Here is a 57,671-nt window from a genome sequence, read left to right as displayed (position 1 = left end):
GTCATTTGTTTTAGACCAGTTAGTAGCTGCATCGTATTCAATGGTAACGACTGACATTTGAGCTGCTGACGTGTCATTCACTGCAGGGACTGTTAACGTTTTAATTAGTTCTTTGTCGGCCGCAACAACATCACCTGTTATTTTATATGACTCGTTATCCATGACATATTCAAAATTAGATACAGTAATGGCTGATTTTTCATCACATCGATAACCCTCACAGCTGCCCCCATTGTAACCTTGTATTTTCCATCCAGAGCCCGCTTTAGATACCTCCATGTCATCACCCACATAATCTGAACGATTTCCTCCAACCCACGCAAAACCCATTGTGTGAGCAAGGTATGAAAGGGGTTTTATAAAATTCTCTTTTTGGTTTACTAAGTCCCATTCAATTTGGCTTTGACTGCCAGGCGCTACTTTTACTGGGCTTAATTTAGGGATCTCACTAATAGGATCGTTAGGGTAGCACCAAGAATTTGCAGCAGGCCCTTGTTTTATTTCACCTGCGTAGCCAGAGCCCATAATAACCCAGCCATCAGCTAATCCCGTTATTTGCCACTTACCCATTTTGTTAGTAAGTTCGTTTCTGTAGGTTTGCGCTTCAGCCTTTGTAATTAGTCTATTATCAGCTGAGCAAACTCCAGCACCTAAGCTTTCATTTTTAAGTTGATCTGGATAAATGGCAGTTGTATTAGCACTTATAATACTTGTGTGTGACAACAGCAAGAGGGGTATTATTTTTTTCATAAGTTATATCCTTTAAAATCATATTTAAATTAGGCCTAGTTAAATGTTCTAACCTTGGACAGATTTTGATTCTAAAGAACTGGCTAATTTTTTATAGAGACTTAAATGAAAGTTGATCTTTCAAAAATATCAGTTGCATAAGCATTACAAAACTAAAATAAAATCATAATTGGAGAGGTGTCTACATTTTGACCCCTTTGAGGGAGTATTCTAAAAAATCGATTAGGTAGCGTGTACTTTTTGGAATTAATTTATCAGGCCATATCAGGTTTACATCTCGCTTAATGGGTTTAAATTGCGTTAATACTTCAACCAAGCTTTCGTCTTTTATATGCGGTAGTAAACAATATTTTGGGCCATAATAAACACCTCTGCCTTCAATAGCAGCTAAGGCACACATTTCTATATCGTTAGAAATAAAATTGGGTTGAGGTTTAAAAATTACCTTTTCATTTTTATTTGCTTTAAACGACCAGTTTTCGAATGGCGAGCACGATATGTGGGGGAGTTTAGCTAAATCGTCAAAATTACTTGGTATGCCATATTGCTCAATTAAACTCGATGAGCAAGCTAAAACAAAGCTCATTTGGTTTATGACTTTACATATATTTTGAGAGCTATCTAGTTTTCCAATTCTGATTGCTAAATCAAACTCGGTGGCTTTTAAATCAAGCCGTTCATCCGATAGCATCATGTGAATCTTAATATTTGGATAAAGTAGTGTGAATTGATTTATAACGCCAGAAAAGTAGGCACTTTTTATAAAGTTTTGCGGCGCTATTAGTTTTATTTTACTAATTTTATTTTCACTAAAGTTTTTAAAGTTACATAGAGTACTTTGTAAACCTTCTACATGGGTTAGGCAGTGGCTATAAAAACTCTTACCAGGCTCTGTTAATCGCAAACTGCCTTTTTCACGATAAAACAGCGCTAACGATAATTCTTCTTCAAGCTTTTTAATTTTTCTTTGTAAAGTGGGTAAAGGAATATTTAACTTTACTGATGCTTCATTAAACGTTTTGTAATGATTTACACTTATAAAAAGCGCGATAATATCAAGCAAGGTAAATCTCCTGTGTAAATTTGAAATATTTATTTTATTTGGTACTTAAGTCTTATATGCTGTTGTAAAAACTAATTATTTGTTTAAAGTACTCATTAGTCCTATTTATGGCAACAAAAATTTTACATTTGCATTAAATCCGCTGTTCATTCGATTTACGAAAGAATATGCAGAACATAAATGTTAGTAACCAAACACTTTGTAGTTATGTATTTTGAGAATATAAAACCAATAGAAACAGTGATTAATATTAGAGTGAATAATTTATTGGGCACATATTTGGAGAGCTACTGCGATAAGTTAACTATTTGAAAAAAAATAAAGTAAAAAGTGCAGCATTACGTTAATAGATAAACTAATTAATAGCGTTTGTGACTTCTTTTTTTTGGTTTCATGGATTGAAATATTGTTTCTTTGTAAAGTGCCTATACATTGGTAGTATGGGTTATTATTGTTATTGGTATTTTACTGGGTTATTTATATGAATTAAGCTGACGCTTTGTAAAGTTCCAAGAAATGACTGATAAGCATTAGTTCAAATTATATTTTTAAAAATAAGGATGATAGGGATGAACGTATTTACTAAATGGCTGATTTTAGCCGTGCTAATAATTGCAGCTATTACATGTTATTCGTATGGAAGTACTTCTGGTTTGTTTATTTTTATTATAGCGGGTTTTGCCTTTGAAATGGCGTTTTGGTTTGGGGTTATCCCTAGCAAAAAGCAATCAAGATGATTTCTTTTTAGTTAAACGGTGTACATTTAATTTATAAGAAAAGGTAATATTAATTCAGTTAGGAAAAGCTTGATTTTTCCTAACTGAATTAATGAAACAAGACTAGCAAACTTATTTTTTAGTTTCTCTAGCAAGCTGATTAGGTAGCAATTGTTCAACAATTTCTCTAGCTGGTAAGGTGTATCTTACTCCATCAAACATTACAGAAGTAAACTCTTCAATGCTTGTTATGCCTGTTAGTGTCCAGCCTTCACCTCTTTTAGGGCAATAAACGGTTGTCGTTGGCTGAATCACTTTAAACTCTTCACTCATTACAATTACCTTTCTACTTGAAGACTTCGTATCTTAAGGTAATAATGGCTTTCTATAAAGTCTTTAATAATGCTTACATGTTAAACCCAATAAACTTAAAGCGGGTATCGCTTTGTTTGATAACACACAAACACACGGCTTCTTTACTTACTGTTTTAAATGAGCCGGAAGTAGCACAATTTAATGATTACGAATTACCTTTAAGTAGGGAAGACGTAAAGCAAATGGTTCAAAATGATATTGCTAGATATTATGATAAACAAGGTGTTCGTCTAGCCGTTATCAATAATGAAGATCGATTGTTAATGGGAAGTGTAGGTTTTTACGATGTACTAGACACAAGTGTGTGGCTGGGTTTTGAGTTATCAACTCGCTATTGGTCTTTTGGCTACATGTACGAAGTGCTTAGTTATTTAATTACAGCCAAACACATTGAAACGTTGTTGGATAAAAAAATTACTTCAATCTATGCTCGCGTTGATTTGCATAACAAGCGTTCGATGAAACTACTTTCTAGTATCGGTTTTGTTCAAGAACAAGATAATATTTGGGCTTATAACTAATTAATAAAAGAACACATCATACATTGATTTATAAACGTAGCTCAGCAATAGGAGAGCTTCTTAACGAATAAAGTAATTCAAGAGTAGAGGGGCGTGTAGTGTTTTTATCATAACAACAAATCTGTATGAATAAATGGTAGCTATATTTTATATGCCCAAACCACCTCAAGGGGAGAAGGTCGTTGAAATTAAAAGCGATTTAAGTAGGTCATTGATTGCAAGTAATAGTCGTTCAATTATTATAATCAATAACGCAGTATAAACCGCTTTTAAACCAATCAATTAGGCGCCTCGCAGTCACTTAATCTTATCGTTGGTTACGTCTTAAAACGGATTGCCATAGTTGCAAAGTAATGCCTTGATTAAAGCCACTATAAAACGCTAAATTCTGCACTTTGAGGTGGCTTGGGTATGAGTTGGTTTTATAAAGTGTAGTTAAAACCAATGGCAATCCCGTCATCTTCTGATAGAGCCATTTGTTTTTCTTGCTCACTGTCATCACTTGAGAAATCACTGAAATCTTTTCGTGCTTCTATATACACAATGGTGTCTTCAGTAAATAGGTAATGAATCCCTAAGACAGCAAACTGGCGTTTAAATGTGTCGTTGGGATCAGCATTAAAATTAGGTTGAATCACATAATCGTCACCAGCATCAAACACGTTATAAGCTAAAAATGTTCGTATATTGTTATCGTATCTATAAGAGACCATTGACTCTAAACCCACAGCGTCTTTAATTAATCGGCCTAGGTTATCTGTATCGTGATTTTTATTTTTATTGATATTTGCTGCAACATAGAGGCCTTTATTAGCAAAGTTGCCATAGGTTACACCAACGCCGTAAATTAAATCTTCAACTGTTTGAGTATTACCATCTTTTGCGTACACAATCTCAAATTCACCCCGGTTCATGCCTGCTGTTAGGCTTAGTTTATTTGTTAATGCATAAGTTAAGGCTGCACCATAAGTTGAGTTGTATTCTACTTGTTGCGCAACACTGCTGTTATTGTTAAAAAGCGTTTCACATTCTGACTCAGAGATGGCTTCTATATCGCATGTATAAAAATCATTATTTTTAAATTGGACTTGCGCTGCAATACTTAAATCACCGTAGCTATTTCTGTACTGCAGTAGTTTATCACCGCGGCCCGTGCCATTGATTGCACCGTCATCTTTATTGTAAGTGTAGACACCTGCGGCATTACCGTCCCATACTAAGCTGTAATTAGTACTGTAAACAACATCATACCAAGCACCCCATTGTTTGCCGATCGTCAATTGACCATACTTATCATGAACAATGCCCACATAACCTAATCGGTTATATAGAAATTCATCCTGTATAGACTCAAAGCGGTTATTATAAATAATGTCACTACTGCCTACGGGGTTTACACCCCATTCAAGCACGGCAATTGCTTTCAATTCGTCTTGGATTTGCCTACTAAAGTCAAAATTTATGCGAGATGCGCCATTTACGATTTCCGTCTGCCCTTGAGTATTTATTACTCTGGCATCAATAAATCCTCCTACAGTAAATTTGTTAGTAGAGTCATTGTATATTTCTAGCGCATTGACACTGCTTGAACCTAGTATTGCTATAGTTATAAGTGACGATAGTCCTTTTTTCATTGAGTGACCTTTTTTTAAATGTGTGTGTTGTCATAAGGGGCGAAAGCGTAACAAAGGTACAAAGTTCGTAAAGTGAAAAAAAATCATCAAAAATACATAGAGGAAATAAACAATATTAAGGCCAAATTAATAATTTAATTGTTATACGCTCTATTTAGTTTTTTAAAGCCGTTAGGTGCTTGTTTTTTATCTTGGGCTGAGCTTTCTCTTTACGAAATAACACAGTATTAGCTATCTACTCAGCAGGTAACAAATGTCTAATTAACGATTAGTATTAAGAAATTTTAATGCGTGCATGCCTAAACACTCTTTTATGCGGATTATTAGCATTTTGATAAGTTTACTTAACCAATAATTCATAGAAAAAACACTGCTTTTGGTTTAAACTCCCGCCAATTAAATTTCTTGAATTCCCCTTGGAGGGTAGCGCTATTATTAGTACAGCTAACATCACCATGCAATTTGGTGCTAAACCATTATTTGAAAACATTTCTGCAAAATTCGGCGAAGGTAACCGTTACGGTTTAATCGGCGCGAATGGCTGTGGTAAATCAACTTTTATGAAGATCTTAAGTGGTGAACTTGAGCCTTCTTCTGGTAATGTTAGTACTGATCCTAATGAACGAGTTGCAAAACTTAACCAAGACCAGTTTGCTTATGAAGAATACTCAGTTGTTGATACTGTGATCATGGGCCATAAAGAGCTATGGGAAATCAAACAAGAACGCGACCGTATCTATAGCTTGCCTGAAATGAGTGAAGAAGACGGTATGCGTGTTGCCGATCTTGAAACTGAATTTGCCGAAATGGATGGTTATTCAGCTGAATCAAAAGCGGGTGAGTTGTTAATGGGTGTAGGTATTGATACTGCCCAGCATTATGGCCCTATGTCTGAAATTGCACCGGGTTTTAAACTACGTGTTTTGCTAGCCCAAGTTTTATTTTCAGATCCAGATATTATGTTGCTTGATGAGCCTACCAATAACTTGGATATTTACACCATTAAATGGCTTGAAGATGTATTGAATCAACGTGATTGCACCATGATCATTATTTCCCATGACCGCCACTTTTTAAACTCTGTATGTACCCACATGGCCGATATAGACTACGGTGAATTACGTCTTTACCCAGGTAATTATGACGAGTATATGTTTGCAGCCGAGCAAGCACGTGAACGCCTATTAAGTGAAAATGCGAAGAAGAAAAGTCAAATAGCTGAACTGCAACAATTTGTATCACGTTTCTCAGCAAACGCATCAAAAGCGAAACAAGCAACGTCGCGCGCTAAGCAAATTGATAAAATACAATTGGATGAGGTTAAAGCATCTTCTCGTCAAACACCGTTTATCCGTTTTGAGCAAGAAAAACAACTATTCCGTAATGCACTTGAGCTTAACAATGTAGGCCAAGGCTTTGAAGAAATGCTATTCACTGGGCTTGAAGGGCTCGTTGAAGTAGGTGAGCGTATTGCTATTATCGGTGAGAATGGTGTCGGTAAAACAACACTATTAAACACACTAGCAGGGCGTCTTGCACCTAAACAAGGTGAATTCAAGTGGTCTGAAAATGCAAATATCGGCTACTACGCACAAGATCACGCCGATGAGTTTGAGCAAGACATGAACTTATTCCAATGGATGGAGCAATGGCAACAAGAAGGCGATGACGAGCAAGTAGTTCGCAGCTTTTTAGGACGTATGTTGTTCTCGCAAAATGATATTAAAAAATCCGTTAAAGTTATATCGGGTGGTGAGCAAGGTCGTATGTTGTTTGGTAAGATCATGATGCATAAGCCAAACATATTACTTATGGATGAACCAACTAACCACATGGATATGGAATCTATTGAGGCACTTAACTTAGCACTTGAGGCGTACGAAGGTACCTTGCTGTTTGTATCACATGACCGTCAATTTGTATCTTCACTTGCAACACGTATTTGGGAAGTCAAAGGCTCTGAGATTATTGATTTTAGAGGCACTTATTCAGAGTACCTTGCAAGCAAAGAAGCGTAAAAGCGCGTTTTTGTAGAAATTTTAAAGCCATGCATGTCATGGCTTTTTTATTGGCTGTTTTTCGCGATTTTATCTTTAATACGTGTATAATAGCCGCCTTCAAATAAGGACAAAAGTCCGCTATTGGTTCGAAATTAGTTTACTGAGGAGTATTTATGACTGTTGGCATTATTATGGGTTCCAAATCAGATTGGCCAACTATGGAACACGCAGCAATTATGCTTGATAAATTTGGCATTGCGTACGAAACTAAAGTTGTTTCAGCACACAGAACTCCTCAATTACTTGCTGACTATGCAAGTTCGGCAAGCGACCGTGGTATTAAAGTAATTATAGCGGGTGCCGGTGGTGCAGCACATTTACCAGGTATGGCTGCTGCTTTTACATCATTACCCGTACTGGGTGTGCCTGTTAAATCAAAAACATTAAATGGTGTTGATTCTCTGCTTTCAATTTGCCAAATGCCTAAAGGTGTTGCGGTAGGTACATTAGCAATCGGTGATGCTGGCGCTGCAAATGCAGGTTTACTAGCAGCGCAAATTTTAGGTTGCCAACAACCTGAGATCTTTGCAAAGGTTGAAGCTTTCCGTAAAGAACAAACAGAGACTATTTTAGCTAACCCAAATCCAGCAGAGTAAGATGAATATATTAATATTAGGTGCCGGACAATTAGCTCGTATGATGAGTTTAGCGGGTGCACCGCTTAATTTAAATGTTGTTGCTTATGATGTAGGTAGCAAAAAAATTGTGCACCCTTTAACTAATGAAGTTTACGATACAACGTTAGAACAAACGATAGCTCAGGTTGATGCGATAACAGCTGAGTTTGAACATATTCCTGACGATGTGCTTACATTGTGCTGTGCAAGCAATAAATTTTACCCGGGTAAAGCTGCTATTAAAACTGGTGGCGACCGAGCTATTGAAAAAGCATTGCTTAGTAAAACTGATGTAGCGTGTGCGCCGTATAAGCTGATCACTGAAAAAGCACACCTTGTTGAAGCTGTAACAATGCTAGGAAAGCCATTGGTCATCAAAACATGTCAAGCAGGTTATGATGGTAAAGGGCAGTGGCGATTAAAATCAGACGAACAGATTGATCAAATTTGGTCAGAAATGGCTGATTTTATTGCATCAGGTTCTGAGCATTCACCGCATACAATTATAGCTGAAAAAATGATCCCGTTTGATCGCGAAGTATCTATCATTGGTGCCCGTGATAAAAGCGGTAAAACGGCCATTTATCCGTTAACTGAAAACCAACATACTAATGGTGTTCTTACGCTTTCTATCGCTGGTAAAGAGAAGTCAACCATTCAAAAGCAAGCGGAAGACGCATTTAACAAAATTGCGAATGAACTTGATTATGTTGGTGTGCTAGCCATTGAGTTTTTTGATGTTGATGGTCAGTTATTAGTTAACGAATTAGCGCCTCGCGTGCATAATTCGGGACATTGGACTCAGCAAGGCACCCATTGTTCACAATTTGAGAATCACATGCGTGCGGTTGCAGGGTTGCCACTTGGTAACACTAAGCTTAAGCAAATAAGTGCGATGATTAATGTTCTGGGCCAATCAAGTATTCCAGCATCCGTTTTAAATATTGCTGATGTGACAAGCCATTGGTACGGTAAAACAGCTAAACCAGGACGTAAAATGGGGCATATTAATGTCTCAGCATCTAGCTTGCATGAGTTAGGCGAACGTCTTGCTGAATTAGCCGAAATTCTCCCAGAGAGCGATTACCCTGGTATCATTGAAACCAGTGCAGCATTGATTTTAAATTAATCTATTCAAGCCGAGTTTATCTCGGCTATTTTCTACTTTGTTATCCTAAGAATACCCGTATTTAATCTTCAAAATTGCAATTTTGCCCCGAAATCTGCATGACTTTCATCCTTTTTTAGTCTAATCGTACGCACATGACCGCATTTTCTTTTTTTAATGAAAACTTTATGTCACTCTTAAATGCAGTAGCACGAATAAATTAAATATCGCTGTATTTTGGAACACTATGCCCGTTAAAAGTAATTTAATTAAACTTAGCTATCTTATTCTAGTCGGGTTATGTATTACCCCTTTAATAGGGCCTGGTGTTGCCTTAGTAATTGGTGCTGCATTTGCCATAATATTCGGCAACCCGTATGCGGAATTTTCGCAATCAGCGAGTAAATGGTTACTCAAAGCTGCCGTGATTGGTCTTGGGTTTGCTGTTGATTTTAATCAAGTTATAGAGGTTGGGCGTAGCTCTATAGTTTTAACCATTGTCAGTATTACTGCGATCATTGGTTTGGGTGAAATACTCACTCAGGTATTTAAGTTAAGCCGTAATACAGGGGTGCTAATTTCATTTGGTACAGCCATTTGTGGCGGCAGTGCAATCGCGGCAATGGCACCCGTAATAAAAGCAAAGGATCATGAAGTGGCCGTTGCCTTAGGGGTCGTGTTTTTACTTAATGGTGTGGGTTTATTATTGTTTCCAACGATCGGTCATTATTTAAATTTAAGTCAAGAGCAGTTTGGCTTATGGGCAGCACTTGCTATTCATGATACCAGTAGCGTTGTGGGAGCATCAGCTACGTATGGTGCCGTTGCATTAAGTATTGCTACCACCGTTAAACTAACACGGGCAATGTGGATTATTCCCTATACAACTATGGCAGGTGTATTCTGGCGTTCTGAGGAAAAAGCCAGTATTCCTTTATTTATAGTTGGGTTTTTAGCTGCTGCACTTATCAATACATACCTACCAGATTATTCATCGATTTGGTCCACATTAAATAGTGTTGCCAAACAAGTATTAGTAGTGACCTTGTTTCTTATTGGAAGTGGCTTGTCCTTATCTGTATTAAGACAGGCAGGCGTTAAACCTTTTATAATGGCCACGGTATTATGGATTATCGTGAGTGGGGTTATTTTGTTATTAATTTTAGATGGGTTTATTTAAATGAAACTTAATAGAGTTGTAATGGCGTTAGCGGCCTCTTCAATGATAGTGGGCTACACAAATAGCGCAGATGCTGCTACACCAATACGGGTTGCAACATTTAATGTAAGTATGGACGCAACAAATTACACACCAAGGGGTAAACAAATAAACCCCGATGCGCTGGTCAATGCATTGCAAAACGAACATCAACAAATAAAGAATATCGCTGAAATTATTCAGCGTATTAGACCTGATATTTTGCTATTAAATGAATTTGACTATGTTGATAAAGCAAAAGGCATTGAGTACTTTAAAAAGCACTACTTACAAGTCAGCCAAAACAAGCAGCCTGCGATTAATTACCCTTATATATACATAGCACCTGTAAACACGGGGTTGGCATCACCCTTTGATTTTGATAACGATGGTAAGGCAAAGGGTGTCCAAGGAGATGCGTATGGTTTTGGCTTTTTCGAAGGGCACTATGGCATGGCATTGCTTTCGCGATACCCCATTGATTTTGATAAAGCGCGCACTCTGCAAACGTTTAAATACAAAGATATGCCTAATGCTCAAATGCCTATAGACCCTAAAACGGGTGAAAACTGGTATAACGAACAAGAGTGGCAAGCGATGCGACTGAGTTCTAAATCATTTTGGGACTTACCGATTACAGTTAAAGGTAAAACAGTTCACTTACTTGCGTCTCACCCAACCCCTCCTGTTTTTGATGGTGACGAAGACCGAAACGGGAAACGAAATCATGATGAAGTTAGGCTTATCAAAGATTATGTTGAGAATGCAGCTTACATTTATGACGATAAAGGGAATAAAGGAGGTCTTAAACCAAACTCTCGATTTGTGATCCTTGGTGATTTAAACGCAGCACCAGAGGGAGATAAAAAACGTCCAATAACAACCAATCAATTACTGGATAATCCACTCATAAATAGTCGCTTTACGCCTGTCAGTAAGGGCGCTGCAAGTAGTTTTTCTGAACGTTTTGCGGCTTCATACACTGCATATTGGGCTGCAAGGGCAGACTATGTGCTCCCTTCAGAATATGGTTTAAGTGTTGAAGGTGGTGGCGTATTTTGGCCAACTAAGAATAGTGAGTTGTACCGATTAATTAAAGATAGAAATGCATCTTCAGATCATCGAATGGTGTGGTTAGATCTTATTGTAAAATAGTACTCATAATTAGAAATGTTTAATCTAGCTGTAAAGTTTGTCTGTTTATCTTAAAAAATTGCAATCAATAGGGGGCTTCTGCTTAAATTAGGGTAATTATAATAATCCTCAAGAAGCACCATGATTGTAAAAACAGCAAATAAAACGTTAATCGCGTTGGCAATTGCATCAAGCTTTATGCTTAGCGGTTGTCAAACGACGGCCTCTACACCATCAGCACCAGCCTCTAAATCGCCTGTGGTAAGTGTTGTAGCAACACCCAGTGATACAGGTACAAGCCAAATAACACTAGAGCAAGCCATGGCGCATCCGGATTGGTTAGGTCGCCAGCCAGAGCGTGCTTTTTGGGCCGCGGATTCAAAAAATATTGTCTTTGCTCAAAAGCAACAAGGCAATACGTTACGCGATTTATACACCCAAGCGATTAACGCTCAACAAGCTAGCCAAGTTGCGCTTTCTCAATTGCATTCATTAGGTGCTAAAAATGCAGTGTACTCTGCTGATAAATCACTGCAAAGCTATGTTTTTGAAGGTAATATCTTCGTAAAAAATGTTAAGTCAGATGTTATTACTCAGATCACCCATGATAGTGCTAGGCAATCTAACCCTCAGTTTTTAACTGACGGGTCACTTGCATTTCGTCAAGCTAATGCTTTTTTTAAGGTTGATTTAACGACAGGTAAACGTGTTGAGCTTGTTAATCTGCACCTTTCAGATAAACCATCTGGCGTTAAAGAGCCAAGTACTTACATAGCCAAAGAGCAACATAAACTTATTGACTATATAGCGTTAACGCATAAAAACAAACTTGATAAACAAACACGCAAAGAGCAGTTGAATAAGCAAAATGCAAGTATTGCTAATTCACAGTTTTATTTAGGTAAAGGCAACCGTATTGCTGATGTGCAACTGTCACCCAATGGTAAAGCATTGATTGCCGTTGTGACTGAAGACCGTGCATGGCGTGAAGACGCAGATATCATGCCTAATTACATTACAGATAACGCGGGTGTAAAAGCTGAAAAAGTGCGCCGCCGAGTTGCTGATTCTAAACCGCAAACATCTGAAGTGATTTATATTGATTTAGCAACGCAAACTCAAAACACGCTAGCTTTTGATACGTTACCAGGCTTTGATGAAGACGTACTTGCAGCTGTAAAAGAAGAAAACTACGCGCGTGATGGTAAAACATACGAGTCGAAAAAAGAACCTCGTGCAATTAATCTAATCATGGACTGGGGCTGGTCGCAAAGTGCAATAGAATGGAACCACAATGGTTCTCAAGTAGCCATCATGCTTGAAGCGTGGGATAACAAAGACCGCTGGATTGCATCAGTTGATTTTGAAAACAATGAACTTGTTTCTCAGCATCGTTTACATGATGATGCATGGGTTAACTACACCTACAATGATTTTGGCTGGTTAAATAACTTAGACACGCTTTATTATCTTTCAGAAGAATCTGGTTACAGCCACATTTATAAAAAACCATTAAATGGTAAAGCAACCCAACTTACCAAGGGTCAGTTTGTTGTCTCTAACTTAACACTTACCGCTGATAACAGTGCTATTTACTATAAGGCAAACGTTGAGCATCCGGGTCTTTATGAAATTTATCGCGTTGATCCTCAAACAGCACAATCAGAGCAGATCACTGACCTAGATGGCATGACGGATTATCAACTTAGTCCTGATGAATCAAAGCTTTTATTAACTCACTCTAAGATTATGGCGCCGCCGGAACTGTTTGTAGCAGACGCCACTGCAAATGCTAACGCAACACAGCTGACCAATACAGTGTCTGATGAGTTTTTAGCAAAACAATTAATTGCACCTAAGATTGTCGCGGTTCCTTCGAGCCACACTGAGCAACCAATTTACGCTAAAGTATATTACCCTGCTGATTACGTTGAAGGCGAGAGTGGGAAAAATCGTAAAGCCGTTATATTCAATCACGGAGCTGGTTATTTACAGAATTCTCATATGGGTTGGTCTGGATACTTCCGCGAGTTTATGTTCCATTCACTATTAGCTTCTGAAGGTTATGTTGTAATGGACATGGATTATCGCGCCTCAAAAGGCTATGGACGTGACTGGCGTACAGCGATTTATCGCCAAATGGGGACTCCAGAGACACAAGATTTAGTAGATGGTGTTAGCTGGATGGCTAAAAATGCCAATGTTGATACCGGTGCAGTGGGCACTTATGGTGGCTCGTACGGCGGTTTTATGACATTTATGGCATTATTTACAGAGCCTGATTTATTTCAATCTGGTGCTGCACTTCGTCCTGTAACTGATTGGGCACATTACAACGCGCCTTACACGTCTAATATCTTAAACCACCCAGATGTCGATCCTATTGCGTATGAAAGAAGTTCACCAATTTACTTTGCTGAAGGGTTAAAGAATCACTTGTTGATCAATGCACCTATGGTTGATGATAACGTGTTTTTCCAAGATTCAGTTCGTTTGGTACAGCGCCTGATTGAGCTTGAGAAAGAAAACTTTGAAACGGCTATTTTCCCTGTTGAACCGCATGGCTTTGTTCAGCCTTCAAGCTGGTTAGATGAATATCGTCGAATTTATAAGTTGTTTAAAGAAACACTTTAGTTTCTTAAGAAATAAAAAAACGCCAAACTTAGTTTGGCGTTTTTTTTAACATTTTAATAATCAGCGGGATAGCTAAAAAAATTCCCCCAACGGCACCAATTAAATGCGCATCTATAGCCACTTTAGAGGCAATTAATTGTCCAACTTGTTCACTTGGACCTGCGTATTGCTCATGCGCTATTTTTAGCCAAATACCCACAAATAACAGGCTGCCCGTTTTCATTCCAACGCAAATATCTTTTATTGCTCCCCATACTATAACTCCATGCAGTAATGCACTTAGTCCTGTGTATATGTATATATCAGGGCAAAATATATAAATGCCTAAACCACACCATATTGCCAGTATTAAAGTATGAATAGCATACGTTTTAGGGGTTGTGTGCTCTGCGTGGAGTAACCAAATAAGTAAAATACCGACACAGTTCAAAGTTAAATGAGCCAGGTTAGCATGGATATACTGACTTGTTACTAATCGCCATAGTTGGCCTTTATCAATTAACTCACGGTTAAATTCGAGTAAACCATTTAAATCTAACAGTGCGAGTAACGTACTAAATGCCATTAAGCAAAGCGGGGGGATAATGTAACGGGGTTGAATAGGTAAATTGAGCATTTTATTCTTATTTTTACAGCATTCTTTTGCATATTGTGCCCGTTTAATTTTAAGATGCCAATTATCTAGGTGTAATAAAGCTATTTTATGTTATTTAAGTTTTCAAAATCAGCCATTTTGGCTGCAAGCGTTTTAATTCCTACCTTAGCCAACAGTGCAACAGAGCGTGAAACACGTGAGCCTGAAGCGGCAACAGGCCACTATGCAAAACAACAGGTCTCAGGTGAGCAGTTCATGGTGGCTGCAGCTAATCCATATGCCGTAAAAGCAGGTCAATCAATATTAGCGAAAGGCGGTAGTGCGGTAGATGCCGCAATCGCAACACAATTAGTTTTAACCTTGGTCGAGCCGCAATCCTCTGGTATTGGTGGGGGGACATTTATGATGTATTTTGACCACAAAACAAATACATTAACAAGTTTTGATGGCCGTGAAACAGCACCAGAAAATGCAGATGAGACACTTTTTTTAGATAAACATGGTAAGGCGGTTAAATGGATTGAAGCAGTCGTTGGTGGGCGATCAGTGGGCGTACCTGGTGTGCTTCATGCTTTTGCTAACGCTCATGAACAATACGGTAAGCTTCCTTGGTCAGAACTGTTTAAACCAGCTATTCAACTAGCAGAGCAAGGTTTTGAAGTATCACCAAGATTACATAAACTCTTAGCCAAGCGTTTTAATCCTGGCGTCACTGAGCTTGATGTTATTCGTGATTACTTTTTTATTAATGATGAACCCCTTGCAATTGGTACTATTAAAAAGAATCAGCCTCTGGCCGATATCTATAAAGCTATTGCGGCCAATGGTATTGATGCATTTTATAAAGGTGATAATGCTAAGCAAATGGTGAAAGCGGTTCAAACTAGTAAAATAGCACCCGGTACTTTATCAATAAATGATTTGAAAAATTACAAAAGTGTTCAGCGGGATGCAGTATGTGCGCCTTATCATGAGTATACAGTTTGTTCGATGGCTCCACCTAGCAGTGGTGGGGTTGCTGTAATTCAAATACTGGCTTTATTAGAAGATAAAAACCTAGCGCAGTATGAGCCAAATTCAGAACAATCAATTCATTATTTTACGCAAGCATCACGCTTGGCATTTGCTGACCGTAATGTGTACATGGGCGACCCAGACTTTGCATATATTCCTACTCAAGAACTCCTTAAGGCAGACTATATAAGGCAACGCAGTGCACTCATCACTGAAAAAGACACGCCAGCGGTTGCTGGAGAGCCTGTGGAAAAGTTAGCTTATGCGCAAGACGATGCCTATGAATTGCCTTCAACTACACATGTGTCAATTGTAGATAGCGCAGGCAATGCGGTTTCAATGACCAGTTCAATTGAAATGGCATTTGGCTCAACGGTTATGGTTAACGGCTATATTTTAAACAACCAACTCACCGATTTTGCGTTATCGCCCAAAAAAGATGGCAAATTACTAGCCAATCGAGTTGAAGCAGGAAAACGCCCGCGCAGCTCTATGTCTCCAGTTATGGTGTTTAACAAAGATGGAAGTTTGCGTTTAGTGGTGGGGTCCCCTGGTGGTAGCCGTATTATTAACTATGTTGCGCATGTGCTTGTTGGTGTTTTAGATTGGAATTTAACTGCTCAAGAAGCCATTAATCTTGGGCGTGTAACAAACCGTAATCGTTATACGACCTTAGAAAAAAATATGCCTATAGAAAAGCTCGAAGCATCACTTACTAAGCGTGGACATACTGTTCATATAAGAGACTTGAACTCGGGTTTACACGCAGTTGAACTAATAAATGGTGCTTTATATGGTGCAGCCGATCCTCGCCGGGAAGGTATTGCGTTAGGGGATAAAGATATTGCAATTAAAGCATCTAAATCTGACGAATAACCCTTAATCGTATTCTTGAGATAATGTACAATATACTATGCCCAAACCAACTCAAGATGCGAGCGTCGTTGGAGTTAAAAGTGATTTAGGCAAGGCATTGATTGCAAATAATGGTTGTTCCCTTGTTAAAATCAATAACGCAGTATAAATCGCTTTTAAACCAACCCTTGGGGCGCTTCACAGGAACTTACTCTCATCGTTGTTACTTATTAAAAGGGAATGCCATTCTTGCAAAGTAACGCCTTGATATTAAGCCCCTGTGAAACGCTGAATTCTGCATCTTGAGGTGGTTTGGGTATATAGAGCGCGATGTTTCATTGCGCTTTTTCTCATTGTGAATGGTCTGACAAGGTTGAATCTCATTGCTTTTTTTTATTCATGCCTAATAATGACAGATCAAATTTAAAAGACATCGCTAAGCTTGGAATTATGACTACAAATACCGATCCAAATTATCTTTATATCCATCACTCAGGCCCAGGCTTGATCGAAACTCCTCTATTAAATAAAGGTAGTGCATTTTCTCAAAAAGAACGGGAAAGTTTTAACCTAGCTGGTTTGTTGCCGCCGCGCTATGAAACTATTGAAGAACAAGTTGAGCGTTGTTATCAACAGTATTCGAGTTTTACTGATAATCTAAACAAGCATATTTATTTACGTGCAATACAAGATAATAACGAAACCTTGTATTACCGCTTAGTGCGAGATCATCTTGAAGAGATGTTGCCAATTATTTATACCCCAACGGTAGGTGATGCCTGTGAAAAGTTCTCAGATATCTATCGAAGTGCACGTGGTTTATTCATATCATATGAAGACCGCTATCAAATAGACGATATTCTTCGTAATGCGACTAAAGGTAAAGTGAAGGTTATTGTTGTTACCGATGGTGAACGTATTTTAGGCCTTGGCGACCAAGGTATTGGTGGTATGGGTATTCCGATTGGTAAATTGTCTCTTTACACTGCATGTGGTGGGATAAGCCCCGCATATACATTACCAGTAATGCTAGATGTAGGCACCAATAACGAAAAACTATTAAATGATCCAATGTACATGGGTGCACGCCATAAACGTATTGCTCAAGATGAATATGATGAATTCTTAGATCTATTTATTAAAGCGGTTAAACGCCGTTGGCCAAATGTGCTTTTACAATTTGAAGACTTTGCACAACCTAATGCGATGCCTTTACTTAAACGCTATCGCAATGAGATTTGCAGCTTTAATGATGATATACAAGGCACCGCGTCTATTACTGTAGGGTCTTTACTTGCAGCATGTCGTGTTAAAGGTGAAAAATTATCAGAGCAAAAAGTGGTGTTCGTTGGTGCAGGCTCTGCAGGATGTGGTATCGCTGAACAAATCATTAGCCAAATGGTTTCTGAGGGGATTACGGATACTCAAGCAAGAAGCCAAATTTTTATGGTAGACCGTTTTGGCTTACTAACCCAAGGAATGCAAGGACTCCGTGACTTCCAACAAGCCTTGGCTCAACAAACCGATGATTTAGCACAATGGACTTACAGCGGTGAATTTGCATCATTATTAGATGTTATGCACTGTGCTCAACCTGATATTTTAATAGGTGTGTCTGGTCAGCCAGGTTTATTTACCGAACAGGTTGTTCGTGCGATGCATAGCAATTGTTCACAGCCGATTATCTTTCCGTTAAGTAATCCGTCTAAACAAGTAGAGGCATTACCAGAGGACGTAATTAAATGGACTGATGGTAAAGCACTTGTGGCGACAGGTAGTCCATTCTCGCCGGTTGTCTATAACGGTGAGACGTTCCCAATCCCACAGTGTAATAACAGTTATATTTTCCCAGGCATTGGTTTAGGTGTTATTGCTGCAAAGGCGACCAGAATTACTGATGCAATGCTGATGGTTTCAAGTGAAATATTAGCAGAATCTTCACCACGAGCGAATACCGGTGAAGGCAGCTTATTACCTGCGTTAACTGAAATTGAAACTTTAAGTAAACGTATTGCATTTGGGGTAGCAAAAAAGGCAATTGAAGAAGGTGTTGCACTTGAGATAAGTGATGACATGTTATGGGCAGCAATTGATAAAAATTATTGGTTACCTAAATACCGTAATTATAAACGTGTAAGTAACTAAATTTGTGTGTATTGATTATTAAAACAGACTTCGGTCTGTTTTTTTTGCTTGTTCATTTTCAATTAACCGCGTACGTTATCTAATAGATGGAATTTAATTATTAAGGAATGTTATGCGTTATTTATTACCTTTACTTGCTGCAGCTACTTTTAATGTGTTTGCTGATAGTACCCCAAGCGCGCCACATATTTATATTCAGGGCCAAGCAGAAATTACCACGGCAGCTGACACTGTATTGCTAAATGTCGGTATTGTAGAAATCGATAAAGACTTAATAGCCGCAAAAAATAAAGCAGATAAAACGATGGCAAAAGCAATTAAGCTTGCTAAAAATGCTGGCGCTTTAGATAAAGATATCAATGCAGGGCAGATAAATATATACCGTGAAACCAAGTATAATCGGCAAACAAATGCTCAAGAATTTGTTGGTTTTAGAGTATCGCGTAACATAACAATTAAGCTCGATTCAATTGATAAATACCCAACGCTGTTACAAAGCTTAGTTAACGAAGGTATAAACCAAATTAACAACACGCAATTTGTATCAAGTAAATATAATGAACTACACCAGCAAGCACAAAAGTTAGCAATAGAAGATGCCCGCCAAGCAGCTAAAGAGTTTGCTAGTGATTATGGTGTAGATATAAAGGGATTGTACAGTGCCTCAATGAGTCCGATGGATACCAGTGTACAGCCTTACGCAAGAGCAAAGATGGCTATGCTAGCAGATAGTGAATCTGGACGCGTAGTCCCTGACTCATATCATGCGGGAGAAATTACAATTTCTGCATCTAGTTACGCAATTTATTTAATAGAAAATTAAACGATACGCCACGGCAAGAAATACGTATCTCACCGTGGCTAAGTTTTAGCCCTTATCAGTAAATCTTTTTAATAGAATTTCACCCTTATTTGGTGAAATTCTTTGTATTGATTTGAGCATATTTATTACTTCATTTCTATCATATTGGTTTGACGTTTGTTCGTTTATGTCGTCAACTATTGCCGCTAAATAATTAAATAAATTAACTGTGGCCTGTTCATTTTCATGTGTTGTAAACAAAATATTTTTGAATGCTTCAAGTATGTTCGTCATAACATAGGCATCTGATTTTGCATAGTTACGCAGCGGCGTAAAATTATCATGAAGTAATTCTTCAAACGATGTTTCATGAAGATAAAGAAGCGGATATTTATTTGCGTGTTTGAATGAGTAGTTTATATCGCTGATTTTCAACCTTTCAATCAATAAAATGCTCAACATATCAATAGCTTTTACTGCTGTGCCAGGATCGTTTATACCTGGGCTCATCGCTTTTACTGCAATCTCAGATATTTGGGTCAAACCATAGCGGTAGTGATCGCTAATGTATTCTTCGATATAAAAAATAAAGCAGTTTAGAAGCTTTTCAACTAACTCAGGTTTGTCTGATAAATCGGTATCACACTTCAAGAAAGGGTAGCCTTTAACAGTGAAATAGCCTTGATTAACAACAACATAAATTTTAAGTTTTTCTTGAGCGAGGATTTCACATAGTCTTTGTGAGTTAACCCCTTTAAAATAACCCTCTGTTGCACTTTCGATCGAGTGCCATGATTCAAACTCAGGAAATTCTTGAATTGGATGCGACTTCTGGCGATCAATAACACCTGTGATCTCTTTTTTAGTGTGTTTAAACAAATCATTCAGAACATTATCAACTTGAATAGCCTTTGAAATTGAATGAATAAAGTAAACAAAAAGACCCAAGGAAATTAAGCCGAAAATGAGTGAAATAAGGACACCTAGAGAGGGTATCGCAACATAATTTTCCATCTGCTTAATATTAATTAGCATAATAATTGCGTAAATAATGCTACCTAGGTAAAAGCCAAGTACCAGTTGATGTGATTTTTTAGTAATAAGACCGGGTATAACACGCGGCGATAAATTCGCACTAGCAGTATTTAACACGACCATTACCATTGAAAAGCTAAACACCGTTAAAGAGATAACACTGCCTGCAAGTGTGCTTAGAATAGTTCTCGCATTTTCTTCACTATCAACTAACAGTACGTTTATCTGTTCTTTTAACTGTGAGATGGGTGACGTGTATTCAATTGATACTGTTATAGTCGCTAAAATCAGAAAACTAACTGATAAAACAGATGGGTAAAAGCCTATACTATTAATCATTTCTCTATATGTGTTGGCAATTTTACGTGGTGTGAACATACTTTTCCTTTTGACCTGTTTTATCAACAAGGTAACATAAAAAACTAGTTTGTTGCTGGCTATTTAAAAAGTGATCTTGTGCTATCATAGAAAAAAATACTTGGAATTAAATTGTGATAATCTCTTTTTACGCAGCTGTCTTAGCAGTCATGTATATTCACCTTAGTATGAACGTTGTCAAAGTCCGAAAAGCGAATAAAATCTCTTTAGGAACAGATAACAATGAATCATTGATAAGGGCAACTCGTGCCCATGGAAATTTTATTGAGTATGTACCTTTTGCGCTTATTTTAATATTTTTAGCTGAATTTCAAGGGTTGAGTAGTCATTACTGCCATGCTTTGGGTGGATTATTGGTTTTTGGACGTATTTGTCACAGCATTGCGTTAAACGATGGCACCTTCAAACTACGTGTAATAGGTATGATATCGACATTTGCTGTACTAGCGCTATCTGCATTTTTCTTGCTGCTAAATCGGTTCTTTTAATATGAAATCCTGGTCTTTTTGTATTGCTATAGCTCTGCTTTGGGGCCCGGTAGACGTCTACGGTACAGAGTCGATCGCAGAAAAGTCATCTCGGTTAGACGTGTATTACCCAAAACCTGAACGAGATTATGAAAAAGAGAGTTGGTACCCATTAGTCCTATTAAAATTTGCTCTTGAACACAGTGGATACGAACACACATTACAAGAATCGGTTAACATGGTACAAAGTCGCTCTTTAAAAGAGTTGGTTGAAGGGCAATTAGTTAATGTTGCTTGGTCTATGACAAGTATTGAGCGAGAAAGCGACTTACTGCCAGTTAGAATACCCATATATAAAGGGTTATATGGGCTGCGTTTATTATTAACAACAAAAGATAAGCTCATAAAATTTGCAAATATTAGTGACGTAGCTGAACTCTCTGAACTTGATTTTATCCAAGGTCATGATTGGCCTGATACTACCGTTTTGACGGACAATGGTTTTGAAGTATCAACTTCAACAAGTTACGAGGCTTTGTTTAGCATGTTACATAAAGGGCGAGGGGATGCATTTCCACGCTCAATTTTAGAAACTGGATGGGAGCTAAAACAGCTTGAGGCTGATACTGATATAACAGTAGTTCCTAATATAGCAATAAAGTACCCTGCGGCAATCTATTATTTTGTTAACCCTAGTCGCCCAGACATCCACAAAGCTATTTCGATTGGATTAAAGCGAATGCATGAAAATGGTAAATTTGACGAGCTTTTTAATCGTTATTTTACCGAAGCCATTATCAATGCAAATCTTGGTCAAAAAACAATTATTCCACTAACAAATAGTCATATGTCAGCGTTAACGCCACTTGATAACAGTAAATTGTGGTTTGACCCTAATTCAATAAAAACCCCCATCCAATAATATGAATCGTAACCGTATTTTCATAATAGGCCTACCTAGAACGGGCACCACCAGTGTATGCAATGCATTTTTAGAACTGGGCTACAAAACTGCCCATACAGCTTATACAAAACAATGTTTTAAGAGTGCTGAAGTTATAGCTGATACACCAGTTTTTAATGATTTTGAAGTTTTAGATAAAAGGTTCCCACATTCAAAGTTCATTTATTTAGAGCGAGAAATTGAGTTGTGGATCCCGTCAATACGTCAATTATTACAAAGAATGTTTAATAATCTAACCCGACTCGATGGTGGGTTCAACCCTCATATAAAACGTTGTTATTTATATACTTTTAATAACTTAACTATTGATAACATTGCATCCGATGCATATTTAGAACAGCAGTATTCTTTACATTTTAAAAAAGCTAAACGTTACTTTGAGCATAGACCAGCAGATTTTCTATCAATTGATATTAGTAAAAACACGAGTTTTGAACGCTTATGTATGTTTTTAGACTGTGAGTTTCCAGAAGGTTTAAGTAACTTTGAAAAGATGAACATTGGCGGCAAAGTAACTGCTTGGAATAATATTAAACACCCACTTAAAGTTGCTTCTACTGCAAATGGAAAAATAGATAAGGTTATATATTAACTTTTCGCTGTTACAAGATTTTATCGCTTGATTACGGTAAAATTGCGTCATTGAATTTAAAGTAAGTTAAACAATGTTTGAATTAAAATACCACACTCCGTTTTCATGGACTGAGGCTGTACTAGCTGATTTTGATACCTTTTTACAAGACCATGCTGCCGCTGAAAAAAAAGCATCAGGCATGGCTATGTCTATGTTATCGCATTACCCAGATCGCCGTAAACTTGTTAAAGCGATGACAGATTTGGCCCTGGAAGAAATGATACATTTTAAACAGGTGCTTAAGTTGCTAATTGATCGCGACGTTAATTTAGGTAATGACCAAAAAGATCCGTACGTTAAGCAAATTCGTGCTGTTTTTAGAAACGGACGTGACGAGTTCTTAATGGATAGACTACTTGTTGGCGCAGTAATAGAGGCTAGGGGACATGAGCGTTTCTCTCTTGTGGCACAAGCATTACCTGCCGGTAAAGAAAAAGAATTCTATGTTGCAATTGCTAAATCAGAAGAAAAACACAAAAATTTATTTGTTGAGTTGGCATATGAATATTTTGACAAGACGCAGGTAGACCTTCGTTTAGAAGAAATTCTCATCGCCGAAGCTGATATATGTAAAAAGATTCCATTCACGGCTGCACTTCATTAAAAATCGCCTCTATAAGTTATGTTAAATAGGCTGTTAAATCATTTCAACAGCCTAATAGACTTAATTAATACTCATTAATTAAGTCGTGCATTGACCTAAATTGTCCTAATAAAGGTCACATTCATTTAAAACACTTATACTCATTAAAGTGCTTGAGCAAAGCATGAGTTTTTGAAAATTTAATGACTACTTAAGTAATGGGATAAGGAGATGACCATGAAATTAATGACGGCTTTAACAACTGTGTCTTTGATTGGAATAGGGGTTTTGAGTAGCTTTATCTATTCAGAATATAAAGTACTTCAAACGAATAAGAATATGGGTGAAATATCCAGCAGCATCTATCAATCTATAATTTGGCAAATGGATGCATACAACAACCCCAGATTTAACAATCAGACAAAAACATTTTTTGATGATCAAGTCATAAATATGCGTGAGTATGAAAAGCTCAAGTCACTGGCTCAAGAACAGTCGACTCCGATGTTATATATCAGTTTATCTAGCGAAGATCTTTGGCATACAAAGGAGCAATTTAATGAAAGGTTGGAGAGCAAAGAACATAATGACTTGTTAGCAATAAATTAAGTTAGATTGTTGTCTTTATCTGATGATAGTTTTATCGAGATCAATTGTAGCATTGATTTTTTACATTCAATGTTAAATCTCATCTAAAATAAATGATACTCACTTTAACAGCGTGGATCATTTTATGATAAATCACATCGGTATTTTAACCTCTGGCGGCGATGCGCCAGGTATGAACGCTGCTTTATACGGTGTAGTTAAAACTGCTCAGCACTATAATATAAAAGTTAGCGGTATCAAAAAAGGTTATGAAGGGTTGATCAGTAATGATTTAATCTCTCTGGATATTCAAACTTTACAGTCTTCAATGCATTTAGGTGGCACAATTTTAAGAACCGCTCGCTGTGATGTTTTTAAAACGGAGCAAGGACGTGCTTGTGCAATAAATACTATCAATAAAAATAAAATAGATGCACTGATTATTATCGGCGGCGATGGAAGTTTTAAAGGTGCTTTGTGGTTAGCTCAAAAGAGTAATATCCAATTAATCGGCATTCCAGGCACAATTGATAATGATTTAGCGGGTACAGATTTTACCTTGGGGTTTGATACAGCTGTAAATACATCAATGCAGTGTATTGATAAAATACGTGATACAGCAGAATCACATAATCGCGTTTTTGTTATTGAAGTTATGGGCAGAGATTCAGGATACATTGCCGCATATTCTGGTTTAACATCTGGCGCAGATTCAATTTTAATTCCTGAAAGCCGAAATGATATTGAAAGCCTTTTAAATAACCTCGATGATTTTCACAGTGATCATGCATTAATTGTTGTTGTTGCTGAAGGAGATGAGGTAGGAACACAAGAAGTGTGTGAGAAAATTAAATCAGTAAACCCAAATATTGATTTACGATTAACAAAACTAGGTCATCTTCAACGTGGCGGAAACCCAACAGCGAGTGACCGAATGCTTGCAATCGGACTTGGCAGTTTTAGTGTTCACGCATTACTTGAAAACAAAACGGGTATGATGGTCGGTATAATTAACAATAGATATTGTTTAACGAAGTTTGCAGGCGTTATTAAAAAACATGAAATAAGCGAAGAGGTTAATAAACTTTTAGCAATATTTTGCAGGTAGCTGATTTATTCATATTTTTACTTTGTACAATAGGTGCGATTAATCGCTATGGTTATTAATTTATCTTATTTAACATAATATAAATTATAGGTTATTATAAATAGCCACACAACAAACCTGCTTTATACCTGTGATCAATCTCCTTATGTCCAATACTAGACGGTATCGGACATTATAATGATTTATTTCAAATAGTTGGTTTTATTACGGTATCTTTCTTGAGCTTCATTATCGCTTAGCATAGTATTAAAACTACAATTTAAGCTGTATCACAAGAAGTAAACAACATGGAATTTGTGCGCCCACTCGAACCTATTTTGATTATTGATGATGTTCAAGATATTCGTGACTACTTAAATCAAATCTTAACTGAGTTAGGCTTTGAAGATATTTTGGAAAGCCGTGATTTTGAATCTGCAAAATCATTAATCAAAGAAAAATCCCCTAATGTCATTTTTCTCGATATAGAGTTACCGGATACCGATGGTACTGAAATTCTCGAATTTTTAAATGATAATTACCCACACACCCATGTTGTAATGTGCTCCGGACATAATAGTTTAGAGAATGTACAAAATACTTGGGAGCTCGGCGCTAAAGGTTTTATTGCTAAGCCATTCAACGCAAAAAAAGTTGATACTGTAATGAAACGATTAGAAATAGTCGAACATTTTTAAGGTTACTATGCATTCTACAGTCACAGAAATAATTGATGATTTATCACAGGTAATTTTTGGTAAAAAAACACAAATTAAACTCGCTTTAACATGCTTATTTAGTCAAGGACACTTATTGATTGAAGATTTACCTGGGATGGGAAAAACTACATTATCTCATGCACTTGCATCTGTTTTAGGGTTATCTTATCAGCGAGTTCAATTTACCAGTGATTTACTGCCATCAGATATTTTAGGCGCCAGTATTTTTAATTCAAATGAGCACACTTTCACATTTCATAAAGGACCGGTTTTTAGTCAAGTCGTGTTAGCAGATGAAATTAACCGTGCTGGGCCAAAAACACAAAGTGCATTGTTAGAGGCAATGGAAGAAAAACAAGTATCGATGGATGGTGATATATACCCCCTGCCAATACCATTTTTTGTCATTGCTACACAAAACCCTTTATATCAATCAGGCACTTACCCTTTACCAGAGTCACAATTAGATCGATTTATGATGCGGATAAGTTTAGGCTTTCCACCAAAAGAAGCAGAAAGAAAGCTTATTTTAGGTGTTAATAATCGTGATTATGAATCGCTTCCTAAACGCATGAACTCTTCTCAACTAATTGATATACAATCTGAAATTTTAAAATTGACTATTTCTGATCCTATCATTGATTACATTATTGAGCTGGTGTCTTATACTCGCCAAAGCGGCGTTTTTGCTAATCCGTTGTCACCTAGAGCCAGCATAGCATTGGGTAAAGCTGCACAAGCTTGGGCCTATATAGAAGGTAGAGACTTTGTCGCTCCCGATGATGTACAAACTGTTTTTAAAAGTGTGACTGCTCATCGATTAGGAATTGATGAACAAACAAGCGAATTACAAATAAAACAGTTATTAAACGCTGTTCCTGTGCCTTTGTAGAATATGCTATTTGCAAAGAGGTTAAAGGACAAACACAGTGGCTTTTTATTTGCTAACTTTAAAAAGGCACTATTTAGAAAACTGCTAAAAAATAAACATACCGGCAATACACTGACTCTAAAACATAATACGATTTATGTTTTACCTTCAAAAATGGGCTGTAGTTTTTTATTTGTCTGCGTTTTAAATTTTATATTAGGGATTAATTATCAAAACAACTTAATTTTGGCTATGGCTTATTTAATGTTAGTTGTTTTGATATTGGCTATATTAATTGGTTACTCCAATGTGAAGGGTGTAACTGTAAAGTTTAAATCAAAAAATAATGACTACTCCCCTATTTCACCACGCTTAGTTTTTGATATTTCAACAGAAAAATTATGTCAGTCACTCCAATTTATTTATCAAAAAAAATTATTGCATAACCTAGATAACATAAAACACAAGACAGACATAACAGTTTCATTACCTTACGAAAGCAGAGGACGTTATCCGTTAGAAAGAATAAAATTACTGAGTCAGTACCCGTTTGGTTTGGTTTCTGTTTGGAGTTACATGCAAATCGAAGAAACCGTTTTTGTATATCCTAAGCAAATTAATCCGCATAAAAATAATAACTTGATGGTTGATGGTAATAACACTGATGGCGATTTAAAACGTGGCAATGGAATTGATGAATTTGATAGTTTGGTTGATCATCAACATGGTATGGGTTTACAAAGAGTATCGTGGAAACATTATGCAAAAACACAGCAGCTTATGGTAAAAGATTTTGTTAATTATGCTTCTACACCAATGATATACGACTATTCTCAATTACAAGGTAATGCCGAAGCAAGACTAAGTCAATTAAGCTATTTGATCACCCAAGCTCATTTGCACGATCATGCTTTTGCACTTAAATTAAATAATCAGCTTTATTCCATGGCTAAAGGTCGTGAACACTTTACTGCATGTTTAATTGCATTGAGTCGTTTTAACTCGAGCACTGAGAGCCAAGATGCAAAAACATCATAATGAAAAATCAATAAATATTAGCTTATCAATAATTTATGGCATAGTTGTATTATTTTTAATGTCTGAGCTGACTCCTGTTTTTTCAGCATTATTGGCCATTTTATGTGTTTGGAATTTTACAATCACTATAATGAATAAGCCAAAACCTAGCACATTATATGCAAATATTCTGGCCGGCTTTTCTCTTGTGTTGTTACTTTACGAAATTGGATTTGGTGATACAGTGACTTTGTTTGTTGCCATGCTTATTTTGTCTAGTTTGTTTAAGTTGCTGCAAGCCAAAACCAAAAAAAATTATCAAACTATTGTTTTACTGAGTTTTTTTAGTTTATCAACAGTCTATCTATTTTCGCAGTCGATCATGGCGACATTATCTGTGAGCGCTTTGTATGTATTTAATTTTGCCGCGCTAGCACTTATTGAAAGTAAACATAGTTTAAAAATTGCATCGAAGCAAAGTGGTAAAATGTTATTGCTCGCTTTACCGGTGGCTGTATTTTTATTGCTATTTTTACCAAAACTACCTGCCTTTTGGCAATTACCAGGGCCTAAGCTTGCTAAAACGGGCTTGTCAGAAAGCGTTAATCCTTTTGATATAGCAAAACTTTCTCGTTCAGACGAGCTTGTTTTTAGGGCTAAATTAAGTAAAAACAACCCACCTGCGCCACCGTACTACTGGCGAGCTATAATCCATGATAAATTTGATGGGCACACCTGGTTAGTATCGGACTTTTTGAAGAGCCAACAACGTATTAAAAAGCCGGTAAGCAATACGGGCCAATTTAATTCACAATACACGATTATTGCTGAGCCCTCCTCACAGCCTTGGCTATATGGCATAGGGCAAGCATATTCACCAAATTCTGATGTTAAAAATACAGAGCAAGGTTTGCTTATACGCAAGCGCTACTTAAGTAACAATATAAATTACGACGTAAAAAGTTCGCCCTTAAATGCTCCTCAATTAGATAGAATTAACCATTATCAAAACTTAACGCTTGCAAACTCTGAACAATATAATGTGCAATCTCAGCAGTTAGCGTTGTCTTTATATGAAAAAAATAACAGCGATAGCGCATTTGTAACCGCCTTAACAGAACACTTTTTAAATAAGGGTTTTGCCTACACCCTTACTCCAGAACCTATGACAGGCAATAATACTATTGATGAATTTATGTTTAATAATAAACGAGGTTTTTGTGGCCACTATGCCAGTGCAGCGGCGTTTATGTTTAGAACTGTAGGTATTCCTGCCAGAGTTGTATCCGGGTATTTGGGTGGAGAATTAAATAAGCAAGATGAGTATTTAAGTGTTTATCAGTATGATGCTCATGCATGGGTTGAAGTGTATATAAAGGATAAAGGTTGGCAAATTTTTGATGCAACCGCCGTTGTTTCACCTGAACGTTTGAATGGTTCACTTTCACAGATGCAATCACTTAATAATGAGTTTACAAATAACTTAGATTTTAGTTTATTGAGGTTCAATCAAATACCTGGCTTTAATTGGTTACGTTTAAACTTAGAAAACCTAGATTACAAATGGACCAATTGGGTGCTTGGTTTCGATCAACAAAAGCAAAGTTCATTTTTGAAACGCTTATTTGGTAACAGCCAGCTATGGAAAATTTCTTTATTTGTTATTTTATCTATCGTCATTATTTTTATTAGTTATTTTGTTTATTTAAATTGGCCTAAAAAAACAAAAATAGATGAGCATTTGCTAGTAAAGCATTATAAAGAGATTCAGTTATGGTGCGCTAAAAATGGGTTTGATCACACGGCTAGTCAAACTCCACTGCACTATCTCAATTTAGCGAGTGAGCATTTTGCTGAGAAAGGCTCACTTTTCCTGCAGTTTGCTCAGTTATACAGCGATGTACGATATAAAGGTGATGAATTCACGCAGCAACGTAAAAAACACAGCTATGATCTGGTAAAATCAATTAAAACAAAAGCTAAGAGATCTTTATGAACGCAGTTGTAATCGGTGTTTTATTAATGCTTGGGCTAACGCTGGCCCGTGTAAATGTTATTGTTGCTATGACACTTAGCGCATTGGTTGCTGGATTAAGTGCAGGACTTGGCTTAACAGAAACATTGAATGCATTTAATGCGGGTTTATCCGGCGGCGCAGAGATTGCCCTTAGTTATGCCATGCTGGGAGCATTTGCTGTTGCGATTTCAAAGTCTGGCCTCACCAGAATCCTTGCTGCAAAACTATTATCGCAAGTGAACACTTCAAATAAAGGCGAAAGTGCGCTTAGCTACTTTATATTATCAATAATATTAATATGTGCTATATCTTCACAAAACCTTATCCCGGTGCATATTGCTTTTATACCAATTTTGATCCCACCATTATTAATTGTGTTTAATAAGCTGCGATTAGACCGCCGAGCCATAGCGTGTATTTTAACGTTTGGTCTTGCAACATCTTATATGGTGCTACCCTATGGGTTTGGCGGAATTTATTTGTATTCAATATTACATAAAAATTTAGTTGAAAATGGGCTAGAAATTATAAATACGCAAGTCCCCATGGCAATGATAATACCTGCAATTGGCATGTTTATCGGGCTTTTGATTGCGGTATTTATTAGCTACAGAAAACGCCGCACTTATAAAACAAATGATTTAGAAGAGCAGACAATCGACGTCACTGTGCAGCAACCCAAAAAGGTTTTGCTTGTTGGAATAACTGCCGTAATAACATCTTTAATCGCTCAGAATGTAAGTGGCTCGATGATATTGGGGGGCCTTGTTGGTGTGATGATTTTTAGCTTATTTGGCATTGTTAAATGGGAGCAAAATAACGACGTATTTAGTAAAGGGGTTGCTATGATGGCAATGATTGGCTTTATTATGATCGCAGCTCAAGGTTTTGCCTCTGTAATGAAAGCCACAGGTGATGTTGCGTCCTTAGTGCAAAGTGCCGCTGGGGTTATAGAAGGTAATCAACCTTTGGCAGCAGCATTAATTTTATTGGTCGGCTTAATGATAACTATGGGAATTGGTAGTTCTTTTTCAACCGTGCCAATAATAGCCACCCTTTTTGTCCCATTGTGTTTGGAGTTAAACTTTTCTGTTATGGCAACGGCTGCTCTTGTTGGTACTGCAGGTGCTTTAGGCGATGCAGGCTCCCCTGCTTCAGATTCTACATTAGGCCCAACCTCAGGTTTAAATGCAGACGGCCAACACGACCATATTTGGGACTCGGTTGTGCCTACCTTTATACACTTTAACCTCCCTTTGCTTGCATTTGGTTGGATAGCAGCCATGGTGTTATAGCTAATTTAATAGAGCCTCTCTTTTATTTGCTTACCCTTTTTTAGTTAATAAACTTAATGCTACGTTTATTATTATTTTAATTAAAGTATGATGTGTTCTTTTAATTATCTAAAAATAGCACTTACTATGAGTGCTATTTATTAGTTTACAATTAAAAACCGTAAATCATTTTATCGCAAACTACCGGTGTTGGCCTGTGATTGTCATCAACAGCAACAAAGGTAAAGCTACCAGTGATGGCAGAATGTTTGTCATCTTTGTGCATTGTTTCAAGAAAAATTTCTACATCAACACGTAAACTAGTATTACCAACATGCACTACTTTAGAGATAAGCTCTGCAAACGTGCCTGCAGGAATTGCCTCTTTAAAATCAACTCTATCAGAGGAAATAGTCACTAAGGGTTTACGGCAAAAGCGTGTTGCTGCAATAAAGGCAACTTCATCCATCCAAGCTAAAGCATCACCACCAAACAATGTATTGTGGTGATTTGTGCGACCTGGAAAAACGGTTTTTGTCACAGAGGTAGTTGATTCTACTATTCGTTGTGCAATGATTTCATCGCGATTAACTTCTGTTGTCATGTTCTCTACTTTTTCTTCGCTAAGGTGTCTATCATCATAAGTGCGGGATCTAAGCGCTCGCCCTTCCAGTTAAATCGCCAATCTAAATGTGGGCCAGTTACGCGTCCAGTAGCACCTATTTCAGCAATTTTGTCGCCACGTTTTATCTTATCGCCTACTTTTACATCTAACTTACTTAAATGAATATAGGTTGAGGTGACGCTGTGTCCGTGATCTAGAATGAGTGTTCCACCAGAATAATATAAATTATTATCTGCAAAAACGACCGTTCCACCAACGGGTGCATACACAGGGCTACCCGTTTTATTGGCAATGTCTAGACCAAAGTGAGGACGACGCGGCTCACCATTAAAATAACGTTGACTGCCATATACACCTGAAATACGCCCTTGGGCTGGTTTATAAACAGGGTCTAGAAAATACGTTAAGTTTGAATCAACTTTACGGGCGTTTCTAACAGCAACCGCTTCACGACTGATACGCTCACTGACTTCTTTAGGTGGAGATACATATTTTTTAGCAACACCGGTGATTTTATCAATATCGTAGTCGCGTTTAGTTATAAGCAATGATTGCTTATGTGTTTTACCAGCTTTGTCTACCCACGTTAATTCATGATTTAGCTTAGAATCACGACCAAAGCCGAAAACGAACGTTCCATCAGCAGTTGTTTTTAACTTTTCACCATTGAAAATGACTGATTGTACGCCATCAAGCTTACCTGTGACTAAACCACCTTGAGTGAGGTTACCTTTGAGTTCAACGCTGTGCACAAAAACGCTCAATGACGTTAGTGCAAAGGCAAAAATCATCTTATGCATAACAAATTGACCCCTTAGCTACCCCTTCATAAGCCGTCACCTTAACGTTAGACTCACCATACTCAGCCTTAATCTGCTGTGCTAAATAAGCCGCAATACATTCAACTGTGGTATCTACTGGTAAAATGTCACAACGGTCATTACTTATTGCCATTTCAAAATAACCTTGCGCTGCGCTATACGCAAAACAAAGGTCTGACTCTTTCGCTTGGACATGTTTTAATTGTGACGAGTCAATTTGATCCTCAGCGGTGGCTAAGTATATATCTTGCCATTTGTCTGCCCATTGCTTTTGAATACTTGGCATTGCCATCCCATCTAAAGAGACGCCTAGCTGAGAACGATGGCCATGTATAATACGCTGACAATTACCATCATGCTTTTTAAGTCCATGACTGTAATGATAATAAAAGCTTTTACTATGTTCAGGTTTTAATTCGATTTCAATTTTATCAATATTACTTGGTAACTGTGGCATGATGGTGGCAATTAAAAAATCTATTACTGCTTGCTCATCAATTACGGGAGAATCAATTAAACAATATGCCTGATTAGGTGCACTCATCGCTAAATGATGTTCATCACCAAATGTACAATCAAGCGTTTTGTAATCTCCATGAGATACAACCTCACCATTTATTTGTGAAGGTAATGCTAATTTATGATCTATACATTCATCAATAATGCCTTTGATTTGTTTTTTAACAAGACCAAAATCAAGAACCATAGACTCTTTATTAAGCTTGCCATGAAGCGTTAAATCAACAATCCAGCTTTCGCCAACTGCGCCTCGTTTATTACACAAGTAAGAAAAATCAATTACAGTAAGTGCGTTAACAAAAAGGATCATAAACTTCCTTTAATATGGTTAAAAAATCAAAGTGATTATAATGATTTTTACTCGTAATTGCGCGTTCTAATCGCACAATTAGCATGTTCTTTACCTAACCGGTGATATTTCATGCAGAAATATTATTTTTTTAACTGCTCAGAGTTGTTTGGCGTACAAGTGTACGCTAAAGTACTCTGCAATTTCTAAGCGACGAAAAAGTGTTATGGAACCTAAAAATAGCTATACAAAAGAAGAATTGATCCTATGTGGTCAAGGTGAAATGTTCGGTGAAGGCAATTGCCGTTTACCAAGTGACAACATGTTAATGATGGATCGTATCATCTCAATCACTGATGACGGTGGCGAACATGGTAAAGGTCAAATCGTTGCAGAACTCGATATTGACCCAAGCCTTTGGTTTTTCGATTGTCACTTCAAGGGTGACCCCGTTATGCCTGGCTGCCTTGGCTTAGATGCAATGTGGCAGCTTGTCGGTTTTTTCCTTGGTTGGTCTGGTGGTCCAGGTTTAGGCCGTGCACTAGGTGTAGGTGAAGTGAAATTCACAGGACAAATTCTGCCAACAGCTAAAAAAGTAACATACCGTTTAGATATGAAGCGTGTAATCAAGCGCAAATTATTTATGGGAATGGCTGATGGAACGGTTGAAGTTGATGGCCGAGTTATATATGAAGCAAAAGATTTAAAAGTAGGCTTATTCCAAGATACAAGTGCATTCTAATTTTATTAGACTGTAACAACAGAAACGCCCTCAATTGAGGGCGTTTTTGCTTAAAATTCGTTTATAAAATTATGTTTTGTACATGTTACGATTTTCTATCGCTTCACGCCAACCACCCAACCACTCTGATTTAGGGTCAACTTGTTGATAAGGGCAAATATCTTTTGAACGTCCTGCCAAACCTGCTTTAAAACCTTGAGAATGAGCTCTTTCTAACCGATCTCTTTTCTGTCTCTTCATAGGTAAATCCTCACCTTTTATATTTATAAATGTGTAGTGTTTATGACATCTACAAGTAATGAATAGTTAATAAAACTGTTAAATTCAAATCATAAAAGCAATTAAATAAATTGACTTTAACTAAGCTGCTGATGTGATAATGAATTAACATTAAAAAAAGCAAAGTGGTCAAACCACTAAAATACATTCAATATTTATATAAAAAAATTACGACTATCTAATCGCTAACATGCAGACTCCTGCATTAAATACGACTACCTTTATCGAACTAAAGTTCATCACTAAATTGTATTTATGACAAATTTATTGCAATCAATAAATATCCACACTTTTATATTTTTATTAAGCGGAAATAAAAAAATGCTCAAATGTCGTACAAAACACTTGTATTTTTAAATACGATCGGTCTAATATAAACAATGCAAATAAATGAGCAAAATCCACCAAGACGTGGTCGTCCACCCAAGGTCGTTCGAAGTAATGCAGATACCAAAGCACTACTTATAACGACAGGGCTCGAAACATTAACCGAATTTGGCTTTAGTGCCACAGGTATAGACACTATTTTAAAAAAAGTAGGCGTGCCTAAAGGCTCTTTTTATCACTACTTTAAAAGTAAGGATGATTTTGGCTTAACAGTAATTGACGCATACAATGATTATTTTGTTGCCAAATTAAAACGATACTTAAAGCAAGATGACGTCCCTCATTTAGAAAGGTTAATAAATTTTACTCAGAGTGCCGCAGCAGGAATGCAAAAGTATAACTTTAGTCGAGGTTGTTTAATTGGTAATTTAAACCAAGAGCTCAATCATTTATCTGAAGAATTTAAAACTAAGCTATTACATAGCTATCAACAGTGGCAACTACAAGTGCAGCAGTGTATTGAAGGTGCACAAGAGTACAAGTTAGTCAGTAAGCATATTGATGCAGCTCAAATGAGCGAATTTTTTTGGGTTGGCTGGGAAGGCGCAGTTATGCGCGCTAAACTGGTTAAAAATACGCAGCCATTAATGCTTTACACAGAAATGTTTTTACGTGCGCTCCTTAGGTAGCGCTTTTATTTATCAATTAAAAGACGATCGGTCTAAAAGGATTAGTAATGGAAAATTTATTCAACGCTATTGTTATCAATAAATCAGATGAGATTCCCTACTCTGCTAAGTTCGACTCTATAGAAACTAACTCGTTACCTGATAACGATGTAAGCATCAATGTATTATACAGTACGCTTAATTATAAAGATGGCCTTGCGATAACAGGCAAAGGCCCTGTAGTGCGTAGTTTCCCAATGGTACCGGGGATCGATCTAGTAGGCGAAGTATCCAGCTGTAAAACAGATGATTTTCAACCTGGCGACACCGTAATTTTAAATGGCTTTGGTGTAGGTGAAAGACATTGGGGCGGACTTGCACAAAAAGCCTGTTTAAGTGCTGATTGGTTAATTCCCAAGCCAGCGGGCTTAACAGCAAAACAAACGATGCAAATAGGCACTGCAGGCTATACAGCAATGCTTAGTGTTATTGCACTTGAAAAACAAAATATCACACCCGAATCAGGTGATATTTTGGTTACAGGTGCTAATGGCGGTGTTGGCAGCTTTGCTATTTATTTACTCAATAAACTAGGTTTTAATGTTGTTGCAGTAACCGGTCGCCCAGAGCAATCAGACTATTTAACAAACCTTGGCGCTAAGCAAATCATTCATAGGGACGAGTTTTCAAGCCCGGGAAAACCGTTGGCTAAAGAGCGCTTTGCAGCTGCAATAGATTCTGTGGGTAGTCATACCCTCGCCAATATTTGCGCATCTTTAAAATACGGCGGTGTTGTAACTGCCTGTGGTCTAGCTCAAGGTATGGATTTACCAGCTTCGGTTGCCCCTTTTATTCTGCGCGGAGTTTCGCTGATAGGCATTGACAGTGTAATGCGTCCTAAAGCTGACCGAATAGAAGCATGGAATAGACTTAGCTCTTTAGTTAGCGCAGAACACCTAGACACCATAAGCAGTGAAATAGGCTTAAATGAAGTGATTAAATCTGCAGATGAGCTAATGGCAGGTAAAGTAAGAGGACGTGTTGTGGTCAATTGCCAAAATTAACTTATAGTAGAAATAATAGCCGTGATTTAATTTCACGGCTATATGTTATAGTTTTATTATGCACCTAAGGCCGCAAGTTTATCTTTTAATTCATCTTTAGTTATTAAGTTCATTTCGTGCTGCTTTTTAACTTTACGAATTTCATCAAAGTTATCAAGTTTCATACGGGCTTTTGCTAATTTTTCAGCCATTTCATCTTCAGAAATAACGTCTAGCTTTAGTGCTTTTTCAAGTTTCTCTTTTTCTTGATCATACTCTTTCTGAAAAAGTGATTTTTCCTGAATGATAATTTGATCTTTCAATTTTTTTTCTATTTCGATAGCTTGATCTTCAAGTTCGATTTTCTTTTCAAGTAAAGGCTCAACTCTATTCAATGATTCTTGCAATACTGTCTCAACATTCTGACCTTGGTTTTGAATGAGGTTTTCAACATATTTTTTACCAATGTCTTGATAACCTATGCTTAGCTGGCCTTCAATCGAGGTAATCTCAGAGCGTATTGCAGAGAGTTTAGAATTTTCTTTTAAAGAAGTACTCATATCCGAGCTAAGTTTAGATGTTGAGTCACTTATGTTTGAACCAATTGAGGTGGCTTGTGTTTTAATCTTATTAAAAAGTCCCATATATACTATTCCTTAAATCTATCATCCAATGAACATGGCATCATGCCAATTTACGCCCGAGAATATTACCTATTACGCACACAAAAGTAAAATATCTCATTACGACGTAGAATGTACTATCAATAGATAAAGTAAAAAATTATAATTACAATATTAGAAATTGAAATGAGAGTGACCATGAGTAACGAAGAATTATTCGGTAATAACCCGTTGCAAGGCGTTAAACTTGAGCAGGTTGTATCTGAACTAGTTGATCAATACGGCTGGGAATTATTACACGCTTATTTGCAGCTGAATTGCTTTAAAAATAATCCAGACCTTAAGTCTGCGGTAAAATTTTTACGTAAGACTCAATGGGCGCAAGACAAAGTAGAAAACTTTTACCTTTACCGTTTAAAAAACTTACCTAAACCTGATGATGTTCAGTATCAGCTTCCACCTCGTGATCGTGTAATTCCAGAAGATCACAAACCAGGTGAACCGTGCGAACTAAGCTTTAGTGATGCTAAGCGAATACAGGCAAAAAAAGAAGCGAAAGACCGCGCTCGTACACGCAAACAACGCTCAAACGCAAGTAACCCTTGGGGTAACTAGCTAGGTGCTAACAAAATATTCCAATGATTAAGCTGGCACTGCCAGCTTAATCATCAAAGTTATATTAAATACTCACAATAAAGACTTGTTGAAAATCCACCAGCTATAGTTAGTTTTTTTGATAAGTGATACCGCAGCATACGCTTAACACTCTAATTTAATGCCAGTAACTTTTAGGTTTCTAGTATCCCCGCTTTTGCCAAAACTCAACTTCTGACATCGCCTCTTCTTCAAAAACCGAAAATGTTTTATCAGCAATAATTTTTGAGTTTAATTCAATGGTCATACGCCAATTACCTGTTTTATTGCTGATAGGCTGCCATAAAGTGTCACCAAGGTAAAAGTACCAATCATTATTATTGATGTAGTGCATTCCTTCAAATGGTGCCATCGGCACACCGTCATCATCTGGTATTTCTGGATGGTGTATACAAAAGTGCACTTTTTCACCCTTTGCTTTTTTTATATTGATAATATAGCCAAACTCAATATCAAGCTTTGCGGGAATTTTAGTCGTGAACGTTTGTATTTGTGGTAACTCTTTTGACGATGAATCCCAGTGAGTATAGATCCCAAAACTTTGCATTGATATTAATGGTTTATTTTTTGCCACTTATGATTGTCCTATGTCGGTTGTTAGGCTGTCTAGTTTTAATTAAAGGCAACTTAACAACTTTGAGCTTGAAAACGTTTTGGGTCTTTAGGGTAGAAAAAGTCAGTTTGTTTTTCACATAATGAAAATTCTCGGGTATTTTTATAAGGCAGTTTCATAAACCCGGCAACACCGACATCAGTAATACTGACTGCGTATTGCATCAGTTTATTGAGTAAACGTTTAAATTCAATTTCTTTACTGGCATCTAACAAACGATAGTAATGGTGAATTTTCATTCTATCAGGCAGAGCTTCAAAAATTATACAACCAGTATGATGAATTTGGTTAAGCTCAAAAACACACTTTATAACTTTCTTTGGTAACTGTAATTGTTCGTCAGGGTCTTTTCCGTCTTCAAAATACGAGTGGGGCCGAGTTACTTCAACATTTTTAATGTCCATCACCTCATAATCAAGTTCAGGTAGATGTTCAAACTTAAAAGCGCCTGTGCCATCTCGCTCTAATTGAATCGTTTTTCTAGCATCGAATAAGCAACATTTAAACAATCCTTTTTGCTTAATGCCTTGAGCAAGCATTACGGTATTATTAACCGCTTGAGTAAATGCAACTCCCAGTGCTTTATCATGCATGATTAGCGAAGATTCTATATATACAGATTCTTCCTTCCAATGAAAACTTAACCCCCCTACTACCGGGTATTTAGCTAATCGACTAATGGAAGCTAAAAATGCTTTTTCAGTGTCCCCGGTGTCAAATAGAAACTCTTTATAATATCTGTCAAGTTGGGCATCATTTATATCAAGTAATTGTTGTTTATGGTCAGCTTGACGCAAAAATTGTTTACGAGAACTATATACAACTGTATCTGGAGATTCATTATTTTTGCTAAACCAAAAGGGAATTGACGTTTTTGGCTCGCCATGAATATTAATATCTGGCAAAAAAGCGTTGGCAATTAAGGGCATATTTCTTATGAAGTAATCACCTGCTTTATCACGGCTAATTTTATCTTTTGACAGCATCCCATCAATTACCTTCGCCAACTCTTTAGGTAGGCCTAAAGAGCTTGCAGGTATAACTTGCGCGCCAAAACGACATGATTGTGCAGAGGCTAACGCATAAAGCGTTGAGGCAACTCCTTGTTCATCGAATCTCGGGGACGACTTCTCTCCAGACATTTGTTCGTCACCAATAAAGTACACATCTCCCATGCGTGCATTGGTAGTACTTAAATCCCCAGACATAAGATCCATAAAATTGCTTGTGATAGGATCGCCATAACTATCTACTTGCGCATACACTGAGCTCCCCCAATCAACCAGTGAAAGAGCATCTGTTTTTTCATCCCAAACAAGGTTAGATGGTTTGATATCTCCATGAACAATTGGCTGCGGGTTTATACCATTTTGCTGGCGCCTTAAGTCTATTAATACATTACGTAATTTTAAAGCTAGGCGGGTAATCGCAGCTGCATTAAAACGCCCTTTTTTTAGTGATACTTTTTCAAGGTCTTCACCTAAAGCACGGGACATCATTAAAATACCCTGCTTTTTTATGCGTTCAAAGCCATAAAATTTAGGGACGAGTGGATTATCAACTTGAGAAAGCATGTAAGCTTCATCTTCAAGTCTATCCCTTACACTCTGCGCTAATGTTATTCGTGAAAATTTAAAAACCCAAGGTTCTTGTTTATCATCAAGGCCCGCAAAAACAAACCCGAATGCACCTGAACCAATCATTTCAACATTCGTATAGCCAAGTGTTGTAAGCTTCTTTATGCATATTGTTAGCCATTGACGATGTTTTTTCGCGTCATGGTGCGACAGCAAATAGACGGATTGCTCTTCGTTAATATAAAAGTTTCTTATTTCTTTGGCTTTCACTACCGAGCTCATGAATGAAACGTAAGTAAGGGTGATTATTCTTTGATTTAGCATGGTTTTCAAGAAGGCATGTTAAAATAAAGAATTAGCAGAGTATTATTATTTAGATAAATAAGGATGAGAAAACTCAGTGAGGGGTAAGACATGCACCATTAAGATGAGTTTTCATTCAAGAAATCGATGACATCTTCTTGCAAATCAAGCTTGTCATCTTCGCTTAAATGCAGAATATCTAAAACGTTGCCTTCAATAATATGCCAGTCAGATAACGGGCTTCCACGTTTAACAATATTTACAATGTTTTCTGCCATTTTTAAAATGGCTAAACTTAATTGTTCTTCGGTGTCTGTAATATGTTCCAGCATTTTTACATCATGGTGAATTAAAATAATATCACAAATTTCTTTTGGTAAATGCCAGCTATTAGCAAAATAGTAACCTATAACAGCATGATTGGTTTTAAACATGCGTTCTTCAATTTCTACAATGGTTTCTTTATTGGTCCTATCAGCATGATGAAGCGCCTTAACATAATTATCGTATTTGATAGCCATGGGTGGAACACCGCAGTCATGAAAAAGCCCAAGCGTATATAGCGATTCTAGTGAAACCTGATTTTTAAACCGTTGCCCAATTATCATGTTTACATGAGCTATTTCTGTTGAAGTATCCCAAAAACGTTCAAGGCTAATGCAGCTATTATCGGTTGAAAACATTTGCTTCAACTTTAATCCTTGTACTAACGAATTCACTCCATCCCAGCCAAGAAACATAACAGCTTGTTTTATATCTGAAACAGTTCTAGATAGCCCATAAGCAGGAGAATTAATAATTTTTAATATGGCAGCGGATATGGCTAAATCTTTTACAATAATATCCGCAGCTTCAAATAAGGCAGGATCTTCTTTCGATGCAAGATCTTGCAAGTCACTTAAAATTTGTGGTTTAGGCGGGATGATAAAGTTTCTGTTTATATCTGATAACACTTGTTCTGTTATTACTATCATTAAGGTTGGATCCCTATATACAGACAACGTAATCTATACTTTTACAAGAGATTTAATAATAGAAGGTGTTTAATGGGTTAGCAATAAACTGAGTCGTTAAATATGTAGTTTTGAAGATAAAAATAAAAATGGGTGTCTTGAATATAACAAAACACCCATACTTTAATACATTGATTTAAAGGCGAATGCCCCCATCAATTTCAACAACTCGACCGGTAAAGAAGTCGTTCTCGATAATATATTGCGCTGTATGAGCAATTTCATCTGCTTCACCAAAGCGCCCAACGGGGGTCACAGCAAGCATACGTTGCTTAGCTTCTGGCTTCATGGCGTCGGTCATGTTAGTGCGAATCACGCCTGGGGCAATGGCGCCAACACGAATACCAAAGCGCCCTAGCTCTTTTGCCCACCCGGTTGTCATCGCGACAACACCCGCTTTTGATGCCGCGTAGTTTGTTTGTCCAATATTACCCGCACGGGCAACACTCGACATATTAATAATTACTCCACCTTTACCAGACTCGACCATGTGCGACGCTGCTTCTCGTCCAGCTAAAAAGACCCCTGTTAAATTTACATCAATAACTGATTTAAACTGGTCGAGGGCCATTTTGGCAACGACTTTACCTTCTTTGGCCTTTATGAACATACCATCGCGTAAAATACCGGCATTATTAATAAGTACACCAATATGACCGAAATCAGTATTTATCATATTAAAAGTCGTTTCTACTTCTTCTTCGTTAATGACGTTTGCAACATACCCTTTTACAGTCACGCCATAATCGGCTAATTGTTTAACTGCTGCATCTAAAACAGCTTGTTGCATATCTATAAGCGCTAAATTAGCACCTAACTGAGCAAGCTTATGCGCCATAGCAAAGCCTAAGCCTTGAGCACCGCCTGTAATAACAACCGTATTATTTTTAATTTCCACCGGTTACTCCTTTGAGAATAATTTAAAAATGGCACTAAAATCTTCGCTACCAGCACCTTGATGTTGCAACATAGTATATAAGTTTTTAGCCATAGAACCCATTGGGGTTGATGAATTGCTTTGCTGAGCGGCTTCCATAGCAAGACCTAAATCTTTAGCCATAAGGTCAACCATAAAGCCTGGTTTGAAGCCATTACTTGCTGGTGCGGTATCCATAACACCTGGACATGGATTGTACAGTTCAAGCGTCCAATTTCGCCCTGAACTTGCAGTCATAATATTACTTAATACCTTGGCGTCTAAACCATTGTTAACGCCCATTTGAATTGCTTCGCTAGTACCTGCCATCAAAATACTAAGTAACATGTTGTTGCATATTTTAGCGACTTGACCTGCGCCAACATCGCCTGCGTGAAAAATATTTTTACCCATGTCGTTGAGGACTGGTTGTGCTTTTTCAAAATGTGGCAAAGCACCACCCACAATAAATGTAAGGGTACCAGCAGTAGCGCCAGCAACACCACCAGAGACCGGCGCATCAACAAAAGCAATACCTTGCTCTGCAAGCTCTGCTCCAACCTCTCTAGCTGATGCAGCATCAATAGTTGAGCAGTCAATGATTAGTGTTGATTGAGCCAAAATATTAATTAAACCCGTTTCACCTAAGTAAAGTGATTTAACGTGTTTACTTGCAGGAAGCATACTGATCAATACATCAACATCTGTTGCGCAATGTTTTGCATCTTTTGCCGCTGTTGCACCTTGTTCAACAAGATGACTAACCGCAGGCGCACTTAAATCAAATACCTTAACAGCATGCCCTGCTTTCAGAAGGTTAGCAGCCATAGGGCCACCCATATTACCTAAGCCAATAAAGCCAATTGAAAGTGACATAACATTATCCTTGTGTAAGTTGTTTTAATGGATGAGATTTCTCATCCCAGCGTGAATTAAAAAAGCTATCAATAATATCACTTGGAATGTGCTCAATGGATGTGTACTTCCAATTAGGGTTTCCATCCTTGTCAATTAATAGCGCACGAATGCCTTCTTGAAACTCACCGACTTCACCACAGCGAACTGACATATTTAGCTCCATCTGAAAACATTCACCTAGGCTTTTACCTTTTGAATTTTCAAGTTGACGAGCAACCAATTCACAGCTTAGAGGACAACCATGCTTTAATGATTTTTGTGCACGAGCCAACCATTTATCGTCAGTTTCAAGATTTAAGATGTAATCAATTTTGTCTTTGAGTGAAGTGAAATCACCAAGTTTTTGAAGTATTGATAAATTGGCTTTAACATTCCCTTTAGGCAGACGCCCTGATAGTTGGTCTAACTCGTTTAATAAGCCTGTTAGCTTTTCATGATTTAATGACGCTGTTTTACCCCACTTAGTGCAAACTAAGTGTTCAAGTAGCACGTCATATTTTTCGGTATTAATAAAATGATCAGCCAATGACACAAACATCGCATCTTCACAGTTAATGGAAGCAGCTGTTAAACCTAAAAATAACCCAACATGTTCAGGCATCTTATGTAAAAAGTAACTGCCACCCACATCAGGGTATAAACCAATTGTTAATTCGGGCATCGCAATTCGTGATGTCTCAGTGACAACTCGGTGACTAGCACCTGCCATCAAACCTAAGCCACCTCCCATGACAATACCATTACCCCACACTAAAAAAGGTTTTTCGTAGCAATGTATCAGGTAATCGAGACGGTATTCTTGCGTAAAGAAATCTTCAATTAAACTATTAGGCTCATTTGAACTCATAGCGGTATGAAGGCTTACAACATCTCCACCGGCACAAAACGCTTTGTCGCCTGCACCTTTGAGCATCACCATCGCGATATCATCATCCTCTGCCCACGCTTTTAACTGAGGATCTAACAACTTGATCATGTCAAAATTAAGGGCATTTAATGATTTAGGAGAATTAAGCGTAGCGATGCCAATTAAAGAACCATTCGTAGCCGTCGCTGTTTCAAACAACACTGGCGAGTCTTGGTTATTAAGCTGCACTAAATCAACCATTAGCCATTCACCCAGTTTGCTTTGCGTTTATCTAAAAAGGCGTTAACCCCTTCGCGCTGATCTTCTGTGTCAAATAAACCAACAAAAAGTTCACGTTCTAGAGGAAGAGCATGCGCCATTGGTTGTGTACGGCCTTTTTGAATAAGTGATTTACATGCGGTTACTGCAACAGGGCTTTGATCAGCCACTTGGTTTGCAAGTTTTAAAGCACTCGCAAAGCCTTCGCCTTGTGGTACTACTTCTTCGACTAATCCAATTTGTAATGCTTTGTCTGCTTTAAGGCGCTCACCACATAAAATCATTCGCTTAGCCCAACCTTCTCCAACTAACCAAGCTAAATTTTGTGTGCCACCTGCACAAGGTAATAAACCAACTTTTGCCTCAGGTAGTGCCATTTGAGCTTGTTCCTCAGCAATACGAATATCACATGCTAAAGCTACTTCAAGCCCACCACCCATGGCATAACCATTAATCGCCGCAATAGATACGCCTCTAAAGTCAGATAATGCTTCAAATGCATCACCAAATACTTTTGACATTGTTGCAGCAACACCTTTATCGCCATCCGCGAAAACATTTAAATCAGCACCGGCGCTAAAAAATTTCTCACCTTCCCCTGTGATCACCAAGGAATAGATATTTTTATTATCGTTAAGCTCATTTACCGTATTTTTCAAAGCGATTAGAGTGTCTTGAGTCCAGGTATTTGCTGGCGGGTTAGACATCGTTAAAATTGCTACGTGACCTTCAATGGTTAAATCAATACTTGGGTTTGACATGGCGAGCTCCTTATAAAATATCAGCTGCTGATTGTGCTAAAATTCGACGAGCAATGATCACTCGCATAATTTCATTTGTGCCTTCTAAAATTTGATGAACGCGTACATCTCGAACATGGCGCTCTAACGGGTATTCTTTGATGTAACCATAGCCACCATGAATTTGCAGTGCTTCATTACAGACAGTAAAGCCAACATCTGTAGCGAACCGTTTCGCCATTGCGCAATACGTTGTTTTTTCACTATCACCAGTATCAAGTTTGAATGCAGCTAAACGTACCATTTGGCGCGCTGCAACAAGCTCAGTGTTCATATCTGCAATCTTAAATTGCAGTGCTTGAAATGCAGCCAGTGGTTTTCCAAACTGTTCACGCTCTTTTAAATATTCGCGTGCTGTTTCAAGTGCTGCTTGAGCGGTACCAATTGAACAGGTTGCAATATTAATGCGTCCGCCATCAAGGCCTTGCATTGCAAACTTAAAGCCTTCGCCTTCAGCACCCAATAAGTTTTCAGCGGGTATACGTACATCTTCAAAACTGATCAAGCGCGTAGGTTGCGCGTTCCAGCCCATTTTTTCTTCAGCTTTACCGTACTCAATACCTTTCGCATCTGCAGGGACTACGAATGCTGAAATGCCCGCTGCACCTTCATCTCCTGTGCGTGCCATAACGACAAGAACTTCAGTTTCACCCGCGCCAGAAATAAACATTTTTGAGCCGTTTATAACGTATTCATCGCCCTGTTTTAGCGCTTTAGTTTTTAAAGAGGCAGCGTCCGAGCCAGAGCCTGGTTCAGTTAAACAATACGAAGCTAATAACTCACCCATGACTAGCTGTTCGCAGTATTGATCCTTAATTTGCTCGGTGCCAAAGCTGGCAATCATCCAAGTTGCCATATTATGAATAGTTAGCATCGCGGTTGTTGCTGTGCAGCCCATGGCGAGTTGTTCAAATATAATGCTTGAATCTAACCGAGATAAACCTAAACCACCGGCCTCCTCTGGTGTATATAAACCGCAAAAGCCAAGCTCACCTGCCGCTTTGATCGTATCTTTTGGGAAAATATGTTCACGGTCCCATTTGGCTGCATTAGGGGCTAGCTCTGACTGTGCGAATTGGCGCGCTGTTTCAGCAAATGCTTGCTGATCTTCTGTTAAATTAAAGTCCATGGAAGACCTCTTTATTTATTATATGTTGTCAAAATAGAGAAAGGGCTACAAAGGCATCATTGTGTGTGACGTATCCTTTGCGCCCCTATTTTTATTATTTAAGATTAATACTCATGTTTGGGCCCGAAGCAATATCATCTTCAAACCATCGAGACGTAATTGTTTTTGTTTCTGTATAAAAACGAATCCCCTGCTTACCATAAGTATGCGTGTCACCGTAGAAAGAGCCTTTCCAGCCAGTAAATGAGAAGAAAGGCAGCGGTACAGGAATAGGTACATTGATGCCCACTTGACCTACTTCAATCTCATGTTGGAATTTACGTGCTACTGCACCACTTGACGTAAACAATGATGTACCGTTTCCGTATGGAGAGTTGTTAATTAGTTCGATAGCTTCTTCAAGGGTGTCAACAAACATACACGCCAAAACCGGGCCAAAAATCTCTTCGTTGTAAAGATCCATCTCGGTTGTTACATCACTAAACAAGGTTGGACCAACCCAATTTCCTTTTTCATATCCTTCAACGGTATAATCAGAGCCATCAATTAAGCATGTAGCGCCTTGTTCTTTACCGCTTTGGATCAGTGATAAAATACGTGCTTTAGCCGCTGCAGACGTTTGCGGGCCGTAAGCGGCATCTTTATCATCCCAAACGCCAGGACGTACTTTAGCAAAACCTGCTTTAATATCATCAACCCAATCTTTAGCCTGTCCAACAAATACAGCTACAGAAATTCCCATGCAACGTTGGCCAGCAGCACCTACAGAGGCACCAACTAGGTTATTAACAACATGTGAGCGACTCGCATCAGGCATTATAACCATATGGTTTTTTGCGCCTACACACGCTTGAACACGTTTTAGATTTGCTGTTCCTTTTGAATAGATATACTCACCTACGCCACACGAACCAACAAATGAAATTGCACGAACTGCAGCATCTTCAAGTAGGCGATCAACTTGAGGCTTAGTCCCATGAACAACCTGAAGTACTCCTTTTGGAGCACCTGCTTCAACAAATAATTCAGCTAACCGCATTGGCGTTAGCGGGTCTTGCTCTGATGGTTTCAAAATAAACGTGTTACCACAGACAATTGCAAGTGGAAACATCCACAACGGAATCATCGCCGGAAAGTTAAATGGCGTAATACCTGCACATACACCTAATGGCTGCATATATGAGTAAGTATCAATTTTGCGAGCAACGTTTTCCATGGTTTCACCCATCATTAACGATGGCGCATTTGCTGCTTGTTCAACCACTTCAATACCGCGCCATACATCACCTTTTGCATCTTCAAACGTTTTACCAAGTTCATGGCAAATAATGGTGGCTAGCTCGTCGTGATGCTCTTTAAGCAATGCTGCATATTTCATCATAATGCGGGCACGCTCAGTAATTGGTACGTCTTTCCATGTTTTAAATGTTTCTTTTGCTGACTCAATTGCAGCATCCATTTCTGCATCAGTGGCACACGGTACATGCGCGAGTACTTCTTGATTTGCAGGGTTAATAACATCGATAATTTGATCTGATGTTGATTGAATAAATTCGCCGTTAATGAATAATGGTACTTGGTGCATAGTGCACTCCTCCCCAGAGGGTAATTAATTAAGCCGCAGTAAATTATTATTAAAATGGCCTGCGGCTATAAGTTTATAAAAATGAGTTGTTAAATTGCTTCAACTGCAAGTGCTACGGCTTCACCGCCACCAATGCACAATGAAGCGATCCCTTTTTTAAGGCCTCGGTTTTTAAGCGCATGGATAAGTGTAACCAATATACGTGCACCACTTGCGCCAATTGGATGACCAAGTGCACAAGCACCACCGTTAACGTTAACTTTATTTGCATCGAGTTTCAGTTCATTAATGGCCAGCATAGTAACCATCGCAAATGCTTCATTGATTTCCCAAAGATCAACATCTTCAGTCGACCAACCAGCTTTGCTTAACAACGTATTCATTGCGCCAACCGGTGCCATTGTAAATTCACTGGGCTTTTGAGAGTGTGTGCTGTGCGCGACAATTCTACAAAGTGGTGTTAAACCTTGCGCTTTAGCATGCGATTCGCTCATTAAAATTAATGCAGCACCACCATCTGAAATTGAGGATGAGTTAGCAGCGGTAATTGTGCCGTCTTTTTTAAATGCAGCGCGCAAACTAGGAATTTTATCCGGACGGGCATTGCCAGGTTGTTCATCTACACTGATTGTCACGTCGCCTTTACGGGTATGCATGGTATGAGGGGCAATTTCAGCATTAAAGCTGCCGTTATCAATTGCCGCATTTGCCTTACTTAATGAAGAGAGTGCAAACTCATCCATCTGCTCACGACCAATGCCGTATTCATCGGCTGTATCTTGAGCAAAACAACCCATTGCTTTGTTGTCATAAGCATCCTCTAATCCATCAGACATCATATGGTCTTTGATTTCGCCATGACCCATTCGCATTCCGCCACGCGCTTTTGGAATAAAGTATGGTGAATTAGTCATGCTTTCCATGCCACCAGCAACAGCACTATTTATTGAACCTGCCTTGATCAAGTCATGCGCTAACATAGCCGCTTTTAAACCTGAGCCACACACTTTATTAATTGTTGTTGCGCCGGTAGCACGCGCTAAACCTGCTTTAAGCATAGCTTGGCGAGCAGGTGCTTGGCCTAAACCTGCAGGCAGTACACAACCCATAATAACTTCATCAATTGCACTGTCGTTTAAACTAGCTTCTGCTAGTGCACTAGCAATGGCTGTTGCACCAAGCTCTGTGGCGTCTGCACCGCTAAGGGCTCCCATAAAACCACCCATTGGGGTGCGTTTAGCTGCTACAATAACAACGGCTTCGGTAGTCATAAAAAGGCTCCATTTAGTAATTGGCACTCTCATTGTGTTTTAAGATAAGCCATACAATACGTTTATAATCTGCATATGAGCATACATAATATTTACGTTTACGCCAACGTAAATCTAAAATCAAGGTTTTTGCGCCCAACAAAAGTGTAAACTTATCTTTATTTTAGTGTAGTAATTAACAAACAACACAGCTACAGCACCTATAAACAATGCAATTTTTGCAAACCAGCGCACTTAACACCTACGTCTAAAGTATAACTTCCACAATGCACTTTACCTTTACGTAAACTTCACTTATATTGGAGTTATTCGAATGAGGTAAGAACACTATGAATCCAGATAATCAAACAAACTTTGCAAGTTCAGCCACCGAGCCTGCGAGTAATGAACAAACATTTAGTATCAGTGAATTAGCTAAAGAGTTTGATATTACTACGCGCTCGATCCGCTTTTATGAAGATCAAGGTTTGATCTCTCCTGAACGCAATGGGCAAACACGCATCTATTCTAAGCGCGATAAAGTCCGCTTAAAGTTAATTCTACGCGGCAAGCGCCTAGGATTTACACTAGCTGAAACCGGACGTTTGTTTGAACTCTATGACGCTGATAAATCAAGTGCTAAACAACTGGTTACTATGCTTGATTTAATTGCAGACAAAAAAGCCGACCTTAGCCAACAAATGGACGATATTAAAGTTGTCTTGATGGAACTTGTTACGGCAGAACGACGTTGTCGCGATACCTTAAATAATTTAGATGAATAACTAACACTACTACATTATAAAAATTCATTAACAGACTCTCACACAGGAATGAATCATGAGCACTATTTCACTATATAAAGAAATGAACTTTGGCCTTGGCGAAACAGCAGATATGATCCGTGATCACGTTAATAGCTTTGCTAGTCAAGAAATCGCCCCATTAGCTGAAAAAACCGACCTTGATAATGCGTTTCCTAACCAGCTTTGGCCACAACTTGGCGAAATGGGCTTATTAGGTATGACAGTACCAGAAGAATTAGGCGGTGCTGGGCTTGGTTACTTAGAGCATGTCATCGCGATGGAAGAAATAAGCCGAGCAAGTGCATCTATTGGCTTGAGCTATGGTGCGCATTCAAACCTGTGTGTAAACCAAATAAATCGTAATGGTTCTCAAGCTCAAAAAGAAAAATACTTACCTAAATTGATTAGCGGTGAACACATTGGTGCACTTGCAATGAGTGAACCTAATGCAGGCTCTGATGTAGTTTCAATGAAACTAAAAGCCGAGAAAAAAGGTGATAAATACATACTCAATGGTAATAAGATGTGGATCACCAATGGTCCAGATGCAGATACCTTAGTAATCTACGCTAAAACTGATTTAAACGCCGGTGCTAAAGGGATTACAGCTTTTATCGTTGAAAGTAGTTTCCCAGGTTTTTCAACTGCACAAAAGCTAGACAAACTCGGTATGCGCGGTTCAAACACATGTGAATTAGTATTCGAAAACTGCGAAGTACCAGAGGAAAATATCCTAGGTAATTTAAACGAAGGCGTAAAAGTACTGATGAGTGGTCTTGATTATGAGCGCGTAGTACTTGCTGCAGGCCCTCTTGGTATTATGCAAGCCTGTATGGACATTGTAGTTCCTTATATTCATGAACGTAAGCAATTTGACACACCGATTGGTCAGTTCCAACTTATTCAAGGCAAAGTTGCCGATATGTACACACAAATGAACGCCGCACGTTCATATGTTTATACCGTTGCAAAATCATGCGACCGCGGTGAAACGACCCGTAAAGATGCCGCTGGCGCAATTTTATATGCAGCAGAGCTTGCAACCAAAATGGCACTTGATGCGATTCAAATTCTTGGTGGCAATGGCTACATAAACGAATATGCAACGGGCCGTCTACTACGTGATGCAAAATTGTATGAAATTGGTGCCGGTACCTCAGAAATCCGCCGTATGCTTATTGGCCGCGAACTATTTACTGAAAGCAGATAAGGACCTACGCGATGACAATTTTAAAATCTAGCGTTAATCCACATGATCCGCAGTTTTTACAAAATCAGCAAAATATGGCTGAGTTAGTTGCTGATTTACGTACCAAAGTAAAAGAAATAAGCCAAGGTGGTGGCGCTGCATTAATCGAGCGACACGAAGGCCGGGGTAAACTTTTTGTTCGTGACCGTATTAGCACCCTAATAGATGAAGGCTCACCATTTTTAGAGATTTCGCAGTTTGCAGCTCATGGCGTTTACGAGCAAGCCATACCTTGTGCGGGTGTTGTTGCAGGTATTGGCCGCGTTAAAGGCGTTGAGTGTATGATTATCGCCAATGACGCGACAGTTAAAGGCGGCACTTACTTCCCTCTTACAGTGAAAAAACATTTACGGGCGCAAGACATTGCTGAGCGTTGTCACTTGCCATGTATCTATTTAGTGGATTCAGGTGGCGCAAATCTGCCTGAGCAAGACGATGTATTTCCAGATAAACTGCATTTTGGCCGTATATTTTACAATCAAGCAAGAATGTCAGGCAAGGGGATCCCTCAAATAGCAGTGGTTATGGGCTTGTGTACCGCTGGTGGTGCTTACGTGCCCGCTATGGCTGATGAGAGCATTATCGTTAAAGAGCAAGGGACTATATTCTTAGCAGGTCCTCCTTTAGTGAAAGCCGCGACGGGTGAAGAAGTATCGGCAGAAGAACTCGGTGGAGCTGATGTGCACTGTAAAACGTCAGGTGTTGCCGACCATTACGCTGAAAATGATAGCCATGCATTATCAATCGCACGACAATGTATTGAGCGCATTAATTATCAGCGCCCTACCCAACCTTTACTTGATGAAGTTAAAGCACCTCGATATGACATCAACGAGCTATATGGCATTGTAGGTACTGATCTTAAAAAGCCATTTGACGTGCGTGAAGTCATTGCACGAACGGTAGATGACTCATCGTTTGATGAATTTAAACGTTACTTTGGTGACACTCTGGTAACTGGTTTTGCCAAAATATATGGCCACCCTGTGGGCATTGTGGCAAACAACGGCATTTTATTTAGTGAATCAGCACAAAAAGGTGCCCACTTTATACAGCTTTGTGCCCAGCGCAATATTCCTTTGGTATTTTTACAAAACATTACCGGCTTTATGGTCGGTAAAAAATACGAAGCAGAAGGCATCGCAAAACATGGCGCCAAGATGGTTATGGCAGTGTCTTGTGCTGACGTACCAAAATTTACTGTATTAATAGGTGGCTCATACGGTGCTGGCAACTACGGTATGTGTGGCCGTGCCTTTGAACCTACCATGATGTGGATGTGGCCTAATGCCCGTATATCAGTGATGGGTGGCGAACAAGCTGCAGGTGTAATGGCGCAAGTGAAACAAGATGGTTTAGCGCGTAAAGGCCATAGTATGACTGATGAACAAATTAGTGAATTTAAAAAACCAATCATTGATCAATATGAGCAGCAAGGCCATCCGTATTATGCAAGTGCTCGTTTATGGGATGACGGTATAATCGACCCTGCTGATACCCGTAATGTTCTTGGCTTGGCATTAACTGCAGCAGCTAATGCACCAAAACAAGATTCGCAATTTGGCGTCTTTAGAATGTAAGGAAGTGAGTATGTCAGTAACACTACAAATAACTAAATCAAATGTGGCTGTACTCGTTTTAAGTCGCCCAGAAAAGCGTAATGCTTTTAACGAGCATGTTATTCATGAGCTTATCCAGTGCATAGAACATGCAAATACGCTTGATGTACGTGCCCTTGTACTTAGAACTGAAGGGGAACATTTTTCAGCCGGTGCCGATCTCAACTGGATGAAATCTATGGCTGGCAACGATTTTGCTGAAAATCTCGCTGATTCAAAACAGCTTGCAAAATTAATGCATGTTTTAGCAACTAGTCCGCTTGTCACCATTTGCGCTGTTCAAGGTGCAGCATTTGGCGGCGCATTGGGTTTAATTGCCTGTTGTGACATTGCAATTTGCCAAGATAATGCCCAGTTTTGCCTAAGTGAAGTCAAACTAGGGCTTATACCCGCGGTGATCAGTCCTTACGTTATCAAAGCGATAGGTGAACGTGCAGCACGCAGATACTTTTTAACTGCCGAAATCTTTGATGCCCACACAGCAAAGCAGCTTGGTTTAGTGCATCAAGTTACAGGCAAACTTGATTGTGCCGTTGATCAACTACTTGAAACACTCATTAACAATGGCCCTGTTGCGGTTCGTGCTGCTAAACAGCTAATTAATGATGTCGCAGGTCATGAGATAAATGGCCAAATAATAAACTTAACTGCTGAACGTATTGCACATATTCGGGTATCTGAAGAAGGCCAAGAAGGTTTAACTGCCTTTTTCGAGAAACGTCCACCAAGTTGGCAAGCATAGGATTCACCATGAGCACACAATCATTACAAAAAATTCTTATTGCTAATCGAGGCGAAATTGCCTGTCGCGTAATGCGTACGGCAAAACAGATGGGCTTAACCACAGTAGCGGTTTATTCCGATGCAGATAAACATGCTCAGCACGTTAAATTAGCAGATGAGGCTTATCATATCGGTGCAGCACCGAGTAAAGACTCATATTTAGTAGCTGATAAAATTCTTAAAGTAGCCCTTGATGCAAACGTCGACTGCATTCATCCAGGCTATGGATTTTTATCAGAAAACAGTGAATTTGCAAAAGCCTGTGAACAAAACAGCATTGCATTTATAGGCCCACCTGCAAGTAGTATTGAAGCTATGGGGTCTAAAACGCGTGCGAAAGAAATCATGGCTGCGGCAAATGTACCTTTAGTTCCGGGATACTACGGCGATAACCAAGAGCCCGATTTCCTTCAAGCAGAAGCCGATAAAATTAGCTACCCTGTGCTTATTAAAGCTGCTTTTGGTGGCGGTGGTAAGGGCATGCGGATCGTTGAACACGCCAAAGACTTTTTAACAGCATTGCAAGGAGCTCAACGCGAGGCCATTGCGGGTTTTGGTAACGATCTGGTGTTACTGGAGCGCTATGTTAATAAGCCTCGTCATGTTGAAGTACAAGTGTTTGCTGATAATCACGGTAACTGCGTGTATTTAGGCGATCGCGATTGCTCATTACAACGTCGTCACCAAAAAGTGATTGAAGAAGCACCTGCTCCGGGTCTTAGCGATGAACTTCGTAAAGAAATGGGCGAAGCTGCGGTGCGATGTGCATTAGCTATCAATTATCGTGGTGCTGGTACGGTAGAGTTTTTACTGTGTGGCGATGAATTCTTCTTTATGGAAATGAATACGCGTTTACAAGTAGAACACCCAGTAACCGAAATGGTCACGGGAGTTGATTTAGTTAATTGGCAAATTAATGTGGCTGCTGGTAACACCCTACCATTAGAGCAATCTGATATCGTACTGCAAGGCCATAGTTTCGAAGCGCGTATTTATGCAGAAGATCCAAGCAATGACTTTATTCCATGTTCTGGCACCCTCGATGGCTTGTATATACCAGCTGAATCTGAGTTTGTACGTATAGACACAGGTATCAAACAAGGGGATGAAATAAGCCCGTTTTATGACCCCATGATCGCAAAACTCATCGTTCATGATGATAGCCGTGCTGCTGCGCTTTCACGTTTAAGTACTGCTCTTGAGCAATTTCATTTATCTGGATTTAGCTGTAACGTCAGCTTTTTACATAACTTAGCCAATCATCAAACCTTCAAACAAGGTGCACCAGATACGCACTTTATTGAAGAGCAAGGCGATGCATTGATATCTAATGATGCTGCGTTAAATACCTATAGCAACGTTATCGCTGCATTTTGCTACTTAACACAGTTAAATAGTCATAGCGTGAACCCTTGGGATCAGCTATCTGGCTTTATGCTAAACCGTGATCCAGTTATTACTATTCCTTTTAGCGACAGCCCTATCACAGCGACTAAGTTAAGTGATGGTTTTGCAATTCACTTAGATTCAGTTGACTATACAACCACTGGCACAATTGAAAATAACCTGTGTCAAGTGTTTATCAACGGTGATAAGCATACCTGTCATGTTGTTAATACCGCCAACACCATTACCGTGATGTACAAAGCACTACAAACAACGTTTGAATTAATAGACAAACATTACATAAGTGACCATGAAAGTGAGGCTCTGCCGCTTGCAGCTCCTCTTAATGGTACTGTGGTTAAGCACCTTGTTGAAGTCGGTAAAGAAATACAAAAAGGTGATGCAGTTGTTATTATTGAAGCGATGAAGATGGAGTATACCCTCAACGCACCGCACGATGGCATTTTGCAAAGTTATTGCTTTGCTGAAGGTGAATTGGTAAGTCATGGTGCCCTGCTTGCTATCGTAACTGATGAGAGTTCCGCAGATGAGTAACACATTGCCTACACAAGTACGAATTGTAGAAGTGGGTGCGCGAGATGGCCTGCAAAATGAAAGCGCTGTTAGCACCCAAGACAAAGTGTCACTCATCAACGCTCTTGCAGCAGCAGGGATCCACGATATCGAAGCCGGTGCATTTGTATCACCTAAGTGGGTGCCGCAAATGGCTGATTCGCGTGACGTGATTAACTCTCTAAATCTGCCAGATAATAACTTAACCGCCCTCACGCCAAATTTAAAAGGGGCACAAGCAGCGCATGAGGTAGGCATAAAAGAGTTTGCTATATTCACAGCAGCCAGTGAGTCTTTTTGCCAGAAGAACATCAACTGTTCAATTGAACAAAGCATTGCCCGTTTTGCTGATGTTATGGAATTTGCCAAACAACATAATATTCGTGTACGTGGCTACGTAAGCTGTGTACTAGGTTGCCCCTACGAAGGCGACATAAGCCCGCAACGCGTATTAGAAGTGAGTCAAATGTTGTTAGACCTTGGCTGCTATGAAATAAGCCTCGGTGACACCATAGGTGTAGGCACAGCTAAAAAGGTGGATGATTTATTTGATGTATTGTTGGCGCATATTGATGAATCAGTGTTAGCAGTTCACTTTCACGACACTTACGGCCAAGCGCTCACAAATATTTACACAGCCTTGAACCGAGGTATAGCAACGGTTGACAGTGCAGTAGCAGGGCTTGGCGGCTGTCCTTATGCTAAGGGAGCGTCAGGAAATGTTGCCACTGAAGATGTTGTTTACTTACTGCAAGGGCTTGGCATAGAGCATGGAATTGATTTAGAAAGACTAGTTAACGCTGGTTGGGCTATTTGTAGTGCATTAAACAAACAACCTGTGAGCAAAGTGTCATTAGCTTTAAAAAATCAATCTACTGACCAATAATTAATGTATTGGTTTACGACGTAATCATATTAAGGAGTGGGCCCATGGCCGGTTTCGATAAAGTAGTTTCAAGTTATGAAGCTGCAATGGAAGGTTTAAAGGATGGCGATACAATCATAGCCGGTGGCTTTGGTTTATGTGGCATCCCAGAAGGGCTTATTAACGAAATAAAGCGTAAGCAAACTAAAGATCTAACCATGGTATCAAATAACTGCGGTGTTGATGATTTTGGTCTTGGAATTTTATTGCACGACAAACAAATTAAAAAAATTATCGCATCTTATGTCGGTGAAAACGCATTATTCGAACAGCAGCTGTTAAATGGTGAAATTGATGTAGTTCTTACCCCCCAAGGTACTTTAGCTGAAAAAATGCGTGCCGGTGGTGCAGGCATACCAGCATTTTATACTGCAACAGGTTACGGTACACCGGTAGCGCAAGGTAAAGAAGTAAAAGAATTTGACGGCCGCCCTTATATTCTTGAAGAATCGATTACGGGTGAATTTGCTATTGTAAAAGCGTGGAAAGCTGATCGTTATGGCAATCTAGTGTTTCGTCATACCGCAATGAATTTCAACCCTATGGCAGCAACAGCAGGTAAAATTACCGTTGCAGAGGTTGAAGAAATTGTTGAACCAGGAGAGCTTGAACCGAGCCAAATTCACACCCCTGGCATTTTTGTTAACCGTGTTATCAAAGGTAATTTTGAAAAACGCATTGAACGCATCACCACCAGCGATTAGGAGTAACGAGCATGGCATTATCACGTGAACAAGTCGCAATGCGGGTTGCGCAAGAGCTTCAAGATGGTTATTACGTAAATTTAGGTATCGGTATCCCTACCCTTGTGGCTAACTACGTACCTGATGGTATCGAAGTTATGCTTCAGTCTGAAAATGGTCTACTCGGTATGGGTCAGTACCCTACAAAAGACCAAGTTGATGCTGATATGATTAACGCGGGTAAAGAAACCGTGACAGCAGCGACAGGTGCTGCCATATTTAATAGTGCAGATAGTTTTGCAATGATCCGTGGTGGTCATGTAGACTTAACAGTCTTAGGTGCATTTGAAGTTGACCAGAACGGAAACATCGCCTCGTGGATGATCCCAAAAAAGCTGATTAAAGGCATGGGTGGTGCGATGGACCTTGTTGCTGGTGCAAAGAATATTATTGTTACTATGACCCATGCAAGTAAACATGGTGATTCAAAACTTCTTGAAAGTTGCTCTTTACCACTAACAGGTGTTAACTGTGTAAAGAAAATAGTAACCGATTTAGCCGTTTTAGAAGTGAAAGACGGCGCATTTCATTTATTAGAACGCGCCCCTGGTGTGTCAGTCGATGAAATAATTAGCAAAACAGCAGGTAAATTACTTGTTGATGGTGAAGTCCCTGAGATGGTTTTTTAAACCAGACCGACTCACCCTGTACCGACCTCATTCCCAGTGCCAATGGCGCTGAGTTACCCAAAATCCCTCTTACGAGGGATTTTTTTTGTCTGCAATTCACTGCACCAATTTATAGCAAGCATATTTTTTATTGCCCTATTGTAGTTAAATTGCTGACATATCGGTTAAGTAACCTGAACTCTGGATAATAAATCTATCTCCAGCGGCTACTTTCAACGCTAACTGCGTTGAATTTACTTGCAATAGGCCAGCTATTGACGCATAAATTCGCCTTGTTATCGCT

At 38.6% G+C, this 57,671-nt stretch carries 54 protein-coding genes (1 of these 54 running past the window's edge); 33 read left to right on the top strand and 21 right to left on the bottom strand.

What is annotated here, in order from left to right:
* From C7Y70_RS17915 to C7Y70_RS17905, 3 genes are all read right to left on the bottom strand, one after another.
* Positions 1–750 carry the 5' portion of an aerolysin family beta-barrel pore-forming toxin gene (locus tag C7Y70_RS17915; RefSeq protein ID WP_135476263.1) on the bottom strand. It extends 708 nt beyond the left edge of the window, so the window shows 750 of its 1,458 coding nt (coding positions 1–750); it begins with the start codon at positions 748–750; the stop codon falls past the left edge of the window.
* A gap of 181 nt (positions 751–931) precedes the next feature.
* The gene (locus C7Y70_RS17910; protein WP_135476262.1) at positions 932–1,813 is read right to left on the bottom strand and encodes a LysR family transcriptional regulator; all 882 of its coding nucleotides are present in this window, start codon (positions 1,811–1,813) and stop codon (positions 932–934) included.
* Positions 1,814–2,661: 848 nt separating this feature from the next.
* A complete protein-coding gene (locus tag C7Y70_RS17905; RefSeq protein WP_099293725.1) occupies positions 2,662–2,862 on the bottom strand; it encodes a hypothetical protein in 201 nt (66 codons plus the stop codon).
* Positions 2,863–2,906: 44 nt separating this feature from the next.
* Here C7Y70_RS17905 and C7Y70_RS17900 point away from each other — a divergent pair, with 44 nt between their 5' ends.
* Positions 2,907–3,425 carry a GNAT family N-acetyltransferase gene (locus C7Y70_RS17900; protein ID WP_135476260.1) on the top strand — a complete coding sequence of 173 codons (519 nt, stop codon included), beginning with the start codon at positions 2,907–2,909 and terminating at the stop codon, positions 3,423–3,425.
* 422 nt (positions 3,426–3,847) lie between these two features.
* Here the strand turns inward: C7Y70_RS17900 and C7Y70_RS17895 are convergent, their stop codons facing one another.
* On the bottom strand, positions 3,848–5,059 hold the full coding sequence (locus C7Y70_RS17895; protein WP_135476258.1) for a porin: 1,212 nt from the start codon (positions 5,057–5,059) through the stop codon (positions 3,848–3,850).
* Between the two features lie 431 nt (positions 5,060–5,490).
* On the opposite strand from C7Y70_RS17895, the gene C7Y70_RS17890 reads away from it, so the two are divergent.
* The 6 genes from C7Y70_RS17890 (at position 5,491) to C7Y70_RS17865 (ending at position 13,810) form a co-directional block, all read left to right on the top strand.
* A complete protein-coding gene (locus C7Y70_RS17890; protein WP_099294355.1) occupies positions 5,491–7,077 on the top strand; it encodes an ABC-F family ATPase in 1,587 nt (528 codons plus the stop codon).
* Positions 7,078–7,232: 155 nt separating this feature from the next.
* On the top strand, positions 7,233–7,715 hold the full coding sequence (gene purE / locus C7Y70_RS17885; protein WP_058558774.1) for a 5-(carboxyamino)imidazole ribonucleotide mutase: 483 nt from the start codon (positions 7,233–7,235) through the stop codon (positions 7,713–7,715).
* Between the two features lies 1 nt (position 7,716).
* A complete protein-coding gene (locus tag C7Y70_RS17880; protein WP_099293731.1) occupies positions 7,717–8,865 on the top strand; it encodes a 5-(carboxyamino)imidazole ribonucleotide synthase in 1,149 nt (382 codons plus the stop codon).
* Between the two features lie 226 nt (positions 8,866–9,091).
* On the top strand, positions 9,092–10,024 hold the full coding sequence (locus C7Y70_RS17875) for a putative sulfate exporter family transporter (RefSeq protein ID WP_135476256.1): 933 nt from the start codon (positions 9,092–9,094) through the stop codon (positions 10,022–10,024).
* Positions 10,025–11,197, top strand: coding sequence for an endonuclease/exonuclease/phosphatase family protein (locus C7Y70_RS17870; RefSeq protein WP_135476254.1), 1,173 nt, complete (start codon positions 10,025–10,027; stop codon positions 11,195–11,197).
* Positions 11,198–11,317: 120 nt separating this feature from the next.
* Complete coding sequence (locus C7Y70_RS17865; RefSeq protein WP_135476252.1) at positions 11,318–13,810, top strand: prolyl oligopeptidase family serine peptidase; 2,493 nt, start codon at positions 11,318–11,320, stop codon at positions 13,808–13,810.
* 28 nt (positions 13,811–13,838) lie between these two features.
* Here C7Y70_RS17865 and rrtA read toward each other — a convergent pair whose 3' ends face one another.
* The gene (gene rrtA, locus C7Y70_RS17860; protein WP_135476250.1) at positions 13,839–14,426 is read right to left on the bottom strand and encodes a rhombosortase; all 588 of its coding nucleotides are present in this window, start codon (positions 14,424–14,426) and stop codon (positions 13,839–13,841) included.
* A gap of 87 nt (positions 14,427–14,513) precedes the next feature.
* Between rrtA and ggt the strand changes: the two genes are divergently transcribed.
* The 3 genes from ggt to C7Y70_RS17845 all read left to right on the top strand — a co-directional run bounded on the left by ggt (position 14,514) and on the right by C7Y70_RS17845 (position 19,242).
* On the top strand, positions 14,514–16,295 hold the full coding sequence (gene ggt / locus C7Y70_RS17855; RefSeq protein WP_135476248.1) for a gamma-glutamyltransferase: 1,782 nt from the start codon (positions 14,514–14,516) through the stop codon (positions 16,293–16,295).
* Positions 16,296–16,724: 429 nt separating this feature from the next.
* Entirely contained in the window at positions 16,725–18,419 is a 1,695-nt protein-coding gene (locus C7Y70_RS17850) for an NAD-dependent malic enzyme (protein ID WP_135476246.1), read from the top strand.
* Positions 18,420–18,531: 112 nt separating this feature from the next.
* Positions 18,532–19,242, top strand: coding sequence for an SIMPL domain-containing protein (locus C7Y70_RS17845; RefSeq protein ID WP_099293743.1), 711 nt, complete (start codon positions 18,532–18,534; stop codon positions 19,240–19,242).
* Positions 19,243–19,287: 45 nt separating this feature from the next.
* Here C7Y70_RS17845 and C7Y70_RS17840 read toward each other — a convergent pair whose 3' ends face one another.
* Positions 19,288–20,634: a DUF2254 domain-containing protein gene (locus C7Y70_RS17840; protein WP_099293745.1), complete on the bottom strand. Its 1,347-nt coding sequence runs from the start codon at positions 20,632–20,634 to the stop codon at positions 19,288–19,290.
* A gap of 113 nt (positions 20,635–20,747) precedes the next feature.
* On the opposite strand from C7Y70_RS17840, the gene C7Y70_RS17835 reads away from it, so the two are divergent.
* From C7Y70_RS17835 to C7Y70_RS17785, 11 genes are all read left to right on the top strand, one after another.
* Entirely contained in the window at positions 20,748–21,122 is a 375-nt protein-coding gene (locus C7Y70_RS17835) for an MAPEG family protein (RefSeq protein ID WP_099293747.1), read from the top strand.
* A gap of 1 nt (position 21,123) precedes the next feature.
* Positions 21,124–22,023, top strand: coding sequence for a transporter substrate-binding domain-containing protein (locus C7Y70_RS17830; RefSeq protein WP_135476244.1), 900 nt, complete (start codon positions 21,124–21,126; stop codon positions 22,021–22,023).
* Between the two features lies 1 nt (position 22,024).
* Positions 22,025–22,657 (top strand): sulfotransferase, encoded by a 633-nt coding sequence (locus tag C7Y70_RS17825; RefSeq protein ID WP_135476242.1) that lies wholly within the window; start codon positions 22,025–22,027, stop codon positions 22,655–22,657.
* Between the two features lie 73 nt (positions 22,658–22,730).
* Entirely contained in the window at positions 22,731–23,303 is a 573-nt protein-coding gene (locus tag C7Y70_RS17820; protein ID WP_135476240.1) for a tRNA-(ms[2]io[6]A)-hydroxylase, read from the top strand.
* A 216-nt stretch (positions 23,304–23,519) separates the two neighbouring features.
* Entirely contained in the window at positions 23,520–23,891 is a 372-nt protein-coding gene (locus C7Y70_RS17815) for a hypothetical protein (protein WP_135476238.1), read from the top strand.
* A gap of 124 nt (positions 23,892–24,015) precedes the next feature.
* Positions 24,016–24,978, top strand: coding sequence for an ATP-dependent 6-phosphofructokinase (locus C7Y70_RS17810; RefSeq protein ID WP_135476236.1), 963 nt, complete (start codon positions 24,016–24,018; stop codon positions 24,976–24,978).
* Positions 24,979–25,265: 287 nt separating this feature from the next.
* The gene (locus tag C7Y70_RS17805; RefSeq protein WP_099293759.1) at positions 25,266–25,655 is read left to right on the top strand and encodes a response regulator; all 390 of its coding nucleotides are present in this window, start codon (positions 25,266–25,268) and stop codon (positions 25,653–25,655) included.
* 7 nt (positions 25,656–25,662) lie between these two features.
* A complete protein-coding gene (locus C7Y70_RS17800) occupies positions 25,663–26,568 on the top strand; it encodes a MoxR family ATPase (protein ID WP_135476234.1) in 906 nt (301 codons plus the stop codon).
* A gap of 243 nt (positions 26,569–26,811) precedes the next feature.
* Positions 26,812–27,585 carry a DUF58 domain-containing protein gene (locus C7Y70_RS17795; protein ID WP_167850846.1) on the top strand — a complete coding sequence of 258 codons (774 nt, stop codon included), beginning with the start codon at positions 26,812–26,814 and terminating at the stop codon, positions 27,583–27,585.
* Entirely contained in the window at positions 27,569–29,560 is a 1,992-nt protein-coding gene (locus C7Y70_RS17790; protein WP_135476231.1) for a DUF3488 and transglutaminase-like domain-containing protein, read from the top strand. The genes C7Y70_RS17795 and C7Y70_RS17790 overlap by 17 nt, the downstream gene beginning before the upstream one ends.
* Positions 29,557–30,876, top strand: a complete 1,320-nt coding sequence (locus tag C7Y70_RS17785; RefSeq protein ID WP_099293766.1) for a Na+/H+ antiporter NhaC family protein — start codon at positions 29,557–29,559, stop codon at positions 30,874–30,876. The genes C7Y70_RS17790 and C7Y70_RS17785 overlap by 4 nt, the downstream gene beginning before the upstream one ends.
* Positions 30,877–31,027: 151 nt before the next feature.
* On the opposite strand, the gene C7Y70_RS17780 is transcribed toward C7Y70_RS17785, so the two are convergent.
* From C7Y70_RS17780 to C7Y70_RS17770, 3 genes are read right to left on the bottom strand one after another with little or no spacing between them, the layout of a single operon-like run.
* Complete coding sequence (locus C7Y70_RS17780; protein ID WP_135476229.1) at positions 31,028–31,459, bottom strand: acyl-CoA thioesterase; 432 nt, start codon at positions 31,457–31,459, stop codon at positions 31,028–31,030.
* Positions 31,460–31,464: 5 nt separating this feature from the next.
* The gene (locus tag C7Y70_RS17775) at positions 31,465–32,280 is read right to left on the bottom strand and encodes a M23 family metallopeptidase (protein WP_135476227.1); all 816 of its coding nucleotides are present in this window, start codon (positions 32,278–32,280) and stop codon (positions 31,465–31,467) included.
* Positions 32,273–33,130, bottom strand: a complete 858-nt coding sequence (locus tag C7Y70_RS17770) for a 6-carboxytetrahydropterin synthase (protein ID WP_135476225.1) — start codon at positions 33,128–33,130, stop codon at positions 32,273–32,275. The genes C7Y70_RS17775 and C7Y70_RS17770 overlap by 8 nt, the downstream gene beginning before the upstream one ends.
* Before the next feature lie 205 nt (positions 33,131–33,335).
* On the opposite strand from C7Y70_RS17770, the gene fabA reads away from it, so the two are divergent.
* A complete protein-coding gene (gene fabA, locus C7Y70_RS17765) occupies positions 33,336–33,851 on the top strand; it encodes a bifunctional 3-hydroxydecanoyl-ACP dehydratase/trans-2-decenoyl-ACP isomerase (protein WP_099293783.1) in 516 nt (171 codons plus the stop codon).
* 69 nt (positions 33,852–33,920) lie between these two features.
* Here fabA and rmf read toward each other — a convergent pair whose 3' ends face one another.
* The gene (gene rmf, locus C7Y70_RS17760; protein WP_058558798.1) at positions 33,921–34,091 is read right to left on the bottom strand and encodes a ribosome modulation factor; all 171 of its coding nucleotides are present in this window, start codon (positions 34,089–34,091) and stop codon (positions 33,921–33,923) included.
* A 419-nt stretch (positions 34,092–34,510) separates the two neighbouring features.
* On the opposite strand from rmf, the gene C7Y70_RS17755 reads away from it, so the two are divergent.
* Positions 34,511–35,146 (top strand): TetR/AcrR family transcriptional regulator, encoded by a 636-nt coding sequence (locus tag C7Y70_RS17755; protein ID WP_135476223.1) that lies wholly within the window; start codon positions 34,511–34,513, stop codon positions 35,144–35,146.
* 47 nt (positions 35,147–35,193) lie between these two features.
* The gene (locus tag C7Y70_RS17750; protein ID WP_135476221.1) at positions 35,194–36,189 is read left to right on the top strand and encodes an MDR family oxidoreductase; all 996 of its coding nucleotides are present in this window, start codon (positions 35,194–35,196) and stop codon (positions 36,187–36,189) included.
* A 56-nt stretch (positions 36,190–36,245) separates the two neighbouring features.
* Here C7Y70_RS17750 and C7Y70_RS17745 read toward each other — a convergent pair whose 3' ends face one another.
* On the bottom strand, positions 36,246–36,812 hold the full coding sequence (locus tag C7Y70_RS17745; protein ID WP_135476219.1) for a hypothetical protein: 567 nt from the start codon (positions 36,810–36,812) through the stop codon (positions 36,246–36,248).
* Positions 36,813–36,989: 177 nt separating this feature from the next.
* Here C7Y70_RS17745 and C7Y70_RS17740 point away from each other — a divergent pair, with 177 nt between their 5' ends.
* Positions 36,990–37,406, top strand: a complete 417-nt coding sequence (locus C7Y70_RS17740; protein ID WP_099293799.1) for a VF530 family DNA-binding protein — start codon at positions 36,990–36,992, stop codon at positions 37,404–37,406.
* Positions 37,407–37,587: 181 nt separating this feature from the next.
* On the opposite strand, the gene C7Y70_RS17735 is transcribed toward C7Y70_RS17740, so the two are convergent.
* The 10 genes from C7Y70_RS17735 to C7Y70_RS17690 form a co-directional block, all read right to left on the bottom strand.
* The gene (locus C7Y70_RS17735; protein ID WP_180270379.1) at positions 37,588–38,019 is read right to left on the bottom strand and encodes a DUF3859 domain-containing protein; all 432 of its coding nucleotides are present in this window, start codon (positions 38,017–38,019) and stop codon (positions 37,588–37,590) included.
* Positions 38,020–38,072: 53 nt separating this feature from the next.
* Positions 38,073–39,905 (bottom strand): serine/threonine protein kinase, encoded by a 1,833-nt coding sequence (locus C7Y70_RS17730; RefSeq protein ID WP_135476274.1) that lies wholly within the window; start codon positions 39,903–39,905, stop codon positions 38,073–38,075.
* Positions 39,906–40,057: 152 nt separating this feature from the next.
* Positions 40,058–40,912, bottom strand: coding sequence for an HDOD domain-containing protein (locus C7Y70_RS17725; protein WP_135476217.1), 855 nt, complete (start codon positions 40,910–40,912; stop codon positions 40,058–40,060).
* A 175-nt stretch (positions 40,913–41,087) separates the two neighbouring features.
* The gene (locus C7Y70_RS17720) at positions 41,088–41,849 is read right to left on the bottom strand and encodes an SDR family oxidoreductase (RefSeq protein WP_135476215.1); all 762 of its coding nucleotides are present in this window, start codon (positions 41,847–41,849) and stop codon (positions 41,088–41,090) included.
* A gap of 3 nt (positions 41,850–41,852) precedes the next feature.
* Positions 41,853–42,743 (bottom strand): 3-hydroxyisobutyrate dehydrogenase, encoded by an 891-nt coding sequence (mmsB, locus tag C7Y70_RS17715; RefSeq protein WP_135476214.1) that lies wholly within the window; start codon positions 42,741–42,743, stop codon positions 41,853–41,855.
* A 4-nt stretch (positions 42,744–42,747) separates the two neighbouring features.
* On the bottom strand, positions 42,748–43,893 hold the full coding sequence (locus tag C7Y70_RS17710) for an enoyl-CoA hydratase/isomerase family protein (RefSeq protein ID WP_135476212.1): 1,146 nt from the start codon (positions 43,891–43,893) through the stop codon (positions 42,748–42,750).
* On the bottom strand, positions 43,893–44,672 hold the full coding sequence (locus tag C7Y70_RS17705; RefSeq protein WP_099293809.1) for an enoyl-CoA hydratase: 780 nt from the start codon (positions 44,670–44,672) through the stop codon (positions 43,893–43,895). Before C7Y70_RS17705 ends, C7Y70_RS17710 begins: the two co-directional genes overlap by 1 nt.
* Positions 44,673–44,682: 10 nt before the next feature.
* Complete coding sequence (locus tag C7Y70_RS17700; protein WP_099293811.1) at positions 44,683–45,840, bottom strand: acyl-CoA dehydrogenase family protein; 1,158 nt, start codon at positions 45,838–45,840, stop codon at positions 44,683–44,685.
* A 94-nt stretch (positions 45,841–45,934) separates the two neighbouring features.
* The gene (locus C7Y70_RS17695) at positions 45,935–47,425 is read right to left on the bottom strand and encodes a CoA-acylating methylmalonate-semialdehyde dehydrogenase (protein WP_135476210.1); all 1,491 of its coding nucleotides are present in this window, start codon (positions 47,423–47,425) and stop codon (positions 45,935–45,937) included.
* 89 nt (positions 47,426–47,514) lie between these two features.
* Positions 47,515–48,696 (bottom strand): acetyl-CoA C-acyltransferase, encoded by a 1,182-nt coding sequence (locus C7Y70_RS17690; protein WP_135476208.1) that lies wholly within the window; start codon positions 48,694–48,696, stop codon positions 47,515–47,517.
* A gap of 329 nt (positions 48,697–49,025) precedes the next feature.
* Here C7Y70_RS17690 and C7Y70_RS17685 point away from each other — a divergent pair, with 329 nt between their 5' ends.
* The 8 genes from C7Y70_RS17685 to C7Y70_RS17650 are packed head-to-tail and all read left to right on the top strand — an operon-like array spanning position 49,026 to position 57,388.
* Positions 49,026–49,460 (top strand): MerR family DNA-binding transcriptional regulator, encoded by a 435-nt coding sequence (locus C7Y70_RS17685; RefSeq protein ID WP_099293817.1) that lies wholly within the window; start codon positions 49,026–49,028, stop codon positions 49,458–49,460.
* Positions 49,461–49,515: 55 nt separating this feature from the next.
* A complete protein-coding gene (locus C7Y70_RS17680) occupies positions 49,516–50,691 on the top strand; it encodes an isovaleryl-CoA dehydrogenase (protein WP_099293831.1) in 1,176 nt (391 codons plus the stop codon).
* An 11-nt stretch (positions 50,692–50,702) separates the two neighbouring features.
* Positions 50,703–52,310: a carboxyl transferase domain-containing protein gene (locus C7Y70_RS17675; protein ID WP_135476206.1), complete on the top strand. Its 1,608-nt coding sequence runs from the start codon at positions 50,703–50,705 to the stop codon at positions 52,308–52,310.
* 10 nt (positions 52,311–52,320) lie between these two features.
* The gene (locus C7Y70_RS17670) at positions 52,321–53,091 is read left to right on the top strand and encodes an enoyl-CoA hydratase/isomerase family protein (protein ID WP_135476204.1); all 771 of its coding nucleotides are present in this window, start codon (positions 52,321–52,323) and stop codon (positions 53,089–53,091) included.
* A gap of 8 nt (positions 53,092–53,099) precedes the next feature.
* A complete protein-coding gene (locus C7Y70_RS17665; protein ID WP_135476203.1) occupies positions 53,100–55,073 on the top strand; it encodes an acetyl-CoA carboxylase biotin carboxylase subunit in 1,974 nt (657 codons plus the stop codon).
* Positions 55,066–55,977 (top strand): hydroxymethylglutaryl-CoA lyase, encoded by a 912-nt coding sequence (locus tag C7Y70_RS17660; RefSeq protein ID WP_135476201.1) that lies wholly within the window; start codon positions 55,066–55,068, stop codon positions 55,975–55,977. The genes C7Y70_RS17665 and C7Y70_RS17660 overlap by 8 nt, the downstream gene beginning before the upstream one ends.
* Before the next feature lie 44 nt (positions 55,978–56,021).
* The gene (locus C7Y70_RS17655; RefSeq protein ID WP_135476199.1) at positions 56,022–56,720 is read left to right on the top strand and encodes a CoA transferase subunit A; all 699 of its coding nucleotides are present in this window, start codon (positions 56,022–56,024) and stop codon (positions 56,718–56,720) included.
* Between the two features lie 11 nt (positions 56,721–56,731).
* Positions 56,732–57,388, top strand: coding sequence for a 3-oxoacid CoA-transferase subunit B (locus C7Y70_RS17650; RefSeq protein ID WP_099293843.1), 657 nt, complete (start codon positions 56,732–56,734; stop codon positions 57,386–57,388).
* The last annotated feature ends 283 nt before the right edge of the window (positions 57,389–57,671 follow it).

The sequence above is a fragment of the Pseudoalteromonas sp. KS88 genome, assembly GCF_004766475.1.
Classification (GTDB): domain Bacteria; phylum Pseudomonadota; class Gammaproteobacteria; order Enterobacterales; family Alteromonadaceae; genus Pseudoalteromonas.
Note: the sequence above shows the minus strand (reverse complement) of the source record. Positions and strands in the feature narration are given on the sequence as shown.

What these genes read in the sequence shown, in the direction of transcription:
- C7Y70_RS17770 (WP_135476225.1), bottom strand. Translation starts at nt 33,130, where the DNA reads ATGATCCTTTTTGTTAACGCACTTACTGTAATTGATTTTTCTTACTTG.
- C7Y70_RS17865 (WP_135476252.1), top strand. Translation starts at nt 11,318, where the DNA reads ATGATTGTAAAAACAGCAAATAAAACGTTAATCGCGTTGGCAATTGCA.
- C7Y70_RS17900 (WP_135476260.1), top strand. Translation starts at nt 2,907, where the DNA reads ATGGCTTTCTATAAAGTCTTTAATAATGCTTACATGTTAAACCCAATA.
- C7Y70_RS17805 (WP_099293759.1), top strand. Translation starts at nt 25,266, where the DNA reads ATGGAATTTGTGCGCCCACTCGAACCTATTTTGATTATTGATGATGTT.
- C7Y70_RS17695 (WP_135476210.1), bottom strand. Translation starts at nt 47,425, where the DNA reads ATGCACCAAGTACCATTATTCATTAACGGCGAATTTATTCAATCAACA.
- C7Y70_RS17825 (WP_135476242.1), top strand. Translation starts at nt 22,025, where the DNA reads ATGAATCGTAACCGTATTTTCATAATAGGCCTACCTAGAACGGGCACC.
- fabA (WP_099293783.1), top strand. Translation starts at nt 33,336, where the DNA reads ATGGAACCTAAAAATAGCTATACAAAAGAAGAATTGATCCTATGTGGT.
- ggt (WP_135476248.1), top strand. Translation starts at nt 14,514, where the DNA reads ATGTTATTTAAGTTTTCAAAATCAGCCATTTTGGCTGCAAGCGTTTTA.
- C7Y70_RS17790 (WP_135476231.1), top strand. Translation starts at nt 27,569, where the DNA reads ATGCAAAAACATCATAATGAAAAATCAATAAATATTAGCTTATCAATA.
- C7Y70_RS17685 (WP_099293817.1), top strand. Translation starts at nt 49,026, where the DNA reads ATGAATCCAGATAATCAAACAAACTTTGCAAGTTCAGCCACCGAGCCT.
- C7Y70_RS17740 (WP_099293799.1), top strand. Translation starts at nt 36,990, where the DNA reads ATGAGTAACGAAGAATTATTCGGTAATAACCCGTTGCAAGGCGTTAAA.
- C7Y70_RS17800 (WP_135476234.1), top strand. Translation starts at nt 25,663, where the DNA reads ATGCATTCTACAGTCACAGAAATAATTGATGATTTATCACAGGTAATT.
- C7Y70_RS17755 (WP_135476223.1), top strand. Translation starts at nt 34,511, where the DNA reads ATGCAAATAAATGAGCAAAATCCACCAAGACGTGGTCGTCCACCCAAG.
- rmf (WP_058558798.1), bottom strand. Translation starts at nt 34,091, where the DNA reads ATGAAGAGACAGAAAAGAGATCGGTTAGAAAGAGCTCATTCTCAAGGT.
- C7Y70_RS17870 (WP_135476254.1), top strand. Translation starts at nt 10,025, where the DNA reads ATGAAACTTAATAGAGTTGTAATGGCGTTAGCGGCCTCTTCAATGATA.
- C7Y70_RS17820 (WP_135476240.1), top strand. Translation starts at nt 22,731, where the DNA reads ATGTTTGAATTAAAATACCACACTCCGTTTTCATGGACTGAGGCTGTA.
- C7Y70_RS17815 (WP_135476238.1), top strand. Translation starts at nt 23,520, where the DNA reads ATGAAATTAATGACGGCTTTAACAACTGTGTCTTTGATTGGAATAGGG.
- C7Y70_RS17745 (WP_135476219.1), bottom strand. Translation starts at nt 36,812, where the DNA reads ATGGGACTTTTTAATAAGATTAAAACACAAGCCACCTCAATTGGTTCA.
- C7Y70_RS17875 (WP_135476256.1), top strand. Translation starts at nt 9,092, where the DNA reads ATGCCCGTTAAAAGTAATTTAATTAAACTTAGCTATCTTATTCTAGTC.
- C7Y70_RS17905 (WP_099293725.1), bottom strand. Translation starts at nt 2,862, where the DNA reads ATGAGTGAAGAGTTTAAAGTGATTCAGCCAACGACAACCGTTTATTGC.
- purE (WP_058558774.1), top strand. Translation starts at nt 7,233, where the DNA reads ATGACTGTTGGCATTATTATGGGTTCCAAATCAGATTGGCCAACTATG.
- C7Y70_RS17810 (WP_135476236.1), top strand. Translation starts at nt 24,016, where the DNA reads ATGATAAATCACATCGGTATTTTAACCTCTGGCGGCGATGCGCCAGGT.
- C7Y70_RS17650 (WP_099293843.1), top strand. Translation starts at nt 56,732, where the DNA reads ATGGCATTATCACGTGAACAAGTCGCAATGCGGGTTGCGCAAGAGCTT.
- C7Y70_RS17750 (WP_135476221.1), top strand. Translation starts at nt 35,194, where the DNA reads ATGGAAAATTTATTCAACGCTATTGTTATCAATAAATCAGATGAGATT.
- C7Y70_RS17880 (WP_099293731.1), top strand. Translation starts at nt 7,717, where the DNA reads ATGAATATATTAATATTAGGTGCCGGACAATTAGCTCGTATGATGAGT.
- C7Y70_RS17850 (WP_135476246.1), top strand. Translation starts at nt 16,725, where the DNA reads ATGACTACAAATACCGATCCAAATTATCTTTATATCCATCACTCAGGC.
- C7Y70_RS17830 (WP_135476244.1), top strand. Translation starts at nt 21,124, where the DNA reads ATGAAATCCTGGTCTTTTTGTATTGCTATAGCTCTGCTTTGGGGCCCG.
- C7Y70_RS17785 (WP_099293766.1), top strand. Translation starts at nt 29,557, where the DNA reads ATGAACGCAGTTGTAATCGGTGTTTTATTAATGCTTGGGCTAACGCTG.
- C7Y70_RS17670 (WP_135476204.1), top strand. Translation starts at nt 52,321, where the DNA reads ATGTCAGTAACACTACAAATAACTAAATCAAATGTGGCTGTACTCGTT.
- C7Y70_RS17660 (WP_135476201.1), top strand. Translation starts at nt 55,066, where the DNA reads ATGAGTAACACATTGCCTACACAAGTACGAATTGTAGAAGTGGGTGCG.
- C7Y70_RS17680 (WP_099293831.1), top strand. Translation starts at nt 49,516, where the DNA reads ATGAGCACTATTTCACTATATAAAGAAATGAACTTTGGCCTTGGCGAA.
- C7Y70_RS17795 (WP_167850846.1), top strand. Translation starts at nt 26,812, where the DNA reads ATGTTAGTTGTTTTGATATTGGCTATATTAATTGGTTACTCCAATGTG.
- C7Y70_RS17675 (WP_135476206.1), top strand. Translation starts at nt 50,703, where the DNA reads ATGACAATTTTAAAATCTAGCGTTAATCCACATGATCCGCAGTTTTTA.
- rrtA (WP_135476250.1), bottom strand. Translation starts at nt 14,426, where the DNA reads ATGCTCAATTTACCTATTCAACCCCGTTACATTATCCCCCCGCTTTGC.
- C7Y70_RS17895 (WP_135476258.1), bottom strand. Translation starts at nt 5,059, where the DNA reads ATGAAAAAAGGACTATCGTCACTTATAACTATAGCAATACTAGGTTCA.
- C7Y70_RS17780 (WP_135476229.1), bottom strand. Translation starts at nt 31,459, where the DNA reads ATGACAACAGAAGTTAATCGCGATGAAATCATTGCACAACGAATAGTA.
- C7Y70_RS17690 (WP_135476208.1), bottom strand. Translation starts at nt 48,696, where the DNA reads ATGACTACCGAAGCCGTTGTTATTGTAGCAGCTAAACGCACCCCAATG.
- C7Y70_RS17655 (WP_135476199.1), top strand. Translation starts at nt 56,022, where the DNA reads ATGGCCGGTTTCGATAAAGTAGTTTCAAGTTATGAAGCTGCAATGGAA.
- C7Y70_RS17705 (WP_099293809.1), bottom strand. Translation starts at nt 44,672, where the DNA reads ATGTCAAACCCAAGTATTGATTTAACCATTGAAGGTCACGTAGCAATT.
- C7Y70_RS17710 (WP_135476212.1), bottom strand. Translation starts at nt 43,893, where the DNA reads ATGGTTGATTTAGTGCAGCTTAATAACCAAGACTCGCCAGTGTTGTTT.
- C7Y70_RS17700 (WP_099293811.1), bottom strand. Translation starts at nt 45,840, where the DNA reads ATGGACTTTAATTTAACAGAAGATCAGCAAGCATTTGCTGAAACAGCG.
- C7Y70_RS17845 (WP_099293743.1), top strand. Translation starts at nt 18,532, where the DNA reads ATGCGTTATTTATTACCTTTACTTGCTGCAGCTACTTTTAATGTGTTT.
- C7Y70_RS17775 (WP_135476227.1), bottom strand. Translation starts at nt 32,280, where the DNA reads ATGCATAAGATGATTTTTGCCTTTGCACTAACGTCATTGAGCGTTTTT.
- C7Y70_RS17665 (WP_135476203.1), top strand. Translation starts at nt 53,100, where the DNA reads ATGAGCACACAATCATTACAAAAAATTCTTATTGCTAATCGAGGCGAA.
- C7Y70_RS17840 (WP_099293745.1), bottom strand. Translation starts at nt 20,634, where the DNA reads ATGTTCACACCACGTAAAATTGCCAACACATATAGAGAAATGATTAAT.
- mmsB (WP_135476214.1), bottom strand. Translation starts at nt 42,743, where the DNA reads ATGTCACTTTCAATTGGCTTTATTGGCTTAGGTAATATGGGTGGCCCT.
- C7Y70_RS17725 (WP_135476217.1), bottom strand. Translation starts at nt 40,912, where the DNA reads ATGATAGTAATAACAGAACAAGTGTTATCAGATATAAACAGAAACTTT.